Here is a 57,671-nt window from a genome sequence, read left to right on the forward strand (position 1 = left end):
TCAAGGTCCGTGGCTTCCGCATCGAACTGGGCGAGATCGAGGCGGCGGTCGCTGCGCACCCGCGGGTCGCGCAGTGCGTGGTCGTGGCGAGAGAGGAGCGGGAGGGCGAGAAGCGCCTGATCGCCTATGTCGTCCCCGAGGCCGGGGGGTGCGATCCGGCGGAGGTGCGGGCTCAGGTGGCCCGCAGCCGACCGGATCACATGGTGCCTTCGGCGGTGGTCCTGCTGGAGAGCCTTCCGCTGACCGCCAACGGGAAGCTGGACCGGAAGGCGCTGCCCGCGCCGGACTTCGGCGCCGGGAAGGCGATCACGCCGCCGCGGACGCCGCGCGAGGAACTGCTGTGCGGGTTGTTCGCCGAGGTCCTGGACGTGGACGAGGTGGGGATAGGCGACGGCTTCTTCGATCTGGGTGGTCATTCGTTGCTGGCGACCCGGTTGGTGAGTCGCATCCGGACCGCGTGCGGCGTGGGGTTGTCGGTGCGTGCGGTGTTCGAGGCGCCGACGGTGGCGGAGTTGGCCGCGCGGTTGGATGGCGATGACGAGTCGGTGCGCCCGGTGTTGGCGGGGATGGTGCGGCCGGAGCGGGTGCCGTTGTCGTTCGCGCAGTACCGGTTGTGGTTCGTGGACAAGCTGGACGCGGTCGGTTCGGCGTATCACATTCCGCTTGCCTGGCGGTTGACCGGCGAGGTCGACGTTCCCGCGTTGCAGGCGGCGGTGTGGGACGTGGTCGATCGTCACGAAGTCCTGCGGACGGCGTTCCCGGACGTGGCGGGGGTGCCGTTCCAGCGGGTGGTCGGCGATGCCCGGGATGTTCTGGATGTTCCGGTGCTCGCGGTCGCCGCGGACGACGTCGAGGAGGTGTTGGCCGATCACGTCGAGCGGGGTTTCGACCTGTCCCGCGAGGCACCGGTCCGTGCGCGAATCCTCGTGGTGGACGAGCGCGAGGTCGTGCTGTCGGTGGTGTTGCACCACATCGCCGGCGACGGTTGGTCGGTAGGTCCCTTGCTGAGGGACCTGGCCGCGGCGTATGCCGCGCGGTTCGCCGGTGAAGCGCCGGATTGGCGGGAATTGCCAGTGCAGTACGCGGATTTCGCGTTGTGGCAGCGGCAAGTCCTGGGCAGCGAAGAAGATCCGGACAGCGTGATCTCCCGCCAGCTGGAGTTCTGGGAAGCAGCCCTGCAGGGTCTTCCGGAAGAAATCGCCCTTCCCACCGACCAGCCGCGCCCGGCAACCGCTTCGTACCAGGGGTGGACCCATTCGGCCGCCGTCGCCCCCGAGGCACATCGGAGCATGGTCGAACTGGCCCAGGCTTCTCAGGTGAGCACCTTCATGGTGGTGCAGGCTGCGTTGGCGGTGTTGTTGACGCGGTTGGGCGCGGGGACGGACATTCCGATCGGAAGCCCGATCGCTGGTCGTGCGGAGCAGGCGACCGAGGATCTGGTGGGTTTCTTCGTCAACACGCTGGTGTTGCGGACCGACACTTCCGGTGATCCGAGCTTCCGGGAACTGCTCGCGCGGGTCCGGGAGACGAACCTGGCCGCTTACGCCCACCAGGACCTGCCCTTCGAGCGGCTCGTCGAAGCGCTCAACCCGCAGCGATCCCTCGCCCGGCACCCGCTGTTCCAGGTCCTGCTCACGGCCGACAACGCGCCCGCCGGGGCGCTCCGACTGCCCGGCGCCCACGTGGAGCAGGTGACGGCCGCGGCCCGGACTGCCAAGTTCGACCTCGCCTTCACCGCACTTGAGCACGGTGGGCCGGACGGCGGGCTCGACCTCTTCCTCGAATGCAGCGCGGACCTGTTCCGGCCGAACACCGCCGAGGCACTGCTCCGGCGGCTGGTTCGGGTGCTGGAAGCAGTCGTAGCCGACCCCGACATCCGGGTCGGAGACGTCGAGGTCCTGTCCGGGGCGGAGCGGCGCCTGCTGCTCGAAGCGCGGCGGGAAGCCGATGTCCCGGTCACCACGCTGCCGGAGTTGTTCGAGGCTCGGGTGGCGGAGTCGCCGGACGCCGTCGCGGTGGCGTGCGGCGACGAGTCGGTGACCTACGCGGAGCTGAATTCCCGCGCGAACCGGCTCGCGCGGTGCTTGGCGGATCGCGGGGTGGGGCCGGAAAGCGTTGTGGGATTGGCGTTTCCGCGAACGCCTGCGATGATCTCGGCGATGCTGGCCGTGCTCAAGGCCGGCGCCGCCTACTTGCCCATCGATCCGGATCAGCCCGCCGATCGGATCGCGTTCATGCTCGCCGACGCCGAGCCCGTCCTGGTGCTGACGACCACCGAGGTCGCCCTGCCGCCCGGAACGCCGCGCCTGGTCGTCGATGATCCACGCACGGCCGACGTGCTGGCCGGGATGCCGGATGCGGACCTCTCCGATGCCGATCGCGTTACCCCGCTGCGCGTGGGCAACGCGGCGTACCTCCTCTACACCTCGGGTTCGTCGGGACGGCCGAAGGGCGTGGTGGTCGATCACGCGAACGTGGCGAGGTTGTTGGCGGTCGCCGGCTCCCGGATCGATGCGGGACCCGGCGATGTGTGGACGTTGTTCCACTCGTACGCCTTCGACTTCTCGGTGTGGGAGATATGGGGCGCGCTGGCCGGCGGCGGGCGGCTCGTGGTCGTGCCGTGGGAGGTGACGCGTTCCCCGGCGGATTTCGCGGAGCTGCTGGTCCGCGAGCAGGTGTCGGTGCTGAACCAGACCCCGTCGGCGTTCTACCAGTTGGTGCGGGCCCTGGAGGACGAGCCGTCCCGGCGGGACGGTTGGCGGGTGCGCTGCGTGGTCTTGGGCGGCGAGGCCCTGGACCCGGCTCGCGTCCCGGTCTGGGAAACCGGCATGCCCGCGGTGGTGAACATGTACGGGATCACCGAGACCACCGTGCACGTCACCCACGCGGAGATCGACGCCGAGGATCACCACGGCCGCAGCGTGATCGGCCGGCCGCTGGCGGACCTGCGGGTGCACGTGCTGGATGCGAACCTGCGACCGGTTGCGCCGGGCGTGGTGGGCGAGCTGTACGTCGCCGGTGCCGGGGTGGCGCGGGGCTATTCGGGGCGCCCCGGCTTGACGGCGCAGCGGTTCGTGGCAGATCCGTTCGGCCCCGCCGGGAGCCGGATGTACCGGAGCGGCGACTTGGCGCGCTGGAGCGGCGACGGCGAGCTGGAGTACGCGGGGCGCGCCGATGACCAGGTCAAGGTGCGCGGCTTCCGGATCGAACTCGGCGAGGTCGAAACCGTCCTGACCGGCCACCCCGACGTCGCCCAGGTCGCCGCGGTCGCCCGGGAGGACCAGCCCGGCGAGAAACGGCTCGTCGCCTACGTCGTCCCCGGCCCCGGTGGGTGCGACCCTGCCGACGTGCGGGCTCACGCGACCCGTCGCCTGCCGGACTACATGGTGCCTTCGGCGGTCGTGCTCCTCGATGCGCTTCCGTTGACCACCAACGGAAAGCTCGACCGCGGGGCGCTACCCGCGCCGGCGCTCGAAGTCGCCCGCGGGCGACGTCCGGGCAACGAGCGCGAGGAACGCCTGTGCGCGGCGTACGCCGAGGTGCTCGGCGTCGCCGAGGTGGGAGCGGACGACGACTTCTTCCGGCTCGGCGGCGACAGCATCATGACGATCCAGCTGGTGGCGAAGGCCCGTCGCGCGGGGGTGCGGATCAGCCCGAAGCAGGTCTTCGAGCAGAAGACCCCGGCGGCCCTGGCCGTCGTCGCCGAGGTCTCGGACGAGCCCGGCGCGGTGGTCGGCGGTCCGGAGGCCGGACCGGTCGCGCTGACGCCGATCCTGCACTGGCTGCGCGATCGCGGCGGCCCGGTGGACCAGTACCACCAGAGCATGGTGGTGCAGGTTCCCGCGGCGGTCGGCGAAGCCGATCTGGCCAGGGCCCTGCAGGCCGTCATCGACCACCACGATGCGCTTCGGCTGAGCCTCGACGACTGGAACCTGCGGGTGCTCCCACCCGGGACCGTTCGGGCCTCCTCGCGGCTGCGGCGCGTCGTGCTGGACGGCCCCGACCCCGACGAGGTCGTGGGCGAGCACCTCGACGACGCGGTGCGCCGCCTGAACCCCCGCACCGGCGAGATGCTTTCCGCGACCTGGCTGGATGCGGGGAACCACTGCCCCGGCCGGCTCCTGCTCGTGGTCCACCACGTGGCCGTCGACGGTGTGTCCTGGCGGATCCTGCTGCCCGACCTGCAGGACGCGTGGTCCCAGGTCGCGGCGGGGGAAGACCAGGTGGTCCTCGAACCCGTCGGCACATCTTTGCGCGGCTGGGCCGACCACCTGGTCGAGCAGTCCCGCTCCCCGGAGCGGCTCGCCGAGCTGCCCGGCTGGCGGCTGGTGTCCGGTGTCGAGGAGCCCGTGCTCGGAAACCGGCCGCTCGATCCGGCCACCGACACCTCGGCGACGCTGCGCGCGGTCGAAGTCGTCATCTCCGCCGACGACGTGCTGCCGCTGCTGACGACCGTTCCCGCCGCGTTCCGCGGCAATGTCGACGACATCCTGCTCACCGCATTGGCCTTGGCCGTGCAGCACCGGCGTGGCGGCGGCGCCGTGCTGGTGGACGTGGAGACGCACGGCAGGCAGGAGGCGGCCGGGATCGATCTGTCCCGCACCGTCGGGTGGTTCACCTGCATCGCCCCGGTCGTCCTCGATCCCGGCGAGGTGGACCGGGAACAGGTGCTCGGCGGCGGCCCGGGTGCGGCGCGAGCCGTCAAGCGGATCAAGGAACAGCTGCGCGCCATGCCAGATCGCGGGCTCGGCTACGGGATGCTGCGGTACCTCAACCCCGATACCCCGCTCGCCGGCGCGAAGGCGCAGATCGCGTTCAACTACCTCGGCCGCTTCACCGCACCGGCCGAGGCCGCGGATTGGGCGCCGGCGCCAGGGGCGGGCCTGGGAGCCGGGAGCGATCCGGATCTGCCCGCGGCCCACAGCCTCACCATCGACGCCGTGACGGAGGACGCCCCGGGCGGACCGAGGCTCGTGGCGACCTGGTCGTGGCCGGAAGGCCTGCTCGGGGAGCCAGAAGTGAGGGCCTTGGCGGCGGACTGGGTGGAGACGCTCCGGGCGTTCGTCCGCCACCCCGGCGGTGGCGGCAGCCCGTCGGATTTCCCGCTGGTTCCGCTGAGCCAGGACGACGTGGACCGCATCGAGCAGGCCGGCCCGGCGGTCGAGGATGTTCTCCCGCTGACCCCGCTGCAGGAGGGGTTGCTGTTCCACGCGTGGTTCGACGAGCTGGGGCCGGACGTGTACTTGGTCCAGCTGTGCGTGGAGCTCGCCGGTTCGTGGGACCTGCGGCGACTGCGCAAAGCCGTGCAGCGCCTCTTGGATCGGCACGGGAGCCTGCGCGCAGGGTTCGACCGGCGCGGCCGGGAGCCGGTGCAGGTCGTCGCCCGGCAGGTGCCCCTGCCCTGGCGCGAGGTCGATCTGACGGGCGCGGACGATGTTGAGCAGGCGTACCGGGACCTGCTCGACCGCGATCGGCGGGAGCGGTTCGACCTGGGGCGTCCGCCGCTCCTGCGCTGCACCGCCGTGAAGACCGGGGACGGTCGCCACCGTCTGGTGCTGACGCACCACCACGTGCTGCTGGACGGCTGGTCGCTCCCGATCGTGCTGCGGGAGCTGCTCGCCCTGTACGACGCCGAGGACGAACTCCCGCCGGCTCCGGTGTGGCGGGACTACTTGGCGTGGTTGTCCGATCAGGACGGTGCGGGGGCTGTTCGGGCGTGGGCCGAGGCCCTTGCGGGGGTGGAACAGCCGACTTTGGTGGCTCCGGGCGCGGCTCGGGGCGGAGTGGTGCCGGGCCGTGCGGTCGCGGAGGTGCCTGGCGAACTGCTGGGTGGTCTGCGGGCTCTGGCCGGCGGGCGTGGTGTGACGTTGTCGTCGGTGGTTCAGGCTGGGTGGGGGGTGTTGCTCGGCGGGTTGGTCGGCAGCGGGGATGTCGTTTTCGGCTCTGTGGTGGCGGTCCGCCCCTCGGAGGTCCGGGGTGTCGAGTCGCTGGTGGGTTTGTGCGTGAACACGGTTCCGGTGCGGGTCCGGTGGTCGTCCGGAACGCGTGCCGGCGGCTTGCTGGGGGAGGTTCAGTCCGCGCAGGTCGAGTTGATGCCGCACCGGCATGTGGCGTTGCCGGAGATCCAGGGCGCGATCGGCGTTGGTGAGCTGTTCGACTCGGTGGTGATCTACGAGAACTACCCGGCGGGACCGGAACTTCTCGCGGATGGTCCTGACTCGACCGTCGGCGACGAGCCGTCGGTGGTGAGCGTCGAAGGCCGCGATGCGACGCACTACGGGTTGGCCCTGGTAGTCGTACCGGGAGACGAGCAGCTGACGTTGCGCCTGGACTACCGGCCGGATTGCTTCACCGCCGAGGAAGCGGAACTGGTCCTGCGGCGGTTGATTCGCGTGCTGGAGTCGATGGCCGCCGATTCCGACATGCGCGTGGTGGACATCGACATCCTCACCGAGGAAGAGCGGTACCAACTCCTCGAAGGCCGGAACGGACGGAGACCTGACGTTCCGGTGTCGACGCTGCCGGAGCTGTTCGAGGCACAGGTGGCGAAGTCGCCGGATGCCACCGCGGTGGTGTGCGGCGATGAGTCGGCGTCGTATGCGAAGCTGAATGCTCGGGCGAATCGGCTTGCTCGGTGTCTGATCGGTCGTGGTGCCGGGCCGGGTTGTGTTGTGGGGATTGCAGTTCCGCGGTCGATCGAGATGGTCGTGGCGGTGTGGGCGGTGCTCAAGGCGGGTGCTGCGTATCTGCCGATCGACCCGGGACTTCCGGCCGAGCGGATCGGGTTCATGCTCGCCGACGCCCGCCCGTTGCTGGTCGTAGCGACTTCCGGGGTCGTGCCCGGATTGCCCGGCGAGATCGATGTTCCTGTTCTGGTGGTGGATGATCCGGTCGTTCGTTCGGAGGTCGCGGGTGCGAGTCCGGACGACGTGGTCGACGTTGATCGCGTGAGCGGTTCGTGCGCGGCGTACGTGTTGTTCACGTCGGGTTCGTCGGGACGGCCGAAGGGCGTGGTGGTCACTCACCGGAATGTGTGCGGGTTCGTTGCGGCGATCGACCCGTGGTTGCGGGTCGGGCCGGGGGATCGGTTGCTGGCGGTGACGACGTTGTCGTTCGACATCGCCGTGGTGGAGCTGCTGGCGCCGCTGCTGACTGGTGCATCGGTGGTCGTGGCTCGGGGTGACGAGGTCGGGGATCCGCAGGAGTTGGCGGCGCTGGTGAGCGATCACGCGGCGACGGTCGTGCAGGCCACGCCCGCTTTGTGGCAGGCGCTGGTGTCCGAGGTTCCCGAGATGTTGCGCGGGCTGCGGGTGTTGACCGGTGGCGAGGCCTTGCCGGAGCAGCTGGCGGCCCGGCTGCGGACCTTGTCCGAGGAGGTCGTCAACCTCTACGGGCCGACGGAGGCCACGGTGTGGTCGATGGCGGCGGAAGTCGGCAGCGGTGGTCGGGTGACCATCGGTCGGCCGCTGGGCAATACCAGTGTCTACGTCCTGGATGCGCGTTTGCGGCTCGTCCCGCCTGGGGTCGTGGGTGAGCTTTTCATCGCCGGTGATGGCGTGGCGCGGGGTTATCTCGGGCGTCCGGGGTTGACGGCGGGGCGTTTCGTGGCTGATCCGTTCGGTCCGTCTGGTGGGCGGATGTATCGGACCGGGGATCTGGCGCGCTGGAATCGCGATGGGGAGTTGGAGTTCGTCGGTCGGGTGGATGATCAGGTCAAGGTTCGGGGTTTCCGGATCGAGTTGGGTGAGGTCGAGGCCGCCTTGGCCGCTCACCCGGCGGTGTCGCAGTGCGTGGTAATGGCCCGTGAGGACCGGCCGGGCGACAAGCGCCTGATCGCCTATGTCGTCCCCGGAACCAGCGGATGCGATCAGGCCGAATTGCGGGCTCACGTTGCCGGCATCCTGCCGGATCACATGGTGCCTTCGGCAGTGGTCCTGCTGGAGAGCCTTCCCTTGACCGCCAACGGGAAGCTGGACCGGAAGGCGCTGCACGCTCCCGATTCCGGTTCTAGTCCGGTGAAAGCACCGCCGAGGACTGAGCGCGAGGCGCTGTTGTGCGAGTTGTTCGCCGAGGTGCTGGGCGTCGATGGGGTGGGGGTTGACGACAGCTTCTTCGAACTCGGCGGGCATTCGTTGTCGGCGACTCGGCTGACCGGCCGCATCCGAGCCGCGTGCGGCGTGGAGTTGTCCGTGCGCGCGGTTTTCGAGGCGCCAACGGTGGCGCAGCTGGCCGCGCGGGTAGGGCTCGCCGGCAAGTCGGCGGGTCCGGACCCGGTGTCGGCGGGGATGGCGCGGCCGGAGCGGGTGCCGTTGTCTTTCGCGCAGTACCGGTTGTGGTTCGTGGACAGGCTCGATGCCGCGGGTTCGGCGTACCACATCCCGCTGGTGTGGCGGCTGACCGGTGAGATCGATGTTCCCGCGTTGCAGGCGGCGGTGCGGGACGTGGTGGACCGCCACGAAGTGCTGCGCACGGTCTTTCCCGCTGCGGAAGGAAATCCGTGGCAGCAGGTGATCCACGACGCGGGTTCGGTGCTGGATGTGCCGGTGGTGCCGGCGCCCGAGCCGGACCCCTTGCTGGACGCCGTGGTGGATGAGCGATTCGACCTCGTCCGAGAGCTGCCGATCCGTGCGCGGATCGCGGTGGTGGACGAGCACGAGGCCGTCCTGTTGGTGGTGCTGCACCACATCGCCGGTGACGGTTGGTCGGTGGGGCCGTTGCTGCGTGACTTGGCTGCCGCGTACGCGGCACGATGCGCCGGAGCGGCACCGGACTGGCCGGACTTGCCGATGCAGTACGCGGATTTCGCGTTGTGGCAGCGGGAGGTCCTGGGCAGCGAGGAAGATCCGGATAGCGTCATCTCCCGCCAGCTGGAGTTCTGGAAAGACGCTCTCCGGGATCTTCCGGAAGAACTGGCGCTCCCCACCGACCGGCCCAGACCCGCCGTGGCCTCGTACCAGGGCCGCCGAGTGGATCTCGAGGTCTCGCCCGAGCTGCATGTGGGCCTGATCCGCCTCGCCGGTGGAAGTCGGGCGACGGTGTTCATGGTCGTGCAGGCCGCGCTCGCCGCGTTGCTGACGCGGTTGGGCGCGGGGACGGACATCCCGATCGGGAGTCCGATCGCCGGGCGCGACGATGAGGTGTTGCACGATCTCGTGGGTGCGTTCGTCAACACGCTGGTGTTGCGGACGGATACTTCGGGGGATCCGAGTTTCCGGGAGCTGCTGGGCAGGGTCCGGGAGACGAACCTGGCTGCGTACGCGCATCAGGATCTGCCGTTCGAGCGGCTCGTGGAGGCGTTGAACCCGCAGCGGTCCCTGGCCCGTCACCCGCTGTTCCAAGTGCTGCTGATCGTCAACAACGGTCCTGCCGCACCCCTCGCCCTACCGGACGCGGACGTCGAGCAAATGACTCCGCCCGCCCGCACGGCGAAGTTCGACCTGACCGTGGAACTGACCGAGCGCAGCGGAACAGCGGGTGAGCCGCGGGGATTCGCCGGAGCGGTGGAGTTCAGCACCGACCTCTTCGACCTCGCCACCGCGCAAGGGCTCGTCGCCAGGTTCGTGCGCGTCCTGGAGGCAGTCGTCGCCGACCCCGGAATCCGGGTCGGGGACATCGACGTCCTCACCGAACCCGAACGCCACCAGCTGCTCGAAGCGCGGACCCCGGAGGCCCCCGCGCCGATGGTGCACGAGGCGTTCGAGGCCCAGGCGGTGCGGACCCCGGATGCCACCGCGGTGGTGTGCGGCGGAGATCCGGTGTCCTACGCGGAGCTGAACACGCGGGCCAACCGGCTGGCCCGACACCTGGTCGCGCGGGGGACGGGTCCGGAGTCCGTCGTGGCCTTGGCGGTGCCGCGGTCGGTGGACATGGTCGTGGCGATGCTGGCGGTGCTCAAGTCGGGAGCCGCTTACTCGCCGATCGACCCCGCCTACCCGGCGGAGCGGATCGAGTTCGTGCTTGCCGACGCCGAGCCGACGCTGGTGGTGACGACCACCGAGGTCGCGGCCGGCCTGCCGATTTCGGGGATACCCGCAGTCGAGCTGGACGCACCCCACGTGCTCGGCCTGATCGCCGAAGAATCTCCCACCGATCTCGCGGACGCGGAGCGCCGGCGACCGTTGCGACCGGACCACGCGTCGTACGTCCTGCACACCTCGGGTTCCACCGGCCGCCCGAAGGGCGTGCTGATCTCCCACCGCAACCTGGCCTCCTTCTCGACGGCGGTTCAGGCCTGGGCGGGATTCGGGCCCGCCGATCGGGTCGCGGCGGTCACCACGCTGTCGTTCGACCTCGCGGCCCTCGAACTGCTGGTGCCGCTGCTGACCGGTGCCGCGGTGGTGGTGTCGACCGGCAACACCCCGGAGGAACTGTCCCGGCTGGTGGCCGAGCACCGGATCTCGGTCATGCAGGCCACCCCCACGCACTGGCAGCTCCTCGTGTCGGCGGCCCCGGAGATGATCCGGGGATTGCGGGTCCTCGCCTGCGGCGAAGCCCTCCCCGACGGGCTCGGGGCAGAGCTCGCCGCCCTGGCCGGCGAGGTCGTCAACGCCTACGGGCCGACCGAGGCCACGGTGTGGTCCACCGCGGCGCGGGTGACCCGGTCGGCACCGGTGACGATCGGCCGGGCGCTGCGAAACACCCGGGCGTACGTGCTGGATTCGGGCTTGCGGTTGGTGCCGCCCGGCGTGGCGGGGGAGCTCTACCTCGCCGGCGAGGGCGTGGCCCGCGGGTACTGGGGACGTCCCGGGCTGACGGGCGAGCGGTTCGTGGCGGATCCGTTCTCCACCGGTTCCCGGATGTACCGGACCGGGGACCTGGCCCGCTGGAACCGGCAGGGCGAGCTGGAGTTCGCCGGTAGGGCCGACGACCAGGTCAAGGTCCGCGGCTTCCGCATCGAGCCGGGCGAGGTGGCGGCGGCGCTCGCCGATCACCCGCAGGTGGCCCGGGCCGTGGTGGTGGTCCGCGAGGACCGGCCGGGCGACCGGCGGCTCGTGGGCTATGTCGTGCCCGGAGCGGGGCAGCCTTGCGACCCGCTGGAGGTGCGCTCGCACGCGACCCGGACCCTGCCCGACCACATGGTGCCCGCGGCCGTGGTGGTGCTGGACGAATTTCCGCTGACCGGCAACGGAAAGGTGGACCGTCGAGCACTGCCGGCCCCGGACCCGCACTCGGCGAGCGCGGCACCTCGCACGCCGGACGAGGAGGTGTTGTGCGGGCTGTTCGCCGAGGTTCTCGGGATGCCGCGAGTCGGGGTCGACGACAGCTTCTTCGACCTCGGCGGGCATTCCTTGCTGGTGCTGCGCCTGGTCGAGCGGATCCGGGCGGAGCTGGGGGTGGAGATCGGGATCGGCGCGGTGTTCCAGGCGCCGAGCGTCGCCGGGCTCGCACCGCACCTGTCCGGCCGAACGCACCAGGATCCGTTCGAAGTCGTGCTGCCGATCACACCCGACGAGGGCAAGCCGAAACTCTTCTGCGTGCACGCCGCGGGCGGTATCGCCTGGTCGTACCGCGAGCTCGCCCGGACCGCATCCGCCTACGCCGTCTACGGAATCCAGGCGCGCGGCCTGGATCCGGCGGAGGAACTGCCCACCAGCGTGGCCGAGATCGCCGGGGATTACGCCGCGCAGATACGAACGATCCAGCCGCGTGGCCCCTACCGCCTGCTGGGGTGGTCGTTCGGCGGCATGATCGCCCACGCCCTCGCCACGCTCCTGCAGGACGAGGGCGAGCAGGTCGAACTGCTCGCGGTGCTGGATGCCTACCCGGTCACGGCCGCCGAAGCGGGGAACGCGGAACCGCCCACAGCGGACGAGATCAGGGAACTGCTGCCAGGGCTGTTCGGCACCCGCGATGAGGGCGGTCTGTGGCACCGGGTCGTCGAGGGCGTCCGCCGGGTGTACGGCAACAACACCGCCCTGCTCGCTTCGAGCGAACTAGGCGTCTTCCGCGGCGACGTTCTGCTCTTCACCGCCGCGCGGGAGGCGAACGGCGGCGCGGCGGCGCTGGACGTCTGGCGTCCCCACGTGACCGGGGAGATCCGAACCCACCAGATCGACTGCAGGCACGCGGACATGATGCGACCGGAGTCCGCCGATCAGATCGCCCGCATTGTGATGGAGATCAAGGAGGAAAGCGATGAGTAGTCCGACGAACCCGTTCGACGACGAGAACGGCAGGTTCCTCGTCCTGGTCAACGACGAGAACCAGCACTCCCTCTGGCCGTCGTTCGTCGACGTCCCGGCCGGATGGCGCGTGGTGCACCCGGAGGACACCCGGCCGGCCTGTCTGGAGTACATCGAGGCGAACTGGACCGACCTGCGGCCCCGGAGCCTCGTCGAGAAGATGAAGCGGGCCTGACCCGAAGCCGAGCCGGTGAGGTCGCCCTGCGCCCGGTCCTACCGCGCAGGGCGGCCCCCGATGCCGTCTCCGCCTGGTTGATGACGATTTGAAGGAGTCGGGCCTTGGTGGCGTTGAATCCTGTCCGGGGCAACACGGTTCCAGAGCTGTTCGAGGCGCAGGCCGCTCGCGCTCCGGAAGCGATCGCGGTGGTGGCCGAGGACGCCACGCTGACCTACGCCGCGCTCAACACCCGCGCCGACGACCTCGCCGGACTCCTCTTGGAGCGTGGTGCGGGAAGCGAGACCAGGGTGGCCGTGCTGCTGGACCGCTCCGCGGATCTGGTCGTGGCGTTGCTCGCGGTGCTGAAGGCGGGCGCGGCGTACGTTCCGCTGGACCCGCGTCACCCGGCGGACCGCATTCGCTTCCTGTTGCGGGACTCCGCAGCGTCGATGCTGCTGACGGACGATGCCGCACCGGAGCTCGTCGAGTCGATCGACGTCGTCGTGCTCGACGACGCGGCTGACCGGGCGGCACCGAAACCCGCGGTTCCACGCGATCCTCGGCAGCTCGCGTACGTGATGTACACGTCCGGTTCTTCCGGGCTGCCGAAGGGAGTCGCGACCACCCACGCCGACGTGGTGGCGCTCGCGTCGGACAGCGCATGGGACTCCGGGCAGCACGAGCGCGTCCTGGTGCACTCGCCGAGCGCCTTCGATGCGTCGACGTACGAGCTGTGGGTTCCGCTGCTGCGCGGCGGACGGGTCGTGGTCGCGCCGCCGGGAGACCTGACCGCTCATGCGCTGGATCGCTTGATCGCGGAGCACCGCATCACCGGACTGTGGCTCACCGCAGCCCTTTTCAACGTCTTGGCGGACGAACGACCAGAGGTCTTCGCCGAGGTGGGCGAGGTGTGGACAGGTGGGGAAGCCGCTTCGGCCGCGGCCTTCCGCCGGGTCTTGGACGCTTGCCCGCGGACGACGTTGGTGAACGGGTACGGCCCGACGGAAGTCACGACGTTCGCGACCAGCCAGGTGGTGCGCCCAGGCGCGGAACTGGGGAACGGCGTCCCGATCGGTGGTCCGCTGGACGACACGCGTGCGCACGTGCTGGACGCGGGCCTGCTGCCGGTGCCTCCGGGCGCGGTGGGCGAGCTGTACGTCGCAGGTGCCGGGGTGGCGCGCGGGTATTGGGGGCGTGCCGGGTTGACGGCCGAGCGGTTCGTGGCGGACCCGTTCTCCGCCGGTTCCCGGATGTACCGGACCGGGGATCTGGCCCGCTGGAACTCGGAAGGCGCTCTGGAGTTCGTCGGGCGCGCCGATGACCAGGTCAAGATCCGCGGCTTCCGGATCGAGTTGAGCGAGGTCGAGGCCGTCCTGAGCGCCGATCCCCGGGTGGCGCGGTGCGTGGTGGTGGTCCGTGAGGACGAGCCGGGAGGCAAGCGGCTGGTCGCGTACGTCGTCGCCGTGCCGGACGGGTGCGAGCCGGCCGAGGTGCGGGCGAACGCGGCCCGGCTCCTACCGGATTACATGGTGCCCTCGGCGGTCGTGGTCCTCGAACGCTTTCCGTTGAACACCAATGGGAAGGTCGACCGGGGCGCGTTGCCGGTTCCGGAGGTCGAGACCGGGAAGGGGCGGGGCCCCCGCACGCCCCGCGAAGACCTGCTGTGCGGGTTGTTCGCCGAGGTGTTGGGCGTGGAGGGGGTGGGGGTCGACGACGGCTTCTTCGAGCTGGGCGGCCATTCGCTGTTGGCGACCCGGTTGGTGAGTCGTGTTCGCGCCGCGTGTGGTGTGGAGTTGTCCGTACGTGCGGTGTTCGAGGCACCGACGGTGGCGGAGCTCGCTGCGCAGGTCGACGCTCAGGAGGGTGGAGCGGGTCTGCCGTTGGTGGCCGGGGACCGGCCGGAGCGCATTCCGCTGTCGTTCGCCCAACAACGGCTCCGGTTCGTCGACGAGCTCGGAGCCGCCGGGTCGGCCTACCACATTCCGCTGGCATGGCGGCTGACCGGCGAGGTCGACGTTCCGGCCCTCCGCGAAGCGGTCTGGGATGTGGTGGACCGCCACGAAGCACTTCGGACGGTGTTGCCCGAGGTCGGAGGCGTGCCGGAGCAGAAGGTGCTCCACGGGGCGCGGAGCGTCCTGGACGTTCCGGTGTTGCGCGCTTCGGCTGGTGAGGTCGATCGGGTCGTGGCCGGCCACGCGGAGCAGTGGTTCGACCTGTCCCACGAGGTGCCGGTCCGCGCGCGGATCCTCGTGGTGGACGAGCAAGAGGTCGTGCTGTCGGTGGTGTTGCACCACGTGGCGGGTGATGGCTGGTCGGTGGTGCCGCTGTTGCGGGATTTGGGCACGGCGTATGCCGCGCGGCGCGTTGGTGAGGTGCCGGGTTGGCGGGATCTGCCGGTGCAGTACGCGGATTTCGCGTTGTGGCAGCGGGAGCTCTTGGGGAGTGAGGATGATCCGGGGAGCGTGATCTCGCGCCAGTTGGAGTTCTGGAAGGGCGAACTCCGTGGTCTTCCGGACGAGATCGCGCTCCCGGTGGATCGGTCTCGTCCGGCGGTTGCTTCGCATTCGGGTCGGCGGTTGGGTTTTGAGGTCTCGCCGGAGTTGCACGCGGGTTTGGCGGGTGTGGCCGGTGAGTGCCGGGCGACGGTGTTCATGGTGGTGCAGGCTGCGTTGGCGGTGTTGTTGACGCGGTTGGGCGCGGGTACGGACATTCCGATCGGAAGCCCGATCGCTGGTCGTGCGGAGCAGGCGACCGAGGATCTGGTGGGGTTCTTCGTCAACACGCTGGTGTTGCGGACCGACACATCGGGTGATCCGAGCTTCCGGGAGCTCCTGGGGCGCGTCCGCGAGTCGGATCTGGCCGCTTACGCCCACCAGGACCTGCCTTTTGAGCGGCTTGTCGAAGCAATCAACCCGCAGCGCTCCCTTGCCCGGCATCCGCTGTTCCAGGTCGTGCTGGCGTTCCAGAACGTCGAGCAGGCGGGCTTCGGCTTGCCCGGCGCCGAGGCAGAAGCCCTGTCGGCGGGCGACGGTTCGGCGAAGTTCGATCTGACCTTCGAGCTGACCGAGCGGCGTGGTGCGGGGCTCGCCGGTGAGCTGGAGTTCAGCACGGACCTGTTCGATCGCGCCACCGCGGAACAACTCGCGGCCCGGCTGGTGCGCGTGCTGGAAGCGGTTGCCGCCGACCCCGATGTCCGGGTCGGCGACGTGGACGTCCTGACCGAGGACGAGCGCTCTCGGTTCCTCGAACGCTCGACGGAAGCACCGGACGTCCCGGTGTCGACCCTGCCGGCATTGTTCGAGGCCCAGGCGGCGGATTCGCCCGATGCCGTCGCGGTGGTCTGCGGCGACGAGTCGGTGTCGTACGCCGAGTTGAACGCTTGCGCGAACCGGCTCGCCCGGCACTTGGCCGACCGCGGCGTCGGCCCGGATTCCGTGGTGGCTCTGATGTTCCCGCGGTCGGTGGAGATGGTCGTGGGAATGCTGGCGGTGTTGAAGGCGGGTGCCGCGTACCTGCCGATCGATCCGGACCAGCCCGCCGAGCGAATCGGGTTCATGCTCGCCGACGCCGATCCGGCGCTGGTGATGACGGTCCGCCGGGCCGAGGCCGGACTACCTCGCGGACACGGGTTCTCGGTGCTGGCAGTGGACGATCCGGCCGCCGCCGAGGTGGTGGCCGGGATGCCGGGTGTCGATCTCACCGATGCGGATCGGGCATTTCCGCTGGACACCGGTCATGCGGCGTACGTGTTGTTCACGTCGGGGTCGTCGGGGCGGCCGAAGGGCGTGGTCGTCACCCATGCCAACGTCGCGCGGCTGCTGGCGGTCGGTCGAGCCCGCTTCGGCTTCGGCCCCGACGACGTGTGGACCCTGTTCCACTCCTACGGGTTCGACTTCTCGGTCTGGGAGTTGTGGGGCGCGTTCTCGTGCGGCGGTCGGCTGGTGGTCGTCCCGTGGGAGGTGTCGCGCTCTCCCGGCGAGTTCGCCGAGCTGCTGGTCCGGGAGCGCGTGACGGTGCTGAACCAGACGCCGTCGGCGTTCTACCAGCTGGTGCGGGAAGCTCGGGATGGCCGCCTTTGGGAGCGGGGCTGCGTCCGGTACGTGGTCCTGGGCGGTGAGGCGCTGGACAGCAGCCGGGTTCCGGATCGGGGTGACGGTCCGGTGGTGGTGAACATGTACGGCATCACCGAGACGACCGTGCACGTCACCCATGCCGAGATCGGGGCCGGTGATGGCGGGCGCGGCGTGATCGGCCGTCCCCTGGCCGACCTGCGGGTGCACGTGCTCGACGCGAACCTGGAACCGGTGCCGGTGGGCGTGGTGGGCGAGATGTACGTCGCCGGCGCGGGAGTGGCGCGGGGCTACGCCGGGCGACCCGGGCTGACCGGGCAGCGGTTCGTCGCCGACCCGTTCGGCGCGGCCGGTGGGCGGATGTACCGCAGCGGGGACCTGGCCCGCTGGAACCGGCACGGCGAGCTGGAGTACGTCGGCCGGGCAGATGACCAGGTGAAGGTTCGTGGCTTCCGGATCGAATCGGGCGAGGTGGAGGCCGCGCTGGGCGCGCATCCTCGGGTGGCGCGGTGCGTGGTGGTCGCGCGCGAGGACCGGCCCGGCGACAAGCGGCTGGTGGCTTACATCGTGGCCGATGCCCACGGCTGCGACCCGGGCGAGGTGCGGGCGTTCGCGGCCGGACGCCTTCCGGACTACATGGTGCCCTCGGCAGTGGTGGTGCTGGACGATTTGCCGCTGACGGCGAACGGGAAGCTCGATCGCCGCGCGCTACCTGCACCGGGTCCCGGCCCCGCGGCGGGGAACGTGCCGCCTCGGACGCCGCGCGAGGTGTTGTTGTGCGGGTTGTTCGCCGAGGTGTTGGGCGTGGAGGAGGTGAGGGCCGACGACGGCTTCTTCGATCTGGGCGGGCATTCGTTGCTGGCGACTCGGTTGGTGAGTCGCATCCGTGCCGCGTGCGGTGTGGAGTTGTCGGTGCGTGCGGTGTTCGAGGCGCCAACGGTCGCCGAACTCGCTGCGCGGATGGAGAGCGGCGACGTAGTGGCGGGTGCTGTCCGGGGCTTGGTCGCTGGTGTGCGGCCGGAGCGGGTGCCGTTGTCGTTCGCGCAGTACCGGTTGTGGTTCGTGGACAAGCTGGACGCGGTCGGTTCGGCGTATCACATTCCGCTGGCGTGGCGGCTGTCCGGCGAGGTCGACATCGTGGCGTTGCAGGAAGCGGCGCGGGACGTCCTGGCGCGGCACGAGGTGTTGCGGACGGTCTTCCTGCAGGACGAGGACGATGTTCCTCGGCAGCGGATCCTGGACACCGAAACCGCGTGGGAGCTGGCGGCCGGCGGAACCGGGGTACCGGAGATCGCCGCCGACGAGGTCGCTCGGGTGGTGGCCGAGGAAGCCCGGCAGGCTTTCGACTTGGGTGTGGAGCCGCCGATCAGGGTGCGTTCGTGGGACGTCGCCGAAGGCGGCCACGTCTTGTTGGTGGTGTTGCACCACATCGCCGGTGATGGGTGGTCAGTGGCGCCGCTGCTGCGGGATTTCGGCACGGCGTACGCGAAGCGGAGCACCGGTGAGGCACCGGGTTGGCGGGATCTGCCGGTGCAGTACGCGGATTTCGCGTTGTGGCAGCGGGAAGTGCTGGGCAGTGAGGAAGATCCGGGCAGTCTGATCTCTCGCCAGCTGGAGTTCTGGAAGGACGAGCTCCGCGGCCTTCCGGAGGAGATCGTCCTTCCGGTGGACCGGTCTCGTCCGGCGGTCGCTTCGCATTCGGGTCAGCGGCTGGGTTTCGACGTGTCCCCGGGGCTGTATGCGCGCTTGGTGGATTTGGCCGGTGAGTGCCGGGCGACGGTGTTCATGGTGGTGCAGGCCGGGCTCGCTGCGTTGCTGACGCGGTTGGGTGCTGGCGCGGATATTCCGATCGGGAGTCCGGTCGCCGGGCGTGCGGAGCAGGCGACCGAGGATCTGGTGGGGCTCTTCGTCAACACGTTGGTGTTGCGGACCGATACATCAGGCGATCCGAGTTTCCGCGAGCTGCTGGCGCGGGTCCGGGAGACGGACCTGGCCGCATATGCCAATCAGGACCTGCCGTTCGAGCGTCTCGTCGAGGCCGTCAACCCGCATCGGTCGCTGGCACGGCACCCGCTGTTCCAGGTGATGTTGGCGTTCCAGAACGTCGAGCAGACGGATCTGGAGATTGCCGGCGCTGGAGTGGAATCCCTGCCGGTGGCAGGTGAGGCGGCGAAGTTCGATCTCACCGTCGAGCTGACCGAGCGGAGTGGTGACGCGGGCGAGCCGGGGCTCGCCGGTGAGCTGGAGTTCAGCACGGACCTGTTCGATCTCGCCACCGCGGAACAACTCGCCGCCCGACTGCTGCGCGTGCTGGAAGCCGTTGTCGAAGAGCCGGACATTCGGCTGGGAGAGATCGACGTCCTCACCGGCGCCGAACGGGATCAGTTGCTTGAGGCGTGGAACGGGCGAGGTGTGGTCGCAGCCGAGTCGACCTTGCCGGAGCTGTTCGAGGTCCAGGTGGCGGAGTCGCCGGGTGCTACTGCGGTGGTGTGCGGTGATGAGTCGGTGTCGTATGCCGAGTTGAACGGTCGGGCGAATCGGCTTGCTCGGTGTCTGATCGGTCGTGGTGCTGGGCCGGGTTGTGTTGTGGGTCTTGCGGTTCCGCGTTCGGTTGAGATGGTCGTGGCGGTGTGGGCGGTGTTGAAGGCGGGTGCTGCGTATCTGCCGGTCGATCCGGGCTTTCCGGCCGAGCGGATCGGGTTCATGTTGGCCGACGCCGAGCCGGTGCTGGTGGTGACGACCGTCGAAGTCGAGCACGTGGTGCCGCAGGGCTTTCCGGTTCTCGTGTTGGATGATCCGGGCACTGCGCCTGTGGTGGCCGGGTTCTCGGATGCGGAGCTCACTCGCGGGGACCGGGCCGGAGCGGGTCTCGATGATGCGGCGTACGTGTTGTTCACGTCGGGTTCGTCGGGGCGCCCGAAGGGTGTGGTCGTCACCCATCGGAACGTGTGCGGGTTCGTTTCGTCGATCGATCCGTGGTTGGAAGCAGGACCCGGGGATCGGTTGCTGGCGGTGACGACGTTGTCGTTCGACATCGCCGTGGTGGAGCTGCTGGCGCCGCTGCTCGCCGGCGCCTCGGTCGTGGTCGCGACCAAGGCCGAGCTGGCGGATCCGCCCGCGTTGGCCGGGTTGGTGGCCGAGTGGGGTGTGACGGTCATGCAGGCCACACCAGCCCTGTGGCAGGTCGTGGCGGCCGAGACTCCGGCGATGTTGCGTGGGCTTCGCGTGTTGACCGGTGGCGAGGCCCTGCCGGAGGACCTGGCGACCCGGCTGGGGATGTTGGCCGGTGAGGTGGTCAACCTCTACGGGCCGACGGAGGCCACGGTGTGGTCGACGGCGGCGGAAGTCGACCGAACGGGTTCGGTGTCCATCGGCCGACCGCTGGACAACACCCGCGTCTACGTCCTGGATGTGGGCCTGCGTCCGGTACCGCCTGGTGTGCGAGGTGAGCTTTTCATCGCCGGTGGTGGCGTGGCGCGGGGATATCTCGGGCGTCCGGGGTTGACGGCGGGGCGTTTCGTGGCTGATCCGTTCGGTCCTGCGGGTGGGCGGATGTACCGGACCGGGGATGTGGCTCGCTGGACTCGGGATGGGGAGTTGGAGTTCGTCGGTCGGGTTGATGATCAGGTCAAGGTTCGGGGTTTCCGGATCGAGTTGGGTGAGGTCGAGGCGGTGCTGGCCGCTCATCCGGCGGTGTCGCAGTGCGTGGTGGCCGCGCGGGAGGACCGGCCGGGCGACAAGCGCCTCGTTGCCTACGTCGTGGCTCGCACGGGCGAACTAGACCCTGCGGACTTGCGGGATCACGTGTCCCGCAGCCTGCCGGATTACATGGTCCCTTCGGTGGTGCTGCCCCTGGAGAGCCTTCCCTTGACCGCCAACGGGAAGCTGGACCGAAAGGCGCTGCCCGCTCCGGACTTCGACTCCGGACCGGCGAAAGCGTCGCCGCGGACACCGCGCGAGGAACTGCTTTGCGAGTTGTTCGCCGAGATCCGAGACCTGCCGGAGGTGGGCGTCGAGGACAACTTCTTCGACCTCGGTGGGGACAGCATCGGGTCCATGCAGCTGGTGAGCCGCGCCCGGAGCGCCGGACTGGTGATCACCCCTCGCGATGTGTTCGAACACAGAACGCCGGCGGCGTTGGCGGCCGTCGCGGGGGTGCTCGAGACCGCGCCGGACACCTCGGGCGAATCCGATTCGGTGCTGGTCGTGCTCGATGCGGTCGAGGCTCGGCTGGTGGAGGAGGCGGTCGGTGGGGTGGTGGACGTCCTCCCGCTGTCGCCGCTCCAGGAAGGGTTGCTGTTCCACGCCGTCTTCGATGACGGATCGAACGATGTCTATTCGGTGCAGCTGGTTTTCGAGCTGTCGGGAGAGGTGGATGGCGAGAGGTTGCGCCGTGCTGGGGATGTGCTGCTCGCGAGGTATCCGAATCTGCGGGCGTGCTTTGTTCACGAGGGGCTGAGTCGTCCGGTTCAGGTCGTGCCGGAGGAGTCGGATATCGGCTGGACCGAGGTGGATCTGTCGGCCTGCGAGGAGACCGAGCGCGAGCTGGACCGGTTGTTGGATCGGGATCGGGCTGCCGGGTTCGACGCGCAGCGGGGACCGCTGCTGCGGATGATGTTGGTTCGCCTCGGCGAGGAGCGTTCCCGGATGGTGGTGACCACGCACCACCTCGTGCTGGACGGCTGGTCGCTTCCGCTACTGGTGCGTGAATTGTTCACGTTGTACGAGCGACGCGGCGATGATGGTGACTTGCCCGTGCCGAAGAGGTATCGGGACTTCCTGGCGTGGCTGAGCGATCGTGACCGTGACGCGGCACTGGGAGCGTGGCGGGAGGCGCTGGAGGGTGTTGAGCCGTTGTTGCTCGGCTCTGGGGATCGGGCGCCGGTCGAACCGCAGCGGTTCTCGCTGGAGTTGCCGGAGGAGCTGACCGCAGGGCTGGTGGAATGGGCCCGGGCCAGCGGGCTGACCCTGAACACGGTGGTGCAGGGCGCGTGGGCGCTGCTGCTGAGCCGGTGGACCGGGCGCGGGGATGTGGTGTTCGGGTCCACTGTGTCGGGTCGTCCTCCGGAGCTTCCGGGTGTGGAGTCGATGTTGGGGCTGTTCATCAACACGATCCCGGTCCGGGTCCGGCTGGCTCCTTCGGAGACCGTCGCGGACATGCTGGCCCGATTGCAGGCGGAGCAGGCGCGGCTGCTGGACCACCAGTACTTGGGCTTGGCGGACATCCAGCGCCAGGGGGGTACCGGTGAGCTGTTCGACACCGCCACCGTCTACGAGAACCATCCGATCGACCTCGACGAACTGTCGAATCCGATGCGCGAGTTGCGGATGACGTCGGCGGAGAGCCTCGACGCCACCCACTACACCCTCAACCTGGCGGTGATGCCCGGCGAGCGGCTGCAACTGCGGTTCGGCTACCGCCCCGACGTCTTCGAGCAGGCCACCGTCGAGACGCTCGCCGGCCGCTTCCAACGCATCCTCGAAACAGTTGTCGAAGATCCGGACCAGCGGGTGGGGCGCATCGATGTCCTCTTCGAGGCGGAGCGCCGTCGGCTCCTCGCGGACTGGAACGCGGCCGAGGTCGAGGTTCCGGAGGTCGCGCTGCCGGAGTTGTTCGAGGCGCAGGTTGTGCGGGCGCCGGGGGCGACGGCGGTGGTGTGTGGTGGTGTGTCGGTGACGTATGGGGAGCTCAATGTGAGGGCGAACCGGCTTGCTCGTTGTTTGGTCGCGCGGGGTGCTGGGCCGGAGTCTGTTGTTGCGTTGGCGCTTCCGAGGTCGGTGGACATGGTTGTCGCCGTGTTGGCCGTTCTCAAGGCCGGGGCCGCCTATCTGCCCATCGACCTCGACTATCCCGCCGAGCGAATCCGGTTCATGCTCGACGACATCAAGCCGGCGCTGGTGGTGACGGCCGGTGATGTCGAAGATGTCGTTCCGCCAGACGTGCCTCGACTGGTGGTGGGTGATCCGGCGGCGGCCGGGTTCTCGGGTGCGGATCTAGCCGATGGGGATCGGGTTGGTCCGTTGGCTGCGGGGAACGCTGCGTATGTGTTGTACACGTCGGGTTCGACGGGGCGGCCGAAAGGTGTCGTGGTCGCGCATTCGAGTGTTGTTGGTTTGGCGATGTGGGCTGCGAAGGCTTTCGGTGATCGGTTGCGGTGTGTGTTGGCGTCGACGTCGTTGAACTTCGATGTTTCGGTTTTCGAGATCTTGGTGCCGTTGACGGTGGGCGGGCGCGTCGTGCTGGTGGACGATCTGCTCTCCTTGGCGGACTCGCCGGAGTTGCTGTCCGAGGTTTCTCTCGTCAGCGGTGTTCCGTCGGCCGTCGCAGGCCTGCTGGGGGCGTGCGACATGCCGGAGAAGCGGAGCGTCGAGATGTTGGTCCTGGCGGGCGAAGGGTTGCCGGCGTCGTTGTTGTCGCGGGTGAGGTCGGTGTTCCCGGACTGCTCGGTGGCCAATATCTATGGACCGACCGAGGCGACGGTGTATGCGACGGCGTGGTTCTGGCGCGATGACCGGCCGGTGGAGGCGCCGCCGATCGGCCGGCCGATTTCCAACACCCGGGTCTACGTGCTGGATTCCGAATTGCGGATGGTGCCGCCTGGTGTGGTGGGAGAGCTCTACCTCGCGGGAAGCGGGCTGGCCCGCGGCTACTCGGGGCGTTCGGTCCTGACCGCGAATCGATTCGTCGCCGACCCGTTCGGCCCTGCGGGCGGCCGGCTGTACCGGACCGGTGACCTGGTGCGCTGGAACCGGGATGGCGAGCTGGAGTTCGTCGGCCGGGTCGACGACCAGGTGAAGGTGCGCGGCTTCCGGATCGAGCTCGGCGAGGTCGAGACCGCCCTGACCTCCCACCCGCGAGTGGCTCACGCCGTCGTCGTCGCGAGGCAGGATCGGCCGGGGGAGAAGCGGTTGGTGGCCTACGTGGTGCCGACCGGTGACGGCTGCGAGCCGGATGTGCTGCGGGATCACGTCGCCAGGGCCCTGCCCGACTACATGGTGCCCACCGCGGTCGTGCTGCTGGACCGATTGCCGTTGAACGCCAACGGGAAACTGGATCAGGAGGCGCTCCCCGCGCCCGAGGTGAAGGCAGGGGGAGGACGAGGTCCACGCTCCGCGCGGGAGGGACTGTTGTGCGAGGCGTTCGCCGAGGTGCTCGAGATCGCCGACGTCGGCCCGGAGGACAGCTTCTTCCAGCTGGGCGGGGACAGCATCTTGTCGATCCAACTGGTCGCCAGATTGCGCAGGGCTGGTTTGGTGTTGAGTCCGCGCCAGGTGTTCGAGCACCGGACTCCGGCAGGACTGGCGGCGGTGGCGGCATCGGGTTCGGCGCCGGCCGCGGTGGTTTCCGGGGTCGGGGCCGTGGCGTTGACGCCGGTGATGCATTGGCTGGGCGAACGGGGTGATCTGGGGGCGGCCTACTTCCAGTCGGTTGCGCTGGAGGTTCCGGCCGGATTGTCGTTGGGGGCCTTGGTATCGGCTCTCGGGGCTGTGGTGGATCGTCATGATCTGTTGCGGGCTCGGTTGGGTGAGCGGGGTCTGGTGGTGCCGCCGGTGGGGTCGGTCGATGCTGCCGACCTGGTGGAGCGGACCGAAGTTCCTGAGGTGGATCCGGACTGGCGGGTCGTGCTGGCGGGGGCGGAGGCAGCCGCGGCGGCTGGTTTGGATCCCGCGCGAGGTGTGATGCTCCGGGCGGTCTGGCTGGACGCGGGCGGCTCACGACCAGGACGACTTCTGCTGGTCGCCCATCATCTGGTGGTCGATGGGGTGTCGTGGCGCGTCGTGGTGTCGGATCTGCGGGAAGCGCACCGGGCATCGGCCTCAGGGCGGCCCGCGGAGTTGCAGCCGGTCGGCACATCGTTCCGCCAGTGGGCCGGTCTGCTGGGCGAGCTCGCTGAATCGCGGGCGTCGGAGCTGCCGCTCTGGAAAGAGGTCTTGGCCCATCCCGGCGTGCGTGTGACCGATCGCGACGTTGCGGGCGGGGACACGGTGGCAGGAGTGCGGTCGTTGAACGTCTCACTGCCTGCGGAGCAGACGGCGGCGTTGCTGACGAGGGTCCCTGCGGCGTTCTTCGCCGGCGTCGACGACGTGTTGCTGACGGCGCTGGCGTTGGCCGTGCGGCACCACACCGGCTCGGCGGGTGGCGTGCTGGTCGATGTGGAAGGGCACGGCAGGCACGAGGAGGTGTTCCAGGGGGTCGATCTGACCCGAACGGTGGGTTGGTTCACCACGTTGCACCCGGTGCTGCTGAATCCCAGCGAGCTCGGCTGGGCCGAGATCACCACCGGAGGCCCCGCTCTGGGAACAGCGTTGAAGCAGGTCAAGGAGCAGCTTCGGGCGATTCCCGATCACGGTTTGGGCTACGGACTCCTGCGGTACCTCAATCCGGACACCGCACCAGAGCTCGTGAGGCCGGCAAGTCCGCAGATCGCGTTCAACTACCTGGGGCGATTCGGCGCGGCTGGCGGCGGTGAGTGGGCCTGGGCGCCGGAAGCCGATGCCCTCGGCGGTGGTGCGGACCCGAGGCTGGGCGTGGGGCACGGCATCGAGATCAACGCGATCGCGGAAGACCGTGCCGACGGGCCGCGGTTGACGGCGACGTGGTCCTGGCACACCGATGTCATCAGCCGCGAAGCCGTGCACGACCTCGCGCAGGACTGGCTGGCCGTCCTGAATGGACTCCGCGCCCACGCCGATCGGCCCGGAACAGGTGGACGTACTCCGTCGGACCTGTCCCTGCTCCAACTCGACCAGCACGACATCGAGCGACTTGAATCTTGGTGGAAGGACTCCAAATGACCGGCCCGGATTTCGAAGACGTTCTGCCGCTGTCGCCGTTGCAGGAGGGGTTGCTGTTCCACGCCGTTTACGACGGGGGAGGGGGCGATGTGTATGTGATGCAGCTGGTGTTCGACTTCGCGGGTGAAGTGGATGGGGAGGCGTTGCGGCGCGCCGGGGACGTGTTGTTGCGGCGGTATCCGAACTTGCGGGCATGCTTCGTCCACGAGGGGTTGAGCCGTCCGGTTCAGGTCGTACCGCGGGATTCGGGTATCGGCTGGTCCGAAGTGGATCTTTCGGATTGCGAAGAAGCCGGGCGCGAGTTGACGCGACTGCTGGAGCGGGATCGGGCCGCTGGGTTCGATGTGCAGCGGGGTCCGCTGCTGCGGCTGATGCTGGTTCATCTGGGGGAGGGGCGTTCCCGGTTGGTGGTGACCAACCACCACCTCGTGCTGGACGGCTGGTCGCTCCCGCTGCTGGTTCGCGAGCTGTTCGCCCTGTACGAGCGGCGCGGCGACGACAGCGATCTACCGGCTCCGGGGAGATATCGGCATTTCCTCGCGTGGCTGGCGAATCGTGATCGTGACGCGGCGCTGGGAGCATGGGCCGAAGCGTTGGAGGACGCCCAGCCGCTGTTGGTGGGTTCGGGCGATCGGGCTCCCGTGCTGCCGGACGAATGCTCGCTGGAATTGCCCGAGCCCTTGACGACGACCCTGGCCCGGTGGGCTCGGGAGCATGGGTTGACGCTGAACACGGTGGTGCAGGGTGCGTGGGGGTTGTTGCTGAGTCGGTGGACCGGGCGTGGGGATGTGGTGTTCGGGTCTACTGTGTCGGGTCGTCCTCCGGAGCTGCCGGGTGTGGAGTCGGTGTTGGGGCTTTTCATCAACACGATTCCGGTTCGGGTTCGATTGGATCCGTCGGAGTCCATCATGGACTTTCTCGTTCGGTTCCAGGATGAGCAGGCCAGGTTGTTGGACCACCAGTACCTCGGGTTGGCCGACATCCAGCGGCAGGTGGGTACCGGGGAACTGTTCGACACCGCCATCGCATTCGAGAACTACCCGCTCGACCCCGACGAGGTGCTCAACCCGTCCTCAGCGATCACCGTTGCGTCGGTGTCGAGCTGGGATGCCACCCACTACGCGCTCCACCTCGTGGTGATGCCCGGCGAGCGGCTCCGGCTGCGGTTCGGTTACCGACCTGATGTCTTCGACCGCTCCACGGTGGAAGGATTCGCCGGACGTCTCGTCGAGATCTTGCGAACCGTCGTCGACGAACCTGACCAGCACGTGGGACGCATCGACATCCTCACCGACGCCGAACACCACCGGCTTCTCGCAGAATCGAGCGGGAGCCGTACCAGCGTTCCGGCGGTCGCATTGCCGGAGTTGTTCGAGGCGCAGGTTGTGCGGGCGCCGGGGGCGACTGCGGTGGTGTGTGGTGGTGTGTCGGTGACGTACGGGGAGCTTAATGCGAGGGCGAACCGGCTCGCTCGTTGTTTGGTCGCGCGGGGTGCTGGGCCGGAGTCTGTTGTTGCGTTGGCGCTTCCGAGGTCGGTGGACATGGTTGTCGCCGTGTTGGCCGTTCTCAAGGCCGGAGCCGCGTACCTGCCCATCGACCTCGACTATCCCGCCGAGCGAATTGAGTTCATGCTCGACGACGCCAAGCCGGTGTTGCTGTTGACGGCTTCTGGGGTCGAGGTCGGCCTTTCCGACGAGGCCCTGCCCGTTGTGGTGGTGGACGACCCGGTGGCGGCCGGGTTCTCGGGTGCGGATCTGGTGGATGGGGATCGGGTTGGTCCGTTGGCTGCGGGGAATGCGGCGTATGTGTTGTACACGTCGGGTTCGACGGGGCGGCCGAAAGGGGTCGTGGTCGGGCATTCGAGTGTCGCGGGGCTTTCTGCGTGGGCTGCGAAGGCGTTCGGCGATCGGTTGCGGTGTGTGTTGGCGTCGACGTCGTTGAACTTCGATGTTTCGGTTTTCGAGATCTTGGTGCCGTTGACGGTGGGTGGGCGCGTCGTGCTGGTGGACGATCTGCTCTCCTTGGCGGATTCGCCGGAGTTGCTGTCCGAGGTTTCTCTCGTCAGCGGTGTTCCGTCGGCCGTCGCAGGCCTGCTGGGGGCGTGGGGCGAGTTGGAGGCTCCGGGCCTGGAGACGTTGGTGCTGGCGGGCGAGGGGCTGCCGGGCTCGTTGTTGTCGCGGGTGAGGTCGGTGTTCCCGGACTGCTCGGTGGCCAACATTTACGGGCCGACCGAGGCGACGGTCTACGCGACGGCGTGGTTCTGCGACGACGCCCGGCCGGTCGGAGCGCCGCCGATCGGCCGGCCGATCTCGAACACCCGGGTTTACGTGCTGGATGCCGAAATGCGGTTGGTCCCACCAGGCGCGGTCGGAGAGCTCCACCTGGCCGGGGCCGGACTGGCGCGGGGCTACTTCGGTCAAGCCGGGTTGACCGGCCAGCGGTTCGTCGCGGATCCGTTCGCCGCTGGGGAGCGGATGTACCGGACCGGTGACCTGGTGCGCTGGAACCGGGATGGCGAGCTGGAGTTCGTCGGCCGGGTCGATGACCAGGTGAAGGTGCGCGGTTTCCGGATCGAGCTCGGCGAGGTCGAGACGGCCCTGACCTCCCACCCGCAGATCGCGCAGGCCGCGGCAGTCGTCCGCGAAGACCAACTCGGCGACAAGCGGCTCATCGCCTACGTCGTGCCCGACGCCGGCCGGCGGGAGCCTGGCGAGGCAGACCACGGGAAGGTCGGCGAATGGCGAGTGGTCTACGACGAGCTGTACCGGGAAGGTCCCGCCGCCGAGTTCGGTGCCGACTTCACGGGTTGGAACAGCAGCTACGACGGCCTCCCCATCCCGCTGCACGAGATGCGGGAATGGCGCGACGCGACGGTGGAGAGGGTGGCGTCGCTCGCCCCGGAGCGGATCCTGGAGATCGGCGTCGGCACCGGCCTGCTGATGTCGCAGCTGGCGCCGAGGTGCGAGTCCTACTGGGCGACCGACTTCTCGCCCGTGGTGGTCGAGGCGCTGCGAGACCGGCTCGACGGAGATGCCGGTTACGCGAACGTGGAGTTGCTGTGCCGGCCCGCGCACGTGCTCGACGACCTTCCCACCGACTTCTTCGACACCATCGTCATCAACTCCGTGGTCCAGTACTTCCCCAGCGTCGACTACCTGGTCGAAGTGCTGACCGCTGCCGTTCGGCTCCTCCGCCCGGGCGGCGCCGTCTTCGTCGGGGACGTGCGCAACCTCCGGCTGCTCAGGTGCTTCGCCACCGCCGTCGAGCTCGGCCGGGCGGACGGCTCGACGCCGCCGGAGGTCCTGCGCAGGTCGGTCGAGCAGAACATCTTGCAGGAAAAGGAGCTGCTGGTCGCGCCCGACTTCTTCGCGCGGTTCCGCGACGTCGTCGAGGACGTGGGCGAGATCGATGTGCGGATCAAGCGCGGTGCGGGCCACAACGAGCTCACCCGTTACCGCTACGACGCGGTCCTGCGCAAGACGACCGGTGTCGTCGGCCCGACCGGTGATGTCGCGGAACCGCTCGAACTGAGGTGGGGGCGCGATGTCCGGGACTTCGTCGGTCTGCGCGAGGTGCTTTCCAGCACCCGGCCCGAGCGGCTGAGCGTCTCCGGGATTCCCAATGCCCGCTTGACGACGGACCTGGCGGCCGTGCGGGCGGTCGAGCACGGCGCGGACGTCGAATCCGCGCGAGCCGAGCTGGTGCGGGATGTGGCCGGTGCCGAGCCGGACCCCGAGGAATTCAACGAGCTGGCGGCGGAGACCGGCTACCGCGCGGCGCTCACGTGGTCGAGGGCGGCGGAAGAGCTCGATGCCGTGCTGGTTCGCAGCGACATCCTGGGCGACGGCCGGTCGCACCCCTCCACCGGGGGTGCCGGGCGTCCCTGGTCGGCGTACGCCAACGACCCAGCGTCGTCGAGCGAGGTGGGTGCGGTCATCACGGCGTTGCAGCCCTACGTCGAGGAGCGGCTGCCCGCGCACATGGTCCCGGCGGCGATCGTCGCCGTGGACCGGCTTCCCCTGAATTCCAACGGGAAGTTGGACCGGCGACGGCTACCGGCGCCGGACTTCGGCGGCACCACGTCGGGCCGCGAACCCCGGACACCGGGGGAAGAGCTGCTGTGCGAGCTGTTCGCGGCGGTGCTCGGCGTGCCGGGCGTGGGCGTCGACGACAGCTTCTTCAAGCTGGGCGGGGACAGCATCATGTCGATCCAGCTGTCCAGCCGCGCCCGCCGGGACGGGGTGGTCATCAGCCCGCGGCAGATCTTCGAGCACAAGACTCCCGCGGCGCTCGCGGCTTTGGTCGCCGAGGAGCAGAACGGCACGCACGAGCGGACAGCCGATTCGGCTTCGGTCGTGCTCGACGAGGCTGAGACCGCTCTGGTGGAGGAGGTGGTCGGCGAGGTGGCCGACGTCCTTCCGCTCTCGCCGTTGCAGGAAGGACTGCTGTTCCACGCCGTCTACGACGATGGCCTGGGGGATGTGTATGTCGTGCAGTTGGCGTTCGAGCTGCTGGGGGAGGTGGATGGGGACGGGTTGAGGCGTGCCGGGGACGTGCTGTTGGAGCGGTATCCGAACTTGCGGGCGTGTTTCGTCCACGAGGGGTTGAGCCGTCCGGTCCAGGTGGTGCCCCGGGAGTCGGCTGTCGCCTGGTCCGAGGTGGATCTGTCGTCTTGCGAGGAGGCCGAGCGCGAGGCGGAGTTGGCTCGGCTGCTGGCGGCGGACCGGGCGGACGGCTTCGACGTGCAGCGGGGTCCATTGCTGCGAATGACGTTGGTACGACTGGGAGAAGGTCGTTCCCGGCTCGTCCTGACCAACCACCACCTCGTGCTGGACGGCTGGTCGATGCCGCTTCTGGTGCGCGAGCTGTTCGCCCTGTACCGGGCGCGGGCGGATGGGTCCGGGATTCCGGCTCCGGGGGCGTACCGGGATTTCCTCGCGTGGCTGGCGAATCGTGATCATGACGCGGCGCTGGGCGCGTGGGCTGAGGCGCTGGAAGGCGTTCAGCCGCTGCTGCTCGGCCCCGGGGATCGAGTTTCGGCTGTTCCACAGCGGTTCGTGCTGGATGTTCCGGAAGGGCTGACAGCCGACCTGGTGGAGTGGGCTCGGGAGCGTGGCTTGACGCTGAACACGGTGGTGCAGGGTGCGTGGGGGTTGTTGCTGAGTCGGTGGACCGGTCGTGGGGATGTGGTGTTCGGGTCCACTGTGTCGGGTCGTCCTCCGGAGCTTCCAGGGGTGGAGTCGGTGTTGGGGCTTTTCATCAATACGATTCCGGTTCGGGTTCGATTGGATCCGTCGGAGTCCGTCGTGGACTTTCTCGTCCGGTTCCAGGATGAGCAGGCCAGGTTGTTGGACCACCAGTACCTCGGGTTGGCCGACATCCAGCGGCAGGTCGGTACCGGGGAACTGTTCGACACCGCCACCGTCTACGAGAACTACCCGATCGACCCCGACGAGGCGATCGACCCGGAATCCGAGCTCCAGGTGGGGGCGGTGTCCGGTTGGGACGCCACCCACTACGCGCTGAACCTGGTAGCGATCCCGGGGCCGCGCCTGCGCCTGCGCCTGGGCTACCGGCCCGATGTCTTCGACCACGCCACGATCGAGGCGCAGTCCGCCCGGCTCCAACGCGTCCTGGAATCGATCATCGCCGATCCCGACCGGCCGGTGGGCCGGCTCGACCTCCTCTCCAGCGCAGAACGCCGCCAACTGCTCGACGAGTGGAACGGGCGCCAGACCGGCACCCAGGAGACCGTGCTGCCGGAGCTGTTCCGGACCCAGGTCGAGCGGACACCCGATGCGGTGGCGGTCGTCTGCGGCGGCGAATCGGTGACGTACGCGGAGCTCGACGACCGGGCGAACCGGCTCGCCGGCCTGCTCGTGGAGCTCGGGGCCGGGCCGGAATCCGTGGTCGCGCTGGCGCTCCCGAGGTCGATCGACATGGTCGTGTCGATGTTGGCGGTGCTCAAATCCGGCGGCGCTTATCTGCCGATCGATCTGGACCACCCCGCTGAGCGGATCGACTTCGTGCTCGCAGACGCCAAGCCGGCGCTGCTGATCACCAACGGCTCCGGCGGGATGCGTGCCGACGTGGCGACCGTGCTGCTCGACGATCCAGCCACCTTTGCGGGCCGTGCGGGGGCAGCCGCGCCGGGCCGATCGACGCCGCACCCGGAGAACATCGCCTATGTGATGTACACCTCGGGCTCCACCGGGCAGCCCAAGGCCGTCATGGTCGCGCACGCCAACGTCGTCGACCTGGTCGCGTGCGTGCGGGAAACGATCGGCGTGGACAGCCTGGGCCGGGTGCTGGCGGCGACTCCGCTCGGCTTCGACTTCTCCGTGTTCGAGATCCTCGTGCCGCTGATGGTCGGTGGCGCGGTCGAGGTGGTCCCCAACCTCTTGGCCCTGGCGGACGGACCACCGCGTGGCGGGCTGGTCAGCGGCGTGCCGTCGGTGTTCGCCAGGGTCGTCCAGGAGCAGGAACGGCGTCCGGGAGTGGACACGGTCGTGCTCGGCGGGGAGCCGGTTCCACCCGAGTTGTACGACGGCATCCGCGCGGTCTTCCCCGGCTGCCGGGTGGCCAACATCTACGGTCCGACCGAGACGGTGGTGTACTCGACGATCTGGTCCTCCGACGACGACCTGGACGGCGCCCCGCCGATCGGAAGGCCGGTGCCCGGCACGCGGGTGCACGTGCTGGATCCCGAGCTGAGGCTGGTCGCCCCTGGCGTGGTGGGGGAGCTGTACATCGCGGGCAGCGGGTTGGCGCGGGGCTACTGGGAGCGGGCTGGGCTGACCGGCCAGCGGTTCGTCGCGGATCCGTTCGCCGCTGGGGAGCGGATGTACCGGACCGGTGACCTGGTGCGCTGGAACCGGGATGGCGAGCTGGAGTTCGTCGGCCGGGTCGACGACCAGGTGAAGGTCCGCGGCATCCGGATCGAGCCGGGCGAGATCGAGGCAGTGCTGACGGCCCACCCGCACGTGGCTCGCAGTGCGGTGGTGGTCCGGCAGGACCGGCCGGGGGAGAAGCGGTTGGTGGCCTACGTGGTGCCGACCGGCGACGACTGCGAGCCGGATGTGCTGCGGGATCACGTCGCCCGGGCCCTGCCCGACTACATGGTGCCGTCCGCAGTGGTGGTGCTGGAGAGCTTCCCGCTGAACTCCAACGGGAAACTCGATCGGCAAGCCTTGCCCGCGCCCGCGGTGACCACCGGGCCCAGCCGCGGTCCTCGCACCGATCGGGAACGGCTCTTGTGCGAGGCGTTCGCCGAGGTGTTGGGGGTCGCCGAGGTCGGCGCGGAGGACGGTTTCTTCCAGTTGGGCGGGGACAGCATCGCCTCGATGCAGCTGGTCGCCAGAGTGCGCAGGGTCGGTCTGGTCCTGAGTCCTCGTCAGGTGTTCGAGTGCAGGACGCCCGCGGAACTGGCGGTTGTGGCGTCGTCGGGTTCGGTGTCGGCCTCGGTGGTTTCCGGGGTGGGGGATGTGGCGTCGACGCCGGTGATGTGCTGGCTGGGCGAGCGGGGTGGGCTGGGGTCGGTCTTCTACCAGTCGGTGGTGCTGGAGGTTCCGGCGAGCTTGTCGCTGGACGTGTTGACGGGCGCCGTCGGAGCGGTGGTGGATCGGCATGATCTGCTGCGGGCTCGGTTGGGTGAGCGGGGCCTGGTCGTGCCGCCGGCGGGGTCGGTGGACGTCGCCGATCTGGTGGAGCGGGTAGTGGTGCCCGAAGCCGTCGATTGGGCTTCGGCGCTCGCCGGGCGGGGCGAGGCGGCTGCGGCCGGTTTGGATCCCGCGCGAGGTGTGATGCTCCGGGCGGTCTGGTTGGACGGCGGTGGTTCGCGGTCTGGCCGGTTGCTGGTGGTGGCCCATCATGCGGTGGTCGATGGGGTGTCGTGGCGGGTGCTGGTGTCGGATCTGGGGGAGGCGTGTAATGCGCTGCTCTCGGGGCGGTCGGTCGAGCTGCAGCCGGTGGGTACGTCGTTTCGCCAGTGGGCCGGTCTGTTGCGGGAGCTGGCGGAATCACGGGTGTCGGAGCTGCCGGTGTGGAAAGACGTTCTGGCACATCCCGGTGTGCGTGTGACCGATCGCGATGTTGAGAACGGGGACGCGGTTGCGGGGACGCAGTCGTTGACGGTGTCGTTGCCGGTGGAGCGGACGGCGGCGTTGCTGGCGAGGGTTCCTGCGGCGTTCTTCGCCGGTGTCGATGATGTGTTGCTGACGGCGTTGGTGTTGGCCGTGCGGCATCGCGCGGGCACGCCGGGTGGTGTGTTGGTCGATGTGGAGGGGCACGGCCGGTACGAGGAGGTCGTCCCGGGGGTCGATCTGACGCGGACGGTGGGTTGGTTCACCACGTTGCACCCGGTGCTGCTGGACCCCGGCGCCCTGGACTGGCGGGAGGTCACCTCCGGAGGTCCGGGTTTGGGGACGGTGTTGAAGCAGGTCAAGGAGCAGCTTCGGATGATTCCTGATCACGGGCTGGGTTATGGGCTGCTGCGGTACCTCAACCCGGACACCGCGCCGGAGCTCGCGAGGTTCGCGCGTCCGCAGATCGCGTTCAACTACCTGGGGCGTTTCGGCGCGTCTGCCGGTGGCGAATGGGGTTGGGCCCCGGAGGTCGATGCGCTCGGTGGTGGTGCCGACCCGGCGTTGCGCGTGGGGCACGGCATCGAGATCAACGCGGTCGTGGAGGACGGTGCCGACGGTCCGTTGCTGAGCGCGACGTGGTCCTGGCACACCGCCGTTACCAGCCGTGAAGCGGTGCACGACCTGGCGCAGGACTGGTTGGCGGTCCTGAGTGGACTCATCGCCCACGTCGATCGGCCCGGCACGGGCGGGCGCACTCCGTCGGACCTGCCCCTGCTCCAGCTAGACCAGCACGACATCGATGAGCTGGAAGCGGATCTGGAGCTGGAGTGGGAAGACCTCGACCGCTGATCGCGGCGGCCGGCCGCTCGGCGGGTCCAGGCCCGTTCGGCGGGCGCCACCACTCGGAGCGCTCGTCGAGAGGACCCGTGCCTGCCGCCCGCCTCACCCGGCCGAATCGGCGAGGTGCGGCAACCGCCTGGGCCCCGGACGGCCGGCTCCCCGGTGATCACCCGGCGCGACCGCGCTGGGCTGGTCGTTGGTGCCGACGAGTTCCCGCCCGAGCGGGGTGAGGCTGTGCAGGACCGCCTTGCCCAGCCGGGTCGAAGTGATCAGGCCGGCCTCGCGCAGGATGGTGGTGTGCTGGCTGGCGGAAGCCAGCGACGCGTCGATCTGCCGGGCGAGACCGGAGGTCGAACTGGGCGTCTGCAACGCCAGCAGGACCTGCGCGCGCGTGTGCCCGAGCAGGGCGGCCAGCCGCTTCGACGCGTTCTCCTTGCCACCGCCGGGGCGCACGCCGTTCGCCGCCTTGTGGGCGGGGTAGACGAGCACGGGCGGGAGTCCCGGGTCGATGAAGGTGATCGGGTTGCCGAAGCAGAAGTACGACGGGATCAGCGTCAGGCCGCGGCCGTCGAGGTGCAGCGTCCGGTTCTCCGGGTAGTTCGTCTCCAGGACCGGCCAGCGCCATTTGATGGGGGCCGGGAGCGAGTTGAACAGCTTCTCGGCGCCCCCGGTCGTGAGGTGGCGTGTCCGCAGCACGTGGTCTTCGGTGACCTGGTGGTGGACCTTCGGCCAGTGCGGTCGGATGGCGGTGTTGAAATAGTCCCGGAGGGTGTCGCAGAGCTTGTTGAGCGAGGCCCGGTCGCCGTCGGACAGCTTGCGGACCCAAGGCGGCGCGCTCTGCTGCGCGAAAGCCGCGGAAAGGTCGTTGCTGAGCCGGGTCTGCCCGGCGGACAGGATGCTTTCGAGGCCGGCCTCGAAGTCCGGCCCGGCGGTGACCGGAGTGAGGAAATCTGGGAAGTTCCCCTTGACGGGAACCAGCGAGGACACAAGATGCATTCGGGTGGATAAGCCCGTGTCGCGTAACCTGTGTCGCGCCCAGCCCCGCCACGCCAGTTGCGTCGGCCAGGTGACGTGTCCGCGGAGGACGTGCAAGCTGAGCGCGAGTTCCCACATCGGATCGGGCTGCTCCGTCACGCGGATGCGGAGAACATCTTTGGGGGTGAAATAGATCCTAAGCATAACGATACTCCAACATGGTGATCAACTATCAAGGTAGATCCATTCGTAGTAATGCGATTCCTTTCGTTGATCAAGTCGCGGGAGTCCATTTGGCACAGTTCGCGGCTTTGTTGACGCCTGCACGAGTTTCGCGGTTTCGGGCAGGCGTGGAACGGTTGCCGGATTGTTGGGTCGCCTAGTGGTGTGAATAAGTGTGAATGAAATTGGGAAGCGTCGTCGGCGTTTCTGTGATAAGGTGTGTCCCGCGGTGATTCGGAATGGGGAAAGCAGTGCGGTAGTTGTATTGAAAAAGGAAATACCTGATCACCCTGCTGGCGGTTGAATTCGGGCGGTGATTCCGCGCAGCGTCGGCGAGCTGCTCGCCGACAGGCCTACCGCGGCCCACGCCCCGAAGCCTTGAGTCGCCCCGCGGGGATGACGACGTAGGCGTCGGCCACGCCCTGCGGATCGGCGGTCGGCGCGCCGAAGTCCGCCGCGATGACCGGGAGCGTCACGTTGAGCCCGGTGTTGTCCACGAGGGTCATGACGAGCGCAGCGCACGGCGCCGCAAGGATCGCTCATCGCCGCGGATGCCCCGCCGCCGAGGGCGCGGCCGGGCCGTTGTCACCCGCTTCCAAAGTGGATGGCACGTCGGCGGCCCTGGTCGCTCCGGCTGGCAGTCGATGCCGAATCCCGTTGTGATTCCGGGGAAAACAGCCGTGCGCGTGCGGGTCGGCAGGTGCGCGGTGGAACCCGTGGCAGCTTGTGGCCGCAAGCTTGTGCGGCGGATCACGTTCCTCCTAGCGTCGAGATGCGCCAGCGCCGGCGTCGCAGTGCGGGTTGGCCGCACCCCGCCGAGATCAGCATCCCCGCGAAGACGACCACGCCCTGCGGGTGGGTCGAAGTCCGCCGTGATGGCCGAACTGGAGGCACCAACGCATGAGCACGGCCGTGACCGAAGGTGGCAAGTGGATCCGGTGCTTCGACGCGGAATCCGGCGGTGCCACCAGGTTGATCTGCTTTCCGCACGCGGGCGGCTCGGCGTCGTTCTTCCGGCCCCTCTCGATGCGGCTGGCGCCGGAGGTCGACGTGCTGGCCATCCAGTACCCCGGGCGGCAGGACCGCTACCGAGAGCCGGTGATCACCGAGATCGGCGAGCTGGCCGACCGGATCGCGACCGAACTGGCGGCGCTGCCGGGCCCGCCGCCGGTCTACCTCGGTCACAGCATGGGCGCGGTGCTCGCCTTCGAGGTGGCGCAGCGCCTGGAAGCACGCGATCGCAACGGCCCGCGGGCGTTGCTGCTCTCCGGGCGGAGGGCGCCGTCGAAGAAGCACGTCGAGCGCAACGTGCACCTCAAACCCGACGACGACGTCATCGCGGAGCTGAAGTCGCTGAGCGGAACATCCCCCGACCTGCTGGGCGATGACGAGATGCTCCGCCTGGTGCTGCCCGCCATCCGCGGCGACTTCCAGGCGGTCGAGACCTACCTGGCCGATCCGGAGTCGGTGGTGGGGTGCCCGATCACGGCCCTCGTCGGCGACGCCGACCCGCTCACCACGGTCGACGAGGTGCGCGCCTGGGGCAGGCACACGCGCGCCGCGTTCGAGGCGAAGGTCTTCGCCGGGGGCCACTTCTACCTGGCAGAGCGCCAATCCGAGGTGATCGAGGAGATCAGGAAGCAACTACGACACCTGTCGGCCCCGGCCGACGCGAGTGGCAATTGAGGAGAAAGCCATGACGAAGTCGCTCTACGAGATCGGTGAGGTGCCGCCGCTGGGCGAGGTCCCCGAGCGGATGTACGCGTCGGTGATCCGCCAGGACCGGTTCGGACCGCCGAAGCAGGCGTTCCAGATCGAGGTCGTCGACGTGCCACGGGTGGGCCCCGGCGAGGTCCTGGTGTACGTGATGGCGGCCGGGATCAACTACAACAACGTCTGGGCGGCGCTGGGCCTGCCGGTGGACGTCATCGGCATGCGGCAGCGCCTCGGGCAGCCGGAGGACTTCCACATCGGCGGCACCGACGGCGCGGGTGTGGTGTGGGCGGTCGGCGAGGGCGTGCGGCACGTCAAGGTCGGCGACCACGTGGTGCTCTCCGGCGGGCAGTACGACGAGAAGGACGAGGACATCCGGTTGGGCGCGGACGTGGCGACGTCCAGCAGCGGTCGTGCGTGGGGGTACGAGACCAACTACGGTTCCTTCGCGCAGTTCTGCTTGGTGAACGACTACCAGTGCCACCCGAAGCCCAAGGACGTGTCGTGGGAGGAGTCCGCCAGCTTCATGCTCTGCGGCTCCACCGCCTACCGGCAGCTCTTCGGCTGGCACGGCAACACGGTTCACCCCGGTGACCCGGTGCTGATCTGGGGCGGGGCCGGCGGACTGGGCTCCATGGCCATCCAGCTGGTCAAGATGGCCGGTGGGGTCCCGATCGCGGTCGTCTCCGACGAGGCCCGTGGCGAGTACTGCCTCAAGCTGGGCGCGAAGGGCGTCATCAACCGGCACGAGTTCGACCACTGGGGCCGGCTGCCCGCGGTGGACGACGTCGAGGGCATGACCAAGTTCCTGCGGGGCGCGCGGGCCATGGGCAAGAAGATCTGGGAGATCCTCGGGGAGCGGAAGTCACCGCGGATCGTCTTCGAGCACAGCGGGCAGGACACCCTGCCCACCTCCATGTACCTGTGCGACAGCGGCGGCATGGTGGTGATCTGCGGCGGCACGACCGGCTACAACGGCGACATCGACCTCCGGCACCTGTGGATGCGCTCCAAGCGGCTGCAGGGTTCGCACGGCGCGAACGCCCGCCAGTTCCGCGACGTCGTCAGGCTGGTCGATGCGGGCCTGCTCAACCCGTGCCTGTCCACCTGCGAAACGTTCGAGGACATCGGCTCCCTCCACCAGCTGCTGTTCGACAACGCCCACCCGATGGGGAACATGGCCGTGCTCGTCAACGCCCTGGAACGCGGCACGAACACGATCGACCTGCCGGCCGCGGCCGCGGCCTGAGCGCCGGGACCGAGCGCGGGTGCACGCGCATCGGGTGTGCCCGCGTGATCCCGATTTCGTTGTGCAGCAATGAGTTTTCCGAATGGAGGCGAGTCGTGCCGTCGCGCTGTGGCAGCTTGTGGCCGTCTTCCTTGTGCACCGGATCGGGCCGCGCGTAGCGTCCCGTTTCGCCGGCCTCGGCAACTCGCACACGTTGGAGGAGGCACGACCGCAGCGGCGAGGAAGTCGTGCGGTTCAGCGGAAATCCTCGCGTGCCCGGCCGGTTCTCCGCGCGGCATCTCCCCGAATTCGGGGTGAGCGCGCAGGAACCGGCGTGCCGGCGGTGCGCCCCCCGTGGATCCACCGAACGTCCCCGAGCCCAATATCGGAAGGTATCTGGTGAACACTCAGTCGGCGGCCGTGGCCGAGTTGCGGGACCTGCTGGCCGGGGAGACCGGCGATCGCCAGGACAGGATTCTGCTGAACCTGGTGCGAGCGCAGGTGGTCTCCGTGCTGGGCGGCGGTCTGCCCTCGCGGATCGCCGAGAGCAAGCCGTTCCGGGACATGGGGATCAAGCGGGAGGCGAGGGAGGAGCTGCGGCAGGAGCTTTCGCGGTCCACCGGAATCGCCCTGCCGCCGACCTTGCTCTTCGACCACCCCAACCCGATGTCGGTCGCGCGCTACCTGCGCGAGCGCATCACCGGCCGGTCGGGAGCGGAGTCCTCCGACACGGCGCACGCAGAGGTGCGGTTGGACGAGCCGATCGCGATCGTGGGGATGGCGTGCCGGTACGGGGGTGGCGTGTCGTCGCCGGAGGACTTGTGGGAGCTGGTCGCCGGCGGTCGTGATGCGATGACGGGTTTTCCGGTGGATCGGGGTTGGGACCTGGAGGGTCTTTACGACCCGGACCCCGACCACGCGGGCAAGTCGTACACCCGCGCGGGGGCTTTCCTCGACGACATAGCCGGATTCGACGCCGCGTTCTTCGGCATCTCGCCGCGGGAGGCCGCGGTGATGGATCCGCAGCAGCGGCTGCTCCTGGAGACGACCTGGGAGGCGCTGGAACGGGCCGGCATCGACCCGACGAGCCTCGGCGGAACCAGCGCCGGCGTGTTCGTCGGCACCAACTACCAGGACTACCGGTACGCCTTCGACGAGATCCCGGCGAGTAGCGAAGGCTATGTGATCACCGGGAACGCGGCCAGCGTGAAGTCCGGGCGGCTGGCGTACGTGCTGGGGTTGCACGGGCCGGCGGTCACGGTCGACACGGCGTGTTCGTCGTCGTTGGTGGCGTTGCACCAGGCGTGCCAGGCGTTGCGGCTGGGCGAGTGCGACCTCGCGATCACCGGTGGCGCATCGGTGCTCTCGACGCCCGAGGGTTTCGTCGAGTTCTCCCGCAAGCGCGTCCTTTCCGTCGACGGCCGGTGCAAGGCGTTCGCGGAGTCGGCGGACGGCACGGGCTGGGGTGAGGGCGTCGGCGTGCTCTTGGTGGAGCGCTTGTCGGATGCGGTGCGGCATGGCCGGAAGGTGCTGGCCGTCGTTCGCGGCAGCGCGGTGAGCCAGAACGGTGCGTCGAATGGCTTGACGGCGCCGAATGGTCCGTCGCAGGAGCGCGTGATTCGGGCGGCGCTCGCGAGCGGGGGCCTGTCGGCGTCGGATGTGGATGCGGTGGAGGCGCACGGGACCGGGACTCGGTTGGGAGATCCGATCGAGGCCGGTGCGTTGCTGGCGACCTACGGCGAGGGCCGCTCACCGGAGTGGCCGTTGTGGTTGGGGTCGGTGAAGTCGAACATCGCGCACACGCAGGCCGCTTCGGGCGTGGCCGGTGTGATCAAAATGGTCATGGCCATGGAGAACGGCTTGCTGCCGAAGACCTTGCACGTGGACGAGCCAACGTCCCATGTGGACTGGTCGTCGGGTGCGGTGCGGTTGCTGGTGGCGGAGCGGGAGTGGCCGGAGACCGGCCGTCCTCGCCGCGCGGCGGTGTCATCGTTCGGAGTCAGCGGCACCAACAGCCACGTCATCCTGGAACAAGCCCCTGCCCACGCCGAGGAGGCCGCCGGCGAGGCGCTCCCCGCGGTGCCGTGGGTGCTGTCCGGGCGGACCGAGGACGCGCTGCGCCAGCAAGCGGCGCGGCTGCTGGACCGGGTGGAGCGGGATCCGGAGCTGGACTTGGCGGACCTGGGTGCCGCGCTGGTGAAGAACCGGGCCACCTTCGAGCACCGGGCGGTCGTCGTCGGGGCGGAACGCGCGGACCTGCTCGCCGGGCTGGCGGCGCTCGCCGATGGCGAGTCGGCGCCCCAGGTGGTCCGCGGCGTCGCCGGTGATGTCGACACAGCGCCGGTGTTCGTGTTCCCCGGACAGGGGTCGCACTGGGTGGGGATGGGCCGGGAACTGCTCGATTCCTCGCCGGTTTTCGCGGAATGGATGGACAAGTGCGGCGCGGCGCTGCGGCCCTGGGTGGACTGGGACCTGGCCGACGTGCTGGACGACCAGGAGGCGCTGGCGCGGGTCGACGTGGTCCAGCCCGTGCTGTGGTCGGTGATGGTGTCGCTGGCGCAGGTGTGGCGCTCGCACGGCGTCGAGCCGGGCGCGGTGGTCGGGCACTCGCAGGGCGAGGTCGCCGCCGCGTGCGTGGCCGGTGCGCTTTCGCTGGAGGACGGCGCGCGGGTGGTGGCCTTGCGCAGCCAGGCGCTGGCGCGGCTCGCCGGGAAGGGCGGGATGGTGTCGGTGATGGCGCCGGCCGACCGGGTGGGCGACATGATCGCCCAGTTGGGGGATCGCCTGGCCATCGCGGCGGTCAACGGCCCGGCGTCGGTCTCCGTCTCCGGCGACGAAGGCGCGCTGACCGAGCTGGAGCGCGAGCTGTCCGCGCAGCGCGTGGTGCGCTGGCGCGTCCCCGGAGTCGACTTCACGGCCCATTCGCAGCACGTCGAGGCCCTGGCCGACGAACTTGAACGCGCCCTGGCGCCGACGGAACCGACGACCGCGCGAATCCCCTTCTTCTCCACGGTGGAAGCCGACTGGCTCGACGGTCCGGAGCTCGACGGCGGCTACTGGTACCGGAACTTGCGTCGCCAGGTCCGGTTCGGCGACGCCGTGAAGGCGCTGGCCGAACGGGGGCATGCCGCATTCGTCGAGATCAGCCCGCACGCCGTGTTGACGGCGGCGGTGGAGCAGAACCTCGACGACCTGGGTGATCAGGTCTTCGTCGCCGCCACCCTCCAGCGCGACAAGGGCGATCTGAGCCACCTGTACCGCTCCATGGCCGAAGCCTTCGTCGTCGGCATCCCGGTGGACTGGGCGCCACCGTTCGCGGGATCGGCCCGTCGCGACGTGGACCTGCCGACGTACCCCTTCCAGCGGCAGCGGTACTGGCCCGACAAGCGGCCAGCGGCCGGAACCACGCCGGTGAGCGGCGGGTCATCGGCAGAGCAGCGGTTCTGGACCGTGGTCGAGGGCGAGGACGTCGCGGCGTTGGCGGCGACGCTGGGAGTCGAGGCGACCGGAACGCTGCAGGACGTGCTGCCGGCGCTGGCCGCCTGGCGCCGCCGGGACCGCGAGACCTCGGCGCTGGACGACCTGCGCTATCGAATCACTTGGCAGCCGGCCGAATTCGAGACCCGCCGGCTGTCGGGGACGTGGCTCGCGCTGACCCCCGAAGGCGACGCCGACGAGAAGTGGGCGACCGCGGTGCTGGACGGTCTGGCCGACCGCGGCGCCGTCGTGCTGCCGTTCGGGATGCCTGCCGGGATGCGGCGCGGCGAACTGCTCGACCGGCTCCGCACCACGCTTGCCGACGCCGGGCTGCGGCCGTCGGACGTTTCCGGAGTGGTGTCGCTGCTCGCGTTGGACGAGACCGCCGACCCGGAGCACCCGGGTGTCCCCGCGGGAACCACCGGGACGCTGGCGCTCATCCAGGCCCTCGGCGACGCGGAGGTGGGCGCACCGCTCTGGCTGCTGACCCGGGGAGCGGTCTCCACCGGTGACTCGGATCGGCTGGTCCGCCCGCTGCAGGCGTTGACCTGGGGCCTGGGCCGGGTCGTCGGCCTGGAACACCCCGAGCGGTGGGGAGGATTGGTCGACCTGCCGCCGGAACCGGACGACGGCGTGCTCGGGCGGCTGGCCGGGGTGCTGGGCGCGGCCGACGACGAGGACCACATCGCGATCCGCGACTCGGGGGCGTTCGTGCGCCGCCTGGCCCGGGCCCGGCTCGGCGAGCGGACCGGGGCTCGTGCCTGGCGCCCCCGGCCGGGCGGAACCGTGCTGATCACGGGCGGCACCGGCGTGCAGGCCGGGCACGTCGCCCGCTGGCTCGCCCGCAGCGGTGCCGGTCACCTCGTGCTGCTCGGCCGCCGCGGCGAGGCTGCGCCCGGCATGGCCGAGCGAGTCGCCGAACTGGAGGCGCTTGGCGCCGAGGTCACCGTGGTGGCCTGCGACGTGCGGGACCGGGAGGCGCTGCGCGGAGTACTGGCCTCGATCCCGGCGGAACGACCGCTGTCGGCGGTCGTGCACGCGGCCGGAATCGGCCGGTTGCAGTCGCTCCCCGACACGAGTCCTGCCGACTTCGCGGAGATCGCGGAGGCAAAGGCCGTCGGCGCGCGGCATCTGCACGAGCTGACCGAGGATCTGGACCTCGACGCGTTCGTCCTGTTCTCCGCGATCACCGCGACCTGGGGCGTCGGGCGCCACGGCAGCTACGGCGCGGCGAACACGTACTTGGAGGCGCTCGCGCAGCACCGCCGAGCTCGCGGCCTGCCCGCGACCGCGATCGCCTGGGGCGGCTGGGCCGGGGACGGCATGGCGGTCCGCGACGCCGCTGAGGACACCTTGCGTCGCCGCGGGCTTCCGTGGGGTGCGTGGGCCGAAGCCGGTTCGACGATGCAGGAAGCGGCGGACGAGACGCTGCGGCGCTGGGGCGTCCACGTCATGGCGCCGGAACTGCTGATCACGGCGCTGCAGCAGACTCTCGACGAGGACAACACGCTGGTGACGATCGCGGACATGGATTGGGAGCGCTTCGTCACCGGCTTCACCCTGGCCCGCAGGCGCCCGCTGCTGGACGAGCTGCCGGAGGCGCGGCAGGCGATCGAGGCGATGAGCCGCATCGCCGCGGACGACGCCCGCGGCGGGGAGGAACCGGCGTCGCTGCCGCAACGGCTGGCGTCCGCGTCGCGGCACGAGCAGGACCGGCTGCTGCTGGAGTCGGTCCGCACGCAGGTCGCCGCGGTGCTCGGGCATCCGTCGCCGGAGTCCGTGGACCCCGGGCAGACGTTCCTCGCCATGGGCCTGGACTCGGTGACCGCGGTGCAGCTGCGCAACGGCCTCGGGGCCGTGATCGGCCAGCGGTTGCCCGCCACGGTGGTGTTCGACTACCCGACCACCACCGAGCTCGTGGCCTTCCTCCGCACCAGGCTCGTCAAGGACGACCCCGCCCCGGCCGACAACGCCCCGCTGGGGATCGACGGCCTGGAGAAGGCGCTGGCCGACGGCTCCTACGGCCCGGAGGAGCGCCGCGCGATCGCGGCGCGCCTCGCCGACCTGGCCCGGAGCCTGGGGGCCGCCGCTGCGGAGTCCGATGTGGACGGCAATGGGGTCCGCGACCTCGAATCCGCTGACATCGGCGAGATGTTCGACATCCTCGACAGCGAACTGGACACGCCCTGAGCTCGTGGATGCCCCGGCGGCCGGATAGGTGGAACTGACGTGACGGAAGACGCGAAGACCCTCGACTACATGAAGCGGGCCACCGCCGCGCTGCGCGATGCCCGCAAGCGCGTGCGCGAGCTGGAGGAGCGTTCTCGCGAGCCGATCGCGATCGTGGGGATGGCGTGCCGGTACGGGGGTGGCGTGTCGTCGCCGGAGGACTTGTGGGAGTTGGTCGCCGGCGGTCGTGATGGGGTGGCGGGTTTTCCGGTGGATCGGGGTTGGGACCTGGAGGGTCTTTACGACCCGGACCCCGACCGGCTCGGCAAGTCCTACGTCCGGCACGGGGCTTTCATGGACGACCCCGCCGGCTTCGACCCGGCGTTCTTCGGCATCTCGCCGCGCGAGGCGCTGATGATGGACCCGCGGCAGCGGCTGCTGCTGGAGACCACCTGGGAGGCGTTCGAAAGGGCCTCGATCGCGCCGACTTCGGCGCACGGCACGTCGACCGGCGTGTTCATCGGAGCTTCCGGGGACGACTACCTGGGCCTCCTCGACCGGGTGCCCGACGCGGACGAGGGGTATCTGCTGGCTGCCAACGGGCAGAGCGTCATGTCCGGCCGGTTGGCGTACGTGCTGGGACTGCACGGGCCCGCGGTGACGCTGGACACGGCGTGCTCGTCGTCGTTGGTGGCGTTGCACCAGGCGTGCCAGGCGTTGCGGTTGGGCGAGTGCGACCTCGCCATCGCAGGGGGAGCGGCCGTGATCGTCTCACCCCGGATCTTCGTCGAGGGTTCGCGGCAGCGGAGCCTGGCCGCGGACGGCCGGTGCAAGGCGTTCGCGGAGTCGGCGGACGGCACCGGTTGGGGTGAGGGCGTCGGCGTGGTTCTGGTGGAGCGCCTGTCGGATGCGGTGCGGCATGGCCGGAAGGTGCTGGCGGTCGTCCGCGGCAGCGCCGTGAGCCAAGACGGCGCGACCAACGGTTTGACGGCGCCGAACGGTCCGTCGCAGGAGCGGGTGATTCGTGCGGCATTGGCGAACGCGGGTTTGTCGGCGTCGGATGTGGATGCGGTGGAGGCGCACGGGACCGGGACCCGGTTGGGAGATCCGATCGAGGCAGGTGCGTTGCTGGCGACCTACGGCGAAGGGCACTCGCCGGAACGGCCGTTGTGGTTGGGGTCGGTGAAGTCGAACATCGCGCACACGCAGGCCGCTTCGGGCGTGGCCGGTGTGATCAAGATGGTCATGGCCCTGGAACGTGGTTTCCTGCCGAAGACGTTGCACGTGGACGAGCCATCGTCTCATGTGGACTGGTCTTCGGGTGCGTTGCGCTTGCTGGTGGACGAGCGGGAGTGGCCGGAGACGGGCCGCCCACGGCGCGCAGCGGTCTCGTCCATCGGCGGAGCCGGCACCAACGCCCACGTGATCCTGGAACAGGCCCAGGCCGAGACCGGTACGCCGGAACCCGCAGCTGTTCCGGCGGTGCCGTGGTTGCTGTCCGGCAAGGGCACGCCCGCATTGCGCGCACAGGCCGGAAACCTGCGGAGGTTCGCGGCGTCGGCCCCCGGCACGAGCAGCGAGGACCTGGGGCGGTCGTTGTTCCGATCACGGGCGGCGCTGTCGCATCGCGCCGTGGTGGTCGGCCGGGACCGCGAACGGCTGCTCGCCGGTCTGGCCGCTGCCGAGCGCGATGAGCACTCCACGCAGGTCGTGGTGGGCGTCGCCCGGCAGCACATCGGCGCGCCGGTGTTCGTGTACCCGGGGCAGGGCGGGCAGTGGGCGGGAATGGGCGTGACGCTGCTGGACTCGTCCCCGGTGTTCGCGGCGGCGCTGCAGGAATGCGCGGACGCGTTCGCGCCGCTGGTGGGCTGGTCGGTCGTGGACGTGCTGCGCCGACTGCCGGGAGCTCCGTCGCTGGACCGCGGCGAGGTGGTCCAGCCGGTGCTGTTCTCGGTGATGGTGGCGCTCACGCGCCTGTGGCAGTCCTACGGGGTGCAGCCCGCCGCCGTGCTCGGTCACTCGCAAGGCGAGGTCGCCGCCGCCCACATCGCCGGGGCGCTGACGCTGGCGGACTCGGCCAAGCTCATCGCGAAGCGATGCGAAGCACTGATGCCGTTGCACCGCAGGGGAACCATGGCCGCCATCGCGATGCCGGTCGGGGAACTGCGCCAGCGGCTGGCGAAGTACGGCGACCGGTTGTCCGTAGCCGCGGAGAACGGGCCGACCGCGCTCACCGTCTCCGGCGACCTGGACGCGATCGACGAACTGCTGGAAGAGCTGAAGGCCGCGGGCGTGCGCGCCCGCAAGATCCGGGCGGCCACCGGAGCCGGGCACTCGGCCCAGGTGGAGGCGCTGCGCGACGACCTGCTGGCCGCGTTCGACGGGATTTCCCCGGCGCAGGGGCAGATCCCGTTCTTCTCCACCGTGACCGGCGATGTGCTGGACACCACCGAGCTGGACGCCGACTACTGGTACCGCAACGCGCGCCAGACGGTCCGCTTCGAACCGGCCGTGCGCAGCCTGCTCGCCCGCGGGCACGAGGCGTTCGTCGAGATCAGCCCGCACCCGCTGCTCGCCGAAATGGTCCAGGCGATCGCCGATGCGGCGGAGGCCGAAGTGGTGGTGGGCGACACCCTGCACCGCGACGACGGTGACCTGGACCGGTTCTTCCTCGCCGCGGCCCAGATGCACGTCAACGGCGTGCACGTGGACTGGGAACCCGCCTTCGGCGACGGCGCCTCCCGGACGGTCGACCTGCCGACCTACCCGTTCCAGCGCAAGCGGTACTGGATGGAGTACGTCCCCCGGGGAGCGACCGGATCGCGCTCGGAGGACGCCGGGTTCTGGGATCTGGTGGAGAAAGCGGACCTCCCCGGGTTGGCGGCCGAGCTGGGCGGCGATGCCACTGCGCTCGAACCGGCCATCCCGCTGCTGTCCGCCTGGCGGCGGAAGCGCCGGGAGAAGTCCACACTGGACAACTGGCGGTACCGGACCGGTTTCGCCCGGGTCCCGGAAGCCACCGCGCCACAGCTCGACGGGACTTGGCTCCTCGCCGTTCCGGCCGGACTCGACGACGCCTGGACGGCCGCATCGGCACAGGCCCTCAGCGTGCACGGCGCGACGGTGCGCGAGGTGGAGTTGCCCGCCGACGCGGACCACGGCGTCGCGTTGGAGCGGTTGTGCGCGGCAATCGACGAACCACCGGCGGGCGTACTCTCGCTGCTGGGGCTCGCATCCGGACCACACCCGGCGCGGCCCGCCGGCCTGGTCGCCTCGATCGGCCTCGTGAGCGCGTTGGGTGAACTCGACGTCCAGGCGCCGCTGTGGTGCGCGACCAGCGGAGCCGTATCGACTTCGCCGACCGACGCGCCGCCCGACCCGGCGCAAGCCGAGCTGTGGGGCTTCGGCCGCGCAGTCGCGCAGGAACACCCCGCACGGTGGGGCGGGCTGATCGACCTTCCCGAAGCAGCGGACGAGTTCGCGATGCGGCGCCTCGCAGGCGTCCTCGCGGGACGGACCGAAGACCAGGTCGCGGTGCGGGCATCGGGCGTGTTCGGCTGCCGCCTCGTTCGCGCCCCGCTGGCCGACGCCCAGCCGAAGCGCACCTGGCAGCCGCGCGGCACGGTGCTGGTCACCGGCGCGATCGGCGACGACATCGGGGAAAGCCTGGTGAAGAGGCTGGCCGAATCCGGCGTCGAGCACCTCGTGCTGCAATGCCGGCCCGGGGACCCGGAACCCGGGGAGCTGGCCGCCGGCGACCGGGTGAGCATCGTCGAATGCGACACGAGCGACCGGGAGGCGCTTTCCCGGCTGCTGGCGGGGATCGGCCGGGAGCTCACCGCATTGATCCACGTCGCGCCCCAGAACGCCGGAGCGGAGCAGTTCTGCCCGGGCCCGGCCGACGGCCTGGCGGCCGCCACCAACCTCGACGAACTGCTCGCGGACCGGGAACTGGACGCTTTCGTGCTGCTGTCCTCGGCCGGTGCGGTCTGGGGCAGCGCGGGGCAGGCCCGAACCGGAGCGTTCTTCGACGGGCTGGCCCGGCGACGCCGCGCGCGCGGAGCGGTCGCGACCGCGGTGGCGCTGGACCGCGGAGCCGACTCGGCGATTCCCGTGGAGTTGGTGGTCGACGCGCTTCGCCAGGCGGTGGAGCACGAGGAGACGTCGCTGATCGTGTCGCCGGTCGACTGGACGCGGTTCTTCCCCGAATTCACCGAATCCCGCCCGAGTCCGCTGCTCGCGGACCTACCGGACGTGCGGCGGCTGAGCCGGGGCGACGAGCCCGCGGACGCGTCGTCGCTTGTGGACGAGGTGTCCGGACTTCCCGAGGAGCAGCAGGAAGAAGCGCTCCTGGGCCTGGTCCGCGGCCAGATCGCCGCCGTCCTCAACTACACGCAGGCCGACGAAGTGGATCCGGCGCAGCGCTTCACCGAGCTGGGCCTGGATTCGCTGACCTCGGTGCAGTTGCGCAAGCGGCTCTCGGCGGCCACCGGCCTCAAACTGCCCACCAGCCTGGCCTTCGAACACCCCACGCCGGCCGAGCTCGCCCGGTACCTGCGCACGGCGCTGACCGGCTCCCGCGAAAGCGGTCCGGCCGACATGATGGTCGAGCTCTACCGGCAGGCCTGCGAGAACGGCACGGCCATGGCGGCGATGCCGATGCTGGAGGCGGCCGCGAACCTGCGCCCCGGCGCCAGGAACCCGGAGGAGCTGCTGAACCGGCCCACCCCGCTGCACCTGGCGCGGGGACCGGAGCGGCCCGCGCTGATCTGCCTGACCCCGTTCGTCACGCCGGCCGGCGCGCACCAGTTCGTGCGCCTCGCCGCCCCGTTCCGCGGCAAGCGGGACGTCTGGGTGCTGCCCCACCCCGGTTTCGGCCGCGGCGAACAGCTTCCCGAGAACATGGCAACGCTGGTCCGGCACCACGCGACGACAGTGCTGGAATGCGCGGGCGGCGAGCAGTTCGTGCTGCTCGGCTACTCCTCGGGCGGCTGGGTCGCGCAGGAGGTGGCGGCACACCTGGAGAGCATCTGCTCGCCGCCGGAGCGCCTGGTGCTGGTGGACGCCTACAGCCCCGACCTCCAGTACGCGCACCGGGTCTTCGACGAACTGATGGCGGCGAACTCGCGGCTCGTGCGGACGCTGAACGTCGGCGGCGAAGAACTCACGGCCATGAGCCGGTACCTGCAGCTGTTCGAGAAGTGGGAGGCGCGGCCGGCCGCGGTTCGGACCCTGTTGCTGCGAGCCCGGGAACAGGTGTTCCTCGACGCGACGGGCGGACAGAGCCCGGCACCTCCGGACGGTGTCGACGAGATCGTCGTCGTGCCCGGTGATCACGCCACCATGCTGCACGACCACGCCGCCACGACCGCCGCCGCGCTGGAGTCCTGGCTGGCCGATGACCTCGGGGCAGCTGCAACGGCGTCCGGCGACCCATCGGTGCGGCCGCCGGTGCGAGGAGGATCGTCATGAGGGACATCCCGGTTCGCCAGATGGTCATGTCGTCGGGGTTCCGGCCGTGGCTGATCACCGGCCACGCGGAGGTGCGCGCGGCGCTGGCCGACCAGCGGTTCGCGAAGGACTCGCACCGGGTCGCCGAAATGCTGGACCGGCACTCGTTGTCCGGCAGCGACAGCCTGTTCGGGCAGTCGCTCCTGCACCACATGCTCAACACCGATCCGCCGGAGCACGGCAGGCTGCGCGGGCTGGTCAACAAGGCGTTCACCCCGCGCGCGGTCGAGCGCCTGCGGCCGCGGATCGAGGAGATCTGCGACGAGCTGCTGGACGCCCTGGGCGGGCGGCAGCACGTCGACCTGCTGGCGGTCTTCGCGGTTCCGCTGCCGATCAAGGTGATCTGCGAGCTCCTGGGGGTTCCGCAGGCGGACCGGGAGGAGTTCCGGTCCTGGTCCAACGCGCTCGTCTCGGCGCTGCCGCCGGAAGTCGTGACGGAGGCGTCCAGCGCGATGGCGGACTACCTGCACGGCTTGATCAAGGCCAAGGAGCAGGACCCGGGCGAGGACATGCTCTCCGCGCTGATCCACGCCCGCGACGGCGGTGATCGGCTGACCGCGGACGAGCTGGTCTCGATGGCGTGCCTGCTGCTGGCGGCCGGCCACGAAACCACGGTGAACCTGATCGGCAACGGCATGCTCGCGCTGCTGACCCACCCGGAGCAGCTCGCGGCGCTGCGCGACGACCCGACCCGGTTGCCCGGCGCCATCGAGGAGTTCCTCCGCTACGACAGCCCCATCAACCAGGCGACGCTGCGGTTCACCACCGAACCCGTGGAGATCGCCGGGGTGCGCATCCCGGAGGGCGAGTTCGTGATGCTCAACATCGACTCCGCCAACCACGACGCGCGGCGCTACGCGGACCCGGACGTCCTGGACATCGGCCGGGACGAGGGCGGCCACCTCGCCTTCGGGCACGGCATCCACTACTGCCTCGGCGCGCCGCTGGCCCGGCTGGAGGCGGAGATCGCGTTCACCAAGCTGCTGGGCAGGTACGGCCGGATCGACCTCGCGGTACCGGCCGAGCAGCTGGAGTGGCGGTTCAGCGTCGTGATGCGAGGACTCGAACGGCTCCCGGTCCGGCTCGGCCGGACATAGCCGGAACTCGCTCCGGAGGCACGAGGCAGGTATCAGGCGGGAGGTTGCAGGAGACATGGCCGATCAAACCGGGTTCTCCCCGGAACTGCTCTCCTACGTCCGCGAGGTTTCGCTGCGGGAGGACGAGATCCTGCGCGAACTGCGCGAGGAGACGGTGGCCTATCCGATGGGGAAGGTCATGCAGGTCATGCCCGAGGAAGGGCAGCTGCTGGCGTTCCTGGTCGGGCTGATCGGGGCCCGTTCCGCGCTGGAGGTCGGCACCTTCACCGGCTACAGCACGCTGTGCATGGCCCGGGCGCTTCCCGCCGACGGGCGCCTGGTGACCTGCGACATCACCGACAGGTGGCCGGCGATCGGGGCCCCGTACTGGAAGCGCGCCGGTGTCGCCGACCGGATCGAGGTCCGCGTCGGTGATGCGCGGACGACGCTCGCCGGACTCATCGCCGAGGGCGGCGGGAACCGGACGGACCTGGTGTTCATCGACGCCGACAAGGCGAACTACCCGAGCTACTACGAGGACGCCCTCACCCTGGTGCGCCCGGGCGGGCTGATCGTGCTGGACAACACGGTCTTCTTCGGCAGGGTCGTCGATCCGGCGGCCCAGGATCCGGACACGGTCGCGTTGCGCGAGCTCAACTCGCGCATCCGCGCCGACGACCGGGTCGACCTCGCGATGCTGACCATGGCGGACGGCATTTCCCTCGTCCGGAAGAAGGCGTCCTGATGCTCAGGCCCGCCTCCGGCGGGCGAGAACCACTCGAGACGACAACCAGCCTCCCGCCCATCCGACCGTCCGAACAGGACGGTCGGCGGCGGGTGGCCTCCACACTTCGATAGGAGATGCGGTGGAATTCGGTCCGGGAGAACACCGGCTCACCGTCCTGGGGGCGGGGGTGATGGGATCGAACATCACGACCCTGGCCCTCGGGTACGGGCTGCCCGTGCACCTGGTCGACGTGGACCGGCCGACGCTGGATCAGGCGCGGGCGAGGATCGCCCGGCAGCTGCGGCACGCCCACCTGCTGGGCGCGCTGCTCCCCGACCAACCCGCCGGCGAACTGGTCACCAGCACGTCCGTCGCGGGCGCGGAAGGGTCGACCGCCGTCCTGGAAGCGGTCACCGAACTTCCCGACGTGAAGCGGAAGGTGCTGTCCGAGGTCGCGGCGGTGGTCCCGCCCGGAACACCCCTGGTGTCCAACACATCGGGCATCCCCATAGACGAACTCGCCGAGGAGCTGCCGTGCCCCGAGCTGCTCGTCGGGACGCACTTCATGAACCCGACGTACCTGATCAAGATGGTGGAACTCGTCCGTGGCCCGCGCACCTCCGACGCGGCGGTCGCGGCGGTCGAGTCGCTGCTGGCCGCGCTGGACCGGACCGCGGTCGTCGTCCGGGACGACCCCGGGTTCGTCACCAGCCGGTTGCTGCACCCGATGATCAACCAGGCGGCGCGGATCGTGGAGCGCGGCACCGCCACGGTGGACGCGGTCGACACCTTGATGCAGGGCTGTCTCGGCCACCCGACCGGCCCGCTGCGGACCGCGGACCTGATCGGCCTGGACAACCTCGTGGATTCCCTCGCGTCGCTGTACGAGCGGACCGGCGAGCAGAGCTGCCGGCCGTGCGACCTGCTGCTGGAGAAGGTGGCCAGCGGAGACCTCGGGCGCAAGACCGGCCAGGGCTTCTACGACTACGGAGAGGTGCTCTCATGACAACGGATCAATCGGTCGAGCAGGGTTCCCGCGCGGCGATCGAGCGCGAGCTGCTGTCGTTCCTGGAGCAGCGGCTGAGGACGTCGGTGGCACCCGACCAGGACCTGTTCGCGGAGGGGCTGATCACGTCGCTGTTCGCGATGGAACTGGTGGTCCAGCTGGAGCAGACCTTCGACGTGTCGATCGTCGGACCGGACCTGAAGATGGACAGCTTCCGCTCCGTCAACGCCATGGCGGGCCTCGTCCACCGGCTCCAACGGGCCGCGCCCGGCGATGGCGCCTGAGCGGCTCGCCGACGAACGCGCCCTGGTCGCGGCGCTCGTCGGCGACCAGGCCGATTCCTGGGATGTGGCGGGACTCCTGCCGGGGGAGGTGCTGCGCGAACTCGGCGACCGGGGCCTGCTGTGCCCCCAGGTTCCGGTGGAGCACGGCGGCCTCGGCCTCGACAGCCTCACCTGCGGGGAGTTCACCGCCTACGCGGGCAGCCTCTGCAGCTCGCTGCGCAGCGTGATGACCTCGCAGGGCATGGCGGCGTGGACCATCCAGCGACTCGGCGACGCCGACCAGCGCAGCACCTACCTCGCGCGACTGACCGGCGGGGAGCTGGCGGCGGTCGGGTTCAGCGAACCGGAGGCGGGCAGCGACCTGTCCGCGATCGGCACCGAAATCCGCCAGGACGGCGACTCCGTCGTCGTGAGCGGGCAGAAGGTGTGGATGACCGCCGCGCACTACGCCGACCTGCTGGTGGTCTTCGGTCGCCACGGGGATGGCGCCGCCGCGGTCGTCGTGCCCGCATCGGCACCCGGCGTGCACGTGGAGCGGATCGCGGAGCCGCTGGGCTGCCGCGCGGCGGGGCACGCCGACGTCCGCTTCGATTCCGTGCGGTTGCCGGGCAACAGCGTCCTCGGCGGCACCGGCCAGTCCCTCGCGCTGCTGGTCACGACGGCCCTCGCCTACGGCCGCATGTCGGTGGCCTGGGGCTGCGTCGGCATCCTGCGGGCTTGCCTGGCCGCGGCGAGCGGGCACGCCGCGGCGCGACGGCAGTTCGGCAAACCGCTGGCGGAGCACCAGCTGGTCGCCCGGCACCTCGCCGAGCTGCTGGTGGCCGAGCAGGTCGCGACGAGGGCGTGCGAACACGCGAGTCGCTGCTGGGATTCCGGTTCTCCGGACGCGGTGGTGTCCACAGTGCTCGCCAAGCACGTGAGCTCCGGCCAGGCCGTTGCGGGCGCCGCGTCGGCGGTGCAGGTCTTGGCCTCGGCGGGCGCGCGCGACGGGCACGTCGTGGCCCGCGCCTACCGCGACGCGAAGCTGATGGAGGTCATCGAAGGCAGCAGCGAGATCTGCCAGCTCATCTTGGCGCAGCACGCGCTGACCGCAGCACGATGAACGTTTCGGGAGTACCGATGGACGACAAGCAGACGCTGGTGAAATGCCTGGTCTGGGACCTGGACGAAACCCTGTGGCGGGGCACCCTGGTCGAGGACGGGAACGTGCGCTTGGCCGACGGGATCGCCGCCGTCGTCGAGGAGCTCGACTCCCGCGGCGTCCTGCAGGCGGTGGCCAGCAAGAATGATCACGACCCGGCGTGGGCGCGCCTGGTGGAGCTGGGCGTGGCCGACTACTTCGTGCTTCCCCAGATCGGGTGGGGGCGCAAGTCGGATTCGGTTCGCCGCATCGCGGAGCGGTTGAACTTCGCGCCCGGCACGATCGCCTTCATCGACGACCAGCCGGCCGAACGCGCGGAGGTCGCCTTCCACCTCCCCGAGGTCCGCTGCTACCCGGCCGATCAGGCGCTGGCCCTGCCGGGGCTGCCCGAGTTCAGCCCGCGGGCGGTGACGGTCGATTCCCGGCGGCGCAGGCAGCTGTACCAGGCGAACTTCCAGCGGGAGTCCGAACGGGAGTCCTTCGCCGGGCCCGACGAGGAGTTCCTGCGCACGCTGGGCCTCGAACTGCGCGTCGGCCGGGCGGACGGCGAGGAGCTGTCGAGGGTCGAAGAGCTGACGCTGCGCACCAGCCAGATGAACGCCACCGGGGTGCACTACCCGGACGCCGTGCTGCGCGAGCTCTGCGCCGACCCGGCCCACGAGGTCCTGGTGGTCACGCTCACCGACCGCTTCGGCCCGCACGGCGCCATCGGCGTGCTGCTGCTGGAAACCCGCCCCGACCACTGGCACCTCAAGCTGCTGGCCACCTCGTGCCGGGTGGTCTCCTTCGGGGTGGGCACGGTCGTCCTGAACTGGTTGGTGGACCAGGCATTCCGGGCCGGCGTGCACCTCGTCGCCGACTTCCGGGCCACCGACCGAAACCGGATGATGGACATCGCCTACCGCTTCGCGGGCTTCACCGACGAGCGCTGCGAATGCAGCGCCGAACGCCCGGCGGAAGCCGGGGTCCAGCGGCTGCACCTGGTTCCGGAGCCGCGAGCCCTACCCGAAACGATGAGTCTCGACGCACCGGCCCTCGGCCGCCCCCGCGTCCCGTAGCGCCGCAATTTCCATTGAAATCGAAGGTCCAATTTCAATGGAAATTGCGCAGGACGGAGGAGTCCAGGCGGCGCCCGGGGCCCGCTACTCGCACCGCGACGCGAAACGAGGCTGGAACCAGGCCCCGTTTCTCCCATCCAATCGATGACGGAGGTTCCACGATGTCCGGTCAGCAGTCCCGGGCCGACCAGAGCACGTTCGCCGAGCTCGGGCTCCGGGCGAGGCTGTTCGCCCAAGGGGCGCTGGCCTACCTGTTCGCCAAGGGCGGTGATTCCTTCGCCCGCCTGCTGCACTCCCCGTGGCGCGACGACCCGTACCCGATCTACGCGGCGATGCGGGCGCGGGGGCCGCTGATCCGCAGCAAGCTCGGGCTGCTGATCTGCACCACCCACGAACTCTGCGAGGAAGTGCTGCGGGACCGGCGATTCGGCGTGCTCCGCAGCGACGGGTCCTACGGCGACCCCACCGCGGCCGCCGTCGACCTCCAGCTCTCGCTGCTCGAACTCGACCCGCCGGACCACACCCGGATCCGGCGCCTGGCCGCGCCGGAGCTGCGGCCGCGCCGCATGGAGAAGTACCGCCAGCGGATCGAGGACATCGCCAACGAACTGCTGGACGAGGCGATCGCGCGCGGCAGCTTCGACCTGGTCCGCGACTACGCCAGCCTGCTGCCGATCCGGGTGATCTGCGACCTGCTCGGGCTGTCCCAAGTGGACGCCGACCGGCTGGGGCACCACGGCCTGGTGGTGTCCGGCTCGTTGGACGGGGTCCGCTCGACCAAGCAGCTCCGGCAGATGCGGGAATCCCTGAACGAGCTGGACGCGATGTTCGCCAGGCTCATCGAGCAGCGCCGCGCGGACCCGGGCGACGACGTCGTGAGCAACCTGGTGACCGCGCTCGACGATGACAAGATCACCAGCACGGAGCTGGTGCAGCTGTGCAACCTGCTGCTGGTCGCCGGCTTCGAGACGACCGTCAGCATGGTCGGCAACGGCGCGAACGCGCTGCTGAACCACCCGGAGCAGTGGCACCTCCTGCGCGCCGACCCGAGCCTGGCACCGGCCGTGGTGGAGGAGGCCCTGCGCTGGGACCCGCCGGTGCAGATGACCGGCCGGATCGCGCACGAGCCGCTGGAGCTCGCCGGCCGCCGGCTGCGCAAGGACACGCCGGTGCTGGTGCTGCTGGCCTCGGCCGGCCGGGACCCGGCGAAGCACGAGGATCCCGACCGCTTCGACATCACCCGGGAGGTCCAGGGCGAGCACCTGGCCTTCTCGTCGGGCAGCCACTACTGCCTCGGCGCCCCGCTGGCGCGGATCGAGGGGGAGGTCGCGTTCCGCTGCCTGGCCACCCGGGTGCCCGATCTGCGCCGCGCCGGACCTGTGGTGCGCCGCCCGACGTCGGTCGTCCGCGGCCTGGCGTCCTTCCCGGCGTTCCCGGGAAAGATCGCTCAGCGCACCTGAACCGCCCCGCCAGGCATCGCGCGCGGCGATGTCCCGAGCAGTCCGCTAGCGCGCCGTTCAACGGCACCTCCGGTCCGCCGGGGTGCCCTTCTTCGCGTCCGAGTAATCTGACAGTCGACTCTCAAATGGGAGTACACTGTCAATATTCTTCGTGAGGGAGTGGTCGTGCGCGAGAGCATCCTGGGGCGGCTGAGGGAGGCGGACCGGCTGCGTCGGCTCGGTCCGGCGGCGATGGCGGAGCGCGGGCGGGCCCGGTTGGCCGCGCAGGTCGCCTTCGCCAGGGCGAATTCGCCCTTCTACCGGCGGCTCTACCGGGGCCTGCCGGACCGGGTCACCGACCCGGCGCTGCTGCCGGTGACCGGCAAGAAGGCGCTGATGTCGGAGTTCGACGACTGGGTCACCGACCGCTCGGTGACGTGGGCGGCGGCGCAGGAGTTCGTGGCCGACCCCGGATCGGCCGGGAAGCCGTTCGCCGGGCGGTACACGCTGATCACGGCGTCGGGCACGACAGGCGCGCCGGGAATCTTCGTGGTCGACCAGCGGGCGCTGGCCGTCAACGTCGCGTTGGCGTCGCGGATGCGGAGTTCCTGGCTGGGGGCGGCCGGGCTGGCCGGGGCGGTGGCGCGCGGTGGCCGCATGGCGCTGGTCGTGGCAACCGGCGGCCACTTCCTGGTGGCGGCCGGATCCGAGCGGCTGTTCGCCAACCCGGTCACCCGCCGGCTCGTCCGGGTGTTCTCCGCGCACGCGTCGATGGCGGAGCTGGTGGCCGGGCTGAACGCCTTCCGGCCCGCGATCGTCATCGGCTACGCCAGCGTGGTCTCCCTGCTGGCCCGCGAGCAGTACGAACGCCGCCTGCACATCGATCCGGTGCTGGTGGAGACGGCCGGCGAAGCGGTGGCGCCGTGGGAACGGGAGCGGATGGCCGCGGCCTTCGGGGCGCGCGTCCGCGACACCTACGGGGCCACCGAATGCCCTTTCCTGACCGACGGTTGCGCGCACGGCTGGTACCACGTCAACAGCGACTGGGCGGTGCTCGAACCCGTCGACGCCGACCACCGGCCGGTCCCGCCCGGCGAGCTGTCGCACACCGTGCTGGTGAGCAACCTGGCCAACCGGATCCAGCCGATCCTGCGCTACGACCTCGGCGACAGCGTCCTGCAGCGGCCGGACGCCTGCCCGTGCGGCGACCCGCGGCCCGCGTTCCGGGTGCGCGGCCGCGTGGCCAACAGCCTTGCCTTCCCCGCACCGGGCGGGGGAACGGTCGAGATCCCGTCGATGGTGCTGAACACCCTGATCGACCGGGTGCCCGGGGTCGGCCTGTTCCAGGCCGAGCAGACCGGGCCGATGGCGCTGCGGATCAGGCTGACCTGCGCCGCGGGCGCCGATGCGGAGGAGGTCTGGCGCACCGTGCTCGACGGAGTTGCCCGCGCCCTCGCCGACCGGGGCTTGGGAGGTGTCGACCTGCAACGGGCCGCGGAGCCACCGCAGCAGGGCC

The 57,671-nt window shown here is 70.0% G+C and carries 18 protein-coding genes (2 of these 18 cut by a window edge); 16 read left to right on the plus strand and 2 right to left on the minus strand.

The window, feature by feature from the left end; all coding sequences use genetic code 11:
- The 4 genes from AC07FN_RS21915 to AC07FN_RS21930 all read left to right on the plus strand — a co-directional run.
- Positions 1 to 12,143 carry the 3' portion of a non-ribosomal peptide synthetase gene (locus tag AC07FN_RS21915; RefSeq protein WP_478397259.1) on the plus strand. 5,755 nt of this gene lie to the left of the window's left edge, so 12,143 of the gene's 17,898 nt are visible here — the last part of the coding sequence; the start codon falls outside the window, past its left edge; its stop codon occupies positions 12,141 to 12,143.
- On the plus strand, positions 12,136 to 12,357 hold the full coding sequence (locus AC07FN_RS21920; protein WP_478397260.1) for an MbtH family protein: 222 nt from the start codon (positions 12,136 to 12,138) through the stop codon (positions 12,355 to 12,357). The genes AC07FN_RS21915 and AC07FN_RS21920 overlap by 8 nt, the downstream gene beginning before the upstream one ends.
- Before the next feature lie 107 nt (positions 12,358 to 12,464).
- Positions 12,465 to 25,205 carry an amino acid adenylation domain-containing protein gene (locus AC07FN_RS21925; protein ID WP_478397261.1) on the plus strand — a complete coding sequence of 4,247 codons (12,741 nt, stop codon included), beginning with the start codon at positions 12,465 to 12,467 and terminating at the stop codon, positions 25,203 to 25,205.
- Positions 25,202 to 34,138 carry an amino acid adenylation domain-containing protein gene (locus AC07FN_RS21930; protein WP_478397262.1) on the plus strand — a complete coding sequence of 2,979 codons (8,937 nt, stop codon included), beginning with the start codon at positions 25,202 to 25,204 and terminating at the stop codon, positions 34,136 to 34,138. Before AC07FN_RS21925 ends, AC07FN_RS21930 begins: the two co-directional genes overlap by 4 nt.
- 93 nt (positions 34,139 to 34,231) lie before the next feature.
- Here AC07FN_RS21930 and AC07FN_RS21935 read toward each other — a convergent pair whose 3' ends face one another.
- Together AC07FN_RS21935 and AC07FN_RS21940 are read right to left on the minus strand one after the other, a co-directional pair.
- Entirely contained in the window at positions 34,232 to 35,125 is an 894-nt protein-coding gene (locus AC07FN_RS21935; protein WP_452613079.1) for an ArsR/SmtB family transcription factor, read from the minus strand.
- Between the two features lie 554 nt (positions 35,126 to 35,679).
- On the minus strand, positions 35,680 to 35,832 hold the full coding sequence (locus tag AC07FN_RS21940; protein WP_478397263.1) for a hypothetical protein: 153 nt from the start codon (positions 35,830 to 35,832) through the stop codon (positions 35,680 to 35,682).
- Positions 35,833 to 36,226: 394 nt separating this feature from the next.
- On the opposite strand from AC07FN_RS21940, the gene AC07FN_RS21945 reads away from it, so the two are divergent.
- From AC07FN_RS21945 to AC07FN_RS22000, 12 genes are all read left to right on the plus strand, one after another.
- Positions 36,227 to 37,012: a thioesterase II family protein gene (locus AC07FN_RS21945; protein WP_478397264.1), complete on the plus strand. Its 786-nt coding sequence runs from the start codon at positions 36,227 to 36,229 to the stop codon at positions 37,010 to 37,012.
- 10 nt (positions 37,013 to 37,022) lie between these two features.
- Positions 37,023 to 38,288, plus strand: a complete 1,266-nt coding sequence (ccrA, locus tag AC07FN_RS21950) for a crotonyl-CoA carboxylase/reductase (protein WP_478397265.1) — start codon at positions 37,023 to 37,025, stop codon at positions 38,286 to 38,288.
- Between the two features lie 378 nt (positions 38,289 to 38,666).
- Positions 38,667 to 43,934 (plus strand): type I polyketide synthase, encoded by a 5,268-nt coding sequence (locus AC07FN_RS21955; protein WP_478397266.1) that lies wholly within the window; start codon positions 38,667 to 38,669, stop codon positions 43,932 to 43,934.
- Positions 43,935 to 43,973: 39 nt separating this feature from the next.
- A complete protein-coding gene (locus AC07FN_RS21960) occupies positions 43,974 to 49,385 on the plus strand; it encodes a type I polyketide synthase (RefSeq protein ID WP_478397267.1) in 5,412 nt (1,803 codons plus the stop codon).
- Complete coding sequence (locus tag AC07FN_RS21965) at positions 49,382 to 50,521, plus strand: cytochrome P450 family protein (RefSeq protein WP_478397268.1); 1,140 nt, start codon at positions 49,382 to 49,384, stop codon at positions 50,519 to 50,521. The genes AC07FN_RS21960 and AC07FN_RS21965 overlap by 4 nt, the downstream gene beginning before the upstream one ends.
- A 55-nt stretch (positions 50,522 to 50,576) precedes the next feature.
- Positions 50,577 to 51,245, plus strand: a complete 669-nt coding sequence (locus tag AC07FN_RS21970) for an O-methyltransferase (RefSeq protein WP_478397269.1) — start codon at positions 50,577 to 50,579, stop codon at positions 51,243 to 51,245.
- A 121-nt stretch (positions 51,246 to 51,366) separates the two neighbouring features.
- Positions 51,367 to 52,233 (plus strand): 3-hydroxyacyl-CoA dehydrogenase family protein, encoded by an 867-nt coding sequence (locus AC07FN_RS21975; protein ID WP_478397270.1) that lies wholly within the window; start codon positions 51,367 to 51,369, stop codon positions 52,231 to 52,233.
- Positions 52,230 to 52,517: an acyl carrier protein gene (locus tag AC07FN_RS21980; RefSeq protein ID WP_478397271.1), complete on the plus strand. Its 288-nt coding sequence runs from the start codon at positions 52,230 to 52,232 to the stop codon at positions 52,515 to 52,517. Before AC07FN_RS21975 ends, AC07FN_RS21980 begins: the two co-directional genes overlap by 4 nt.
- Complete coding sequence (locus AC07FN_RS21985; protein ID WP_478397272.1) at positions 52,507 to 53,619, plus strand: acyl-CoA dehydrogenase family protein; 1,113 nt, start codon at positions 52,507 to 52,509, stop codon at positions 53,617 to 53,619. The genes AC07FN_RS21980 and AC07FN_RS21985 overlap by 11 nt, the downstream gene beginning before the upstream one ends.
- 17 nt (positions 53,620 to 53,636) lie before the next feature.
- A complete protein-coding gene (locus AC07FN_RS21990) occupies positions 53,637 to 54,716 on the plus strand; it encodes an HAD-IIIC family phosphatase (RefSeq protein ID WP_478397273.1) in 1,080 nt (359 codons plus the stop codon).
- Positions 54,717 to 54,877: 161 nt separating this feature from the next.
- Positions 54,878 to 56,176, plus strand: coding sequence for a cytochrome P450 (locus AC07FN_RS21995; RefSeq protein WP_478397274.1), 1,299 nt, complete (start codon positions 54,878 to 54,880; stop codon positions 56,174 to 56,176).
- A gap of 165 nt (positions 56,177 to 56,341) precedes the next feature.
- A protein-coding gene (locus AC07FN_RS22000; RefSeq protein WP_478397275.1) for a phenylacetate--CoA ligase family protein crosses the window boundary here: on the plus strand, positions 56,342 to 57,671 show its 5' portion. The gene runs 77 nt beyond the window's last position; 1,330 of the gene's 1,407 nt are visible here — the first part of the coding sequence; the start codon lies at positions 56,342 to 56,344; its stop codon lies beyond the right edge, outside the window.

The organism is Saccharopolyspora sp. NPDC045941, from assembly GCF_056431445.1.

Excerpts from the sequence above, each read along its gene's own strand:
- AC07FN_RS21980 (WP_478397271.1), top strand. The coding sequence starts at position 52,230 with ATGACAACGGATCAATCGGTCGAGCAGGGTTCCCGCGCGGCGATCGAG.
- AC07FN_RS21920 (WP_478397260.1), top strand. The coding sequence starts at position 12,136 with ATGAGTAGTCCGACGAACCCGTTCGACGACGAGAACGGCAGGTTCCTC.
- AC07FN_RS21940 (WP_478397263.1), bottom strand. The coding sequence starts at position 35,832 with ATGACCCTCGTGGACAACACCGGGCTCAACGTGACGCTCCCGGTCATC.
- AC07FN_RS21990 (WP_478397273.1), top strand. The coding sequence starts at position 53,637 with ATGGACGACAAGCAGACGCTGGTGAAATGCCTGGTCTGGGACCTGGAC.
- AC07FN_RS21945 (WP_478397264.1), top strand. The coding sequence starts at position 36,227 with ATGAGCACGGCCGTGACCGAAGGTGGCAAGTGGATCCGGTGCTTCGAC.
- AC07FN_RS21970 (WP_478397269.1), top strand. The coding sequence starts at position 50,577 with ATGGCCGATCAAACCGGGTTCTCCCCGGAACTGCTCTCCTACGTCCGC.
- ccrA (WP_478397265.1), top strand. The coding sequence starts at position 37,023 with ATGACGAAGTCGCTCTACGAGATCGGTGAGGTGCCGCCGCTGGGCGAG.
- AC07FN_RS21930 (WP_478397262.1), top strand. The coding sequence starts at position 25,202 with ATGACCGGCCCGGATTTCGAAGACGTTCTGCCGCTGTCGCCGTTGCAG.
- AC07FN_RS21965 (WP_478397268.1), top strand. The coding sequence starts at position 49,382 with ATGAGGGACATCCCGGTTCGCCAGATGGTCATGTCGTCGGGGTTCCGG.
- AC07FN_RS21935 (WP_452613079.1), bottom strand. The coding sequence starts at position 35,125 with ATGCATCTTGTGTCCTCGCTGGTTCCCGTCAAGGGGAACTTCCCAGAT.
- AC07FN_RS21985 (WP_478397272.1), top strand. The coding sequence starts at position 52,507 with ATGGCGCCTGAGCGGCTCGCCGACGAACGCGCCCTGGTCGCGGCGCTC.
- AC07FN_RS21995 (WP_478397274.1), top strand. The coding sequence starts at position 54,878 with ATGTCCGGTCAGCAGTCCCGGGCCGACCAGAGCACGTTCGCCGAGCTC.